55 protein-coding genes and 1 pseudogene (2 of these 56 running past the window's edge) are annotated in these 56,544 nt (G+C 64.3%); 34 read left to right on the top strand and 22 right to left on the bottom strand.

The annotated features are described in order from the left end of the window. The 7 genes from YUA_RS50895 to YUA_RS0105635 all read right to left on the bottom strand — a co-directional run. A protein-coding gene (locus YUA_RS50895; RefSeq protein ID WP_027529802.1) for a hypothetical protein crosses the window boundary here: on the bottom strand, positions 1 to 352 show its 5' portion. It extends 83 nt beyond the left edge of the window; only the first 352 of its 435 coding nucleotides appear in the window; its start codon is at positions 350 to 352; its stop codon lies off the left edge, out of view. A gap of 190 nt (positions 353 to 542) precedes the next feature. Further along, a complete protein-coding gene (locus YUA_RS0105660) occupies positions 543 to 746 on the bottom strand; it encodes a hypothetical protein (protein ID WP_027529801.1) in 204 nt (67 codons plus the stop codon). A 187-nt stretch (positions 747 to 933) separates the two neighbouring features. After that, positions 934 to 1,635, bottom strand: a complete 702-nt coding sequence (gene lexA, locus YUA_RS0105655) for a transcriptional repressor LexA (RefSeq protein WP_027529800.1) — start codon at positions 1,633 to 1,635, stop codon at positions 934 to 936. A gap of 175 nt (positions 1,636 to 1,810) precedes the next feature. Beyond that, positions 1,811 to 3,022, bottom strand: a complete 1,212-nt coding sequence (gene glp, locus YUA_RS0105650) for a gephyrin-like molybdotransferase Glp (RefSeq protein WP_027529799.1) — start codon at positions 3,020 to 3,022, stop codon at positions 1,811 to 1,813. 223 nt (positions 3,023 to 3,245) lie between these two features. Beyond that, entirely contained in the window at positions 3,246 to 3,440 is a 195-nt protein-coding gene (locus YUA_RS0105645; RefSeq protein ID WP_027529798.1) for a hypothetical protein, read from the bottom strand. A 142-nt stretch (positions 3,441 to 3,582) separates the two neighbouring features. After that, positions 3,583 to 4,209: an HAD family phosphatase gene (locus tag YUA_RS0105640; RefSeq protein WP_027529797.1), complete on the bottom strand. Its 627-nt coding sequence runs from the start codon at positions 4,207 to 4,209 to the stop codon at positions 3,583 to 3,585. A gap of 14 nt (positions 4,210 to 4,223) precedes the next feature. After that, positions 4,224 to 5,351 carry an alpha-hydroxy acid oxidase gene (locus YUA_RS0105635; protein ID WP_027529796.1) on the bottom strand — a complete coding sequence of 376 codons (1,128 nt, stop codon included), beginning with the start codon at positions 5,349 to 5,351 and terminating at the stop codon, positions 4,224 to 4,226. A 306-nt stretch (positions 5,352 to 5,657) separates the two neighbouring features. Between YUA_RS0105635 and YUA_RS0105630 the strand changes: the two genes are divergently transcribed. Then, on the top strand, positions 5,658 to 6,995 hold the full coding sequence (locus YUA_RS0105630; protein ID WP_027529795.1) for a S41 family peptidase: 1,338 nt from the start codon (positions 5,658 to 5,660) through the stop codon (positions 6,993 to 6,995). 128 nt (positions 6,996 to 7,123) lie between these two features. Here the strand turns inward: YUA_RS0105630 and YUA_RS0105625 are convergent, their stop codons facing one another. The 5 genes from YUA_RS0105625 to YUA_RS0105600 form a co-directional block, all read right to left on the bottom strand. Then, positions 7,124 to 9,844 carry an EAL domain-containing protein gene (locus tag YUA_RS0105625; protein WP_027529794.1) on the bottom strand — a complete coding sequence of 907 codons (2,721 nt, stop codon included), beginning with the start codon at positions 9,842 to 9,844 and terminating at the stop codon, positions 7,124 to 7,126. Between the two features lie 270 nt (positions 9,845 to 10,114). Beyond that, positions 10,115 to 10,645, bottom strand: a complete 531-nt coding sequence (gene moaC / locus YUA_RS0105615; protein ID WP_027529793.1) for a cyclic pyranopterin monophosphate synthase MoaC — start codon at positions 10,643 to 10,645, stop codon at positions 10,115 to 10,117. 1 nt (position 10,646) lies between these two features. Then, positions 10,647 to 11,468 (bottom strand): indole-3-glycerol phosphate synthase TrpC, encoded by an 822-nt coding sequence (gene trpC, locus YUA_RS0105610; RefSeq protein ID WP_027529792.1) that lies wholly within the window; start codon positions 11,466 to 11,468, stop codon positions 10,647 to 10,649. A gap of 7 nt (positions 11,469 to 11,475) precedes the next feature. Then, positions 11,476 to 12,489 carry an anthranilate phosphoribosyltransferase gene (gene trpD / locus YUA_RS0105605; RefSeq protein ID WP_027529791.1) on the bottom strand — a complete coding sequence of 338 codons (1,014 nt, stop codon included), beginning with the start codon at positions 12,487 to 12,489 and terminating at the stop codon, positions 11,476 to 11,478. A 14-nt stretch (positions 12,490 to 12,503) separates the two neighbouring features. Beyond that, positions 12,504 to 14,402, bottom strand: a complete 1,899-nt coding sequence (locus tag YUA_RS0105600) for a SurA N-terminal domain-containing protein (protein WP_027529790.1) — start codon at positions 14,400 to 14,402, stop codon at positions 12,504 to 12,506. A gap of 277 nt (positions 14,403 to 14,679) precedes the next feature. Here YUA_RS0105600 and tpiA point away from each other — a divergent pair, with 277 nt between their 5' ends. The 3 genes from tpiA (at position 14,680) to YUA_RS0105585 (ending at position 17,764) form a co-directional block, all read left to right on the top strand. Beyond that, positions 14,680 to 15,435: a triose-phosphate isomerase gene (tpiA, locus tag YUA_RS0105595; RefSeq protein ID WP_027529789.1), complete on the top strand. Its 756-nt coding sequence runs from the start codon at positions 14,680 to 14,682 to the stop codon at positions 15,433 to 15,435. A gap of 141 nt (positions 15,436 to 15,576) precedes the next feature. Beyond that, a complete protein-coding gene (gene secG / locus YUA_RS0105590) occupies positions 15,577 to 15,966 on the top strand; it encodes a preprotein translocase subunit SecG (protein ID WP_027529788.1) in 390 nt (129 codons plus the stop codon). Between the two features lie 166 nt (positions 15,967 to 16,132). Next, positions 16,133 to 17,764 (top strand): CTP synthase, encoded by a 1,632-nt coding sequence (locus YUA_RS0105585; RefSeq protein ID WP_027529787.1) that lies wholly within the window; start codon positions 16,133 to 16,135, stop codon positions 17,762 to 17,764. A gap of 50 nt (positions 17,765 to 17,814) precedes the next feature. Here the strand turns inward: YUA_RS0105585 and YUA_RS43535 are convergent, their stop codons facing one another. Further along, entirely contained in the window at positions 17,815 to 18,528 is a 714-nt protein-coding gene (locus YUA_RS43535) for a helix-turn-helix transcriptional regulator (protein ID WP_245285110.1), read from the bottom strand. Between the two features lie 163 nt (positions 18,529 to 18,691). Between YUA_RS43535 and YUA_RS47870 the strand changes: the two are divergent. Both YUA_RS47870 and YUA_RS0105570 read left to right on the top strand, forming a co-directional pair. Next, positions 18,692 to 19,084: pseudogene (locus tag YUA_RS47870) on the top strand (RidA family protein); the annotation flags it as partial. Positions 19,085 to 19,120: 36 nt separating this feature from the next. Then, positions 19,121 to 19,465, top strand: a complete 345-nt coding sequence (locus YUA_RS0105570; protein WP_027530094.1) for a nuclear transport factor 2 family protein — start codon at positions 19,121 to 19,123, stop codon at positions 19,463 to 19,465. A 93-nt stretch (positions 19,466 to 19,558) separates the two neighbouring features. Here YUA_RS0105570 and YUA_RS0105565 read toward each other — a convergent pair whose 3' ends face one another. The 3 genes from YUA_RS0105565 to YUA_RS0105555 form a co-directional block, all read right to left on the bottom strand. After that, complete coding sequence (locus YUA_RS0105565) at positions 19,559 to 20,221, bottom strand: class I SAM-dependent methyltransferase (RefSeq protein WP_027529786.1); 663 nt, start codon at positions 20,219 to 20,221, stop codon at positions 19,559 to 19,561. Positions 20,222 to 20,332: 111 nt separating this feature from the next. Beyond that, on the bottom strand, positions 20,333 to 21,709 hold the full coding sequence (locus tag YUA_RS0105560) for a HAMP domain-containing sensor histidine kinase (protein WP_027529785.1): 1,377 nt from the start codon (positions 21,707 to 21,709) through the stop codon (positions 20,333 to 20,335). 10 nt (positions 21,710 to 21,719) lie between these two features. Beyond that, positions 21,720 to 22,397, bottom strand: a complete 678-nt coding sequence (locus YUA_RS0105555; RefSeq protein ID WP_027529784.1) for a response regulator transcription factor — start codon at positions 22,395 to 22,397, stop codon at positions 21,720 to 21,722. Between the two features lie 173 nt (positions 22,398 to 22,570). On the opposite strand from YUA_RS0105555, the gene YUA_RS0105550 reads away from it, so the two are divergent. The 4 genes from YUA_RS0105550 (at position 22,571) to YUA_RS0105535 (ending at position 25,749) form a co-directional block, all read left to right on the top strand. Further along, positions 22,571 to 22,897: an NIPSNAP family protein gene (locus YUA_RS0105550; RefSeq protein ID WP_027529783.1), complete on the top strand. Its 327-nt coding sequence runs from the start codon at positions 22,571 to 22,573 to the stop codon at positions 22,895 to 22,897. A gap of 136 nt (positions 22,898 to 23,033) precedes the next feature. Next, positions 23,034 to 23,885 (top strand): 3-deoxy-8-phosphooctulonate synthase, encoded by an 852-nt coding sequence (gene kdsA / locus YUA_RS0105545; protein ID WP_027529782.1) that lies wholly within the window; start codon positions 23,034 to 23,036, stop codon positions 23,883 to 23,885. Next, positions 23,885 to 25,096 (top strand): MFS transporter, encoded by a 1,212-nt coding sequence (locus tag YUA_RS0105540; protein ID WP_027529781.1) that lies wholly within the window; start codon positions 23,885 to 23,887, stop codon positions 25,094 to 25,096. The genes kdsA and YUA_RS0105540 overlap by 1 nt, the downstream gene beginning before the upstream one ends. 200 nt (positions 25,097 to 25,296) lie before the next feature. Beyond that, entirely contained in the window at positions 25,297 to 25,749 is a 453-nt protein-coding gene (locus YUA_RS0105535; RefSeq protein ID WP_027529780.1) for a universal stress protein, read from the top strand. Positions 25,750 to 25,906: 157 nt separating this feature from the next. On the opposite strand, the gene queF is transcribed toward YUA_RS0105535, so the two are convergent. Beyond that, positions 25,907 to 26,359 carry a preQ(1) synthase gene (queF, locus tag YUA_RS0105530; RefSeq protein WP_027529779.1) on the bottom strand — a complete coding sequence of 151 codons (453 nt, stop codon included), beginning with the start codon at positions 26,357 to 26,359 and terminating at the stop codon, positions 25,907 to 25,909. A 48-nt stretch (positions 26,360 to 26,407) separates the two neighbouring features. Continuing rightward, positions 26,408 to 27,385, bottom strand: a complete 978-nt coding sequence (locus tag YUA_RS0105525; RefSeq protein WP_027529778.1) for a lyase — start codon at positions 27,383 to 27,385, stop codon at positions 26,408 to 26,410. A gap of 176 nt (positions 27,386 to 27,561) precedes the next feature. Between YUA_RS0105525 and eno the strand changes: the two genes are divergently transcribed. The 15 genes from eno to YUA_RS0105450 all read left to right on the top strand — a co-directional run bounded on the left by eno (position 27,562) and on the right by YUA_RS0105450 (position 44,549). Continuing rightward, positions 27,562 to 28,845, top strand: a complete 1,284-nt coding sequence (eno, locus tag YUA_RS0105520) for a phosphopyruvate hydratase (protein WP_027529777.1) — start codon at positions 27,562 to 27,564, stop codon at positions 28,843 to 28,845. A gap of 34 nt (positions 28,846 to 28,879) precedes the next feature. Beyond that, positions 28,880 to 30,019 (top strand): zinc-binding dehydrogenase, encoded by a 1,140-nt coding sequence (locus YUA_RS0105515; protein ID WP_027529776.1) that lies wholly within the window; start codon positions 28,880 to 28,882, stop codon positions 30,017 to 30,019. Positions 30,020 to 30,245: 226 nt separating this feature from the next. Further along, positions 30,246 to 30,797, top strand: coding sequence for an NADPH-dependent FMN reductase (locus YUA_RS0105510; RefSeq protein WP_027529775.1), 552 nt, complete (start codon positions 30,246 to 30,248; stop codon positions 30,795 to 30,797). Between the two features lie 191 nt (positions 30,798 to 30,988). Then, positions 30,989 to 31,306: a septum formation initiator family protein gene (locus tag YUA_RS0105505; RefSeq protein WP_027529774.1), complete on the top strand. Its 318-nt coding sequence runs from the start codon at positions 30,989 to 30,991 to the stop codon at positions 31,304 to 31,306. 201 nt (positions 31,307 to 31,507) lie between these two features. Then, positions 31,508 to 32,467, top strand: coding sequence for a GAF domain-containing protein (locus YUA_RS0105500; protein ID WP_027529773.1), 960 nt, complete (start codon positions 31,508 to 31,510; stop codon positions 32,465 to 32,467). Between the two features lie 150 nt (positions 32,468 to 32,617). Further along, positions 32,618 to 34,117, top strand: a complete 1,500-nt coding sequence (gene adh / locus YUA_RS0105495) for an aldehyde dehydrogenase (RefSeq protein WP_027529772.1) — start codon at positions 32,618 to 32,620, stop codon at positions 34,115 to 34,117. Positions 34,118 to 34,307: 190 nt separating this feature from the next. Then, positions 34,308 to 35,690, top strand: coding sequence for a glycerophosphodiester phosphodiesterase family protein (locus tag YUA_RS0105490; protein ID WP_035970536.1), 1,383 nt, complete (start codon positions 34,308 to 34,310; stop codon positions 35,688 to 35,690). 169 nt (positions 35,691 to 35,859) lie between these two features. Continuing rightward, positions 35,860 to 36,882, top strand: coding sequence for a pyruvate dehydrogenase (acetyl-transferring) E1 component subunit alpha (gene pdhA / locus YUA_RS0105485; RefSeq protein ID WP_027529770.1), 1,023 nt, complete (start codon positions 35,860 to 35,862; stop codon positions 36,880 to 36,882). 30 nt (positions 36,883 to 36,912) lie between these two features. Further along, positions 36,913 to 38,298: a pyruvate dehydrogenase complex E1 component subunit beta gene (locus YUA_RS0105480; RefSeq protein ID WP_027529769.1), complete on the top strand. Its 1,386-nt coding sequence runs from the start codon at positions 36,913 to 36,915 to the stop codon at positions 38,296 to 38,298. Between the two features lie 3 nt (positions 38,299 to 38,301). Beyond that, complete coding sequence (locus tag YUA_RS0105475; protein WP_027529768.1) at positions 38,302 to 38,604, top strand: DUF5076 domain-containing protein; 303 nt, start codon at positions 38,302 to 38,304, stop codon at positions 38,602 to 38,604. Between the two features lie 2 nt (positions 38,605 to 38,606). Next, entirely contained in the window at positions 38,607 to 39,059 is a 453-nt protein-coding gene (locus tag YUA_RS0105470; protein ID WP_027529767.1) for a nucleoside deaminase, read from the top strand. A 63-nt stretch (positions 39,060 to 39,122) separates the two neighbouring features. Further along, positions 39,123 to 40,475, top strand: coding sequence for a pyruvate dehydrogenase complex dihydrolipoamide acetyltransferase (locus YUA_RS0105465; protein WP_027529766.1), 1,353 nt, complete (start codon positions 39,123 to 39,125; stop codon positions 40,473 to 40,475). Between the two features lie 133 nt (positions 40,476 to 40,608). Beyond that, complete coding sequence (gene lpdA / locus YUA_RS0105460) at positions 40,609 to 42,030, top strand: dihydrolipoyl dehydrogenase (protein WP_027529765.1); 1,422 nt, start codon at positions 40,609 to 40,611, stop codon at positions 42,028 to 42,030. Between the two features lie 134 nt (positions 42,031 to 42,164). After that, positions 42,165 to 43,406: a threonine synthase gene (locus tag YUA_RS0105455; protein WP_027529764.1), complete on the top strand. Its 1,242-nt coding sequence runs from the start codon at positions 42,165 to 42,167 to the stop codon at positions 43,404 to 43,406. Between the two features lie 171 nt (positions 43,407 to 43,577). Next, positions 43,578 to 44,549, top strand: coding sequence for a tripartite tricarboxylate transporter substrate binding protein BugD (locus YUA_RS0105450; RefSeq protein ID WP_027529763.1), 972 nt, complete (start codon positions 43,578 to 43,580; stop codon positions 44,547 to 44,549). Here YUA_RS0105450 and YUA_RS0105445 read toward each other — a convergent pair. From YUA_RS0105445 to YUA_RS0105435, 3 genes are all read right to left on the bottom strand, one after another. After that, a complete protein-coding gene (locus YUA_RS0105445; RefSeq protein WP_027529762.1) occupies positions 44,536 to 44,919 on the bottom strand; it encodes a response regulator transcription factor in 384 nt (127 codons plus the stop codon). The two genes, YUA_RS0105450 and YUA_RS0105445, sit on opposite strands and share 14 nt — an antisense overlap. A gap of 95 nt (positions 44,920 to 45,014) precedes the next feature. Beyond that, positions 45,015 to 45,686, bottom strand: a complete 672-nt coding sequence (locus tag YUA_RS0105440) for a response regulator transcription factor (RefSeq protein ID WP_027529761.1) — start codon at positions 45,684 to 45,686, stop codon at positions 45,015 to 45,017. After that, a complete protein-coding gene (locus YUA_RS0105435) occupies positions 45,683 to 47,665 on the bottom strand; it encodes a PAS domain S-box protein (protein WP_035970534.1) in 1,983 nt (660 codons plus the stop codon). The genes YUA_RS0105440 and YUA_RS0105435 overlap by 4 nt, the downstream gene beginning before the upstream one ends. 1,195 nt (positions 47,666 to 48,860) lie before the next feature. Between YUA_RS0105435 and YUA_RS43525 the strand changes: the two genes are divergently transcribed. Further along, on the top strand, positions 48,861 to 49,049 hold the full coding sequence (locus tag YUA_RS43525; protein ID WP_035970532.1) for a hypothetical protein: 189 nt from the start codon (positions 48,861 to 48,863) through the stop codon (positions 49,047 to 49,049). Positions 49,050 to 49,474: 425 nt separating this feature from the next. Here YUA_RS43525 and YUA_RS0105420 read toward each other — a convergent pair whose 3' ends face one another. Further along, a complete protein-coding gene (locus YUA_RS0105420) occupies positions 49,475 to 51,664 on the bottom strand; it encodes a lytic transglycosylase domain-containing protein (RefSeq protein WP_027529759.1) in 2,190 nt (729 codons plus the stop codon). Between the two features lie 322 nt (positions 51,665 to 51,986). Here YUA_RS0105420 and YUA_RS0105415 point away from each other — a divergent pair, with 322 nt between their 5' ends. The 8 genes from YUA_RS0105415 to YUA_RS0105380 all read left to right on the top strand — a co-directional run. Continuing rightward, on the top strand, positions 51,987 to 53,723 hold the full coding sequence (locus YUA_RS0105415) for an adenylate/guanylate cyclase domain-containing protein (RefSeq protein WP_027529758.1): 1,737 nt from the start codon (positions 51,987 to 51,989) through the stop codon (positions 53,721 to 53,723). Positions 53,724 to 53,828: 105 nt separating this feature from the next. Further along, complete coding sequence (locus YUA_RS50890; RefSeq protein WP_198029376.1) at positions 53,829 to 54,005, top strand: hypothetical protein; 177 nt, start codon at positions 53,829 to 53,831, stop codon at positions 54,003 to 54,005. Between the two features lie 215 nt (positions 54,006 to 54,220). After that, the gene (locus YUA_RS0105405; protein WP_027529757.1) at positions 54,221 to 54,433 is read left to right on the top strand and encodes a hypothetical protein; all 213 of its coding nucleotides are present in this window, start codon (positions 54,221 to 54,223) and stop codon (positions 54,431 to 54,433) included. Positions 54,434 to 54,581: 148 nt separating this feature from the next. Then, complete coding sequence (locus YUA_RS0105400) at positions 54,582 to 54,839, top strand: hypothetical protein (protein ID WP_027529756.1); 258 nt, start codon at positions 54,582 to 54,584, stop codon at positions 54,837 to 54,839. Positions 54,840 to 54,923: 84 nt separating this feature from the next. Further along, positions 54,924 to 55,145: a hypothetical protein gene (locus YUA_RS0105395; RefSeq protein ID WP_027529755.1), complete on the top strand. Its 222-nt coding sequence runs from the start codon at positions 54,924 to 54,926 to the stop codon at positions 55,143 to 55,145. Positions 55,146 to 55,264: 119 nt separating this feature from the next. Then, positions 55,265 to 55,555, top strand: coding sequence for a hypothetical protein (locus YUA_RS0105390; protein WP_027529754.1), 291 nt, complete (start codon positions 55,265 to 55,267; stop codon positions 55,553 to 55,555). Between the two features lie 2 nt (positions 55,556 to 55,557). Next, positions 55,558 to 55,764, top strand: a complete 207-nt coding sequence (locus YUA_RS0105385; RefSeq protein ID WP_027529753.1) for a CbtB-domain containing protein — start codon at positions 55,558 to 55,560, stop codon at positions 55,762 to 55,764. A 10-nt stretch (positions 55,765 to 55,774) separates the two neighbouring features. Continuing rightward, a protein-coding gene (locus YUA_RS0105380) for a CbtA family protein (RefSeq protein WP_027529752.1) crosses the window boundary here: on the top strand, positions 55,775 to 56,544 show its 5' portion. Its footprint extends 40 nt past the window's final position; 770 of the gene's 810 nt are visible here — the first part of the coding sequence; the start codon lies at positions 55,775 to 55,777; the stop codon falls past the right edge of the window.

The following is a 56,544-nucleotide window of genomic DNA, read 5'->3' as shown; positions in this document are numbered from 1 at the left end:
TCACGGGCAGTTGCAGCACGGTTGCGCGCTGGCCCTCGACGAGCTGCGTCACCAGCACGTATTTGCCGTCGGGGAATTCGATCGCGTCGTGATGACGATCGGGAATGTGCGGATCGACCTTGCCGAACTTGCCGACGCGCGAATTGATGGTGCGTGTCCAGATCCAGCGATTGTCGTAGCGGACGTTGTCGGCGAAGGCGAGCTCCGTTCCCGGCAGCAGGCAGACCGCGACTGACATGTCGGCTTCGGAGGCGAAGCCGCGCGTCGAGGTGCCGCGGAACGTTGTCGTGACGATCGTCTCGCCAACCTCTGCGGGACGCGTCGCGACGGCATGCAGGCTGTAGTCACACATCGGGTGCTCCTCAATCGGGATAGAGCACCCGCGCCTCTTCTGAGGCGCAGGCCTCTATCAGAGTGGAATTCGCCGAGCTTCTGCTCGGTTGTGGGCAAATCTACGGCTTGGATCCGCAAGCTGCCATCACAATATCTTTTTCAAACGCACGAGGAACAAAGCCTGCTCCTGTGCATTTGGCGTGCTGGTTTTAGCGGCCTGCGGGTGCCGACCAGCCAGAATATTGCCAGGCCGGTTGCGATGGCTGCTCGACCGCGTTGCCGGCATTACGGAATTGCGCGCTCGTTGCCTGCGGCGGCTTGCGGGCGTGATGCTGCGGCTGCGCGGCCAAGGCCTGCGATGCTGATGCTGCGATCAGCGTGATCGTGAATGTGCTCAAAATGATCTTGCGCATGGCTGTCTCCTCGGTCTCTCAAAGGCCGCGAAGCGATGGGTGCTTCACTGCGGCGTGCCGAGGATGTAGCGCTGGAGAGGGGGCCGGATAATTTGTGCAAAACCAGAAAGACTATCCAGCCGGAGCGGACAATCGTCCGCTCCAATCGTCGAAGCGCGCGCTTGCCATCGGGCGGCGCGCGGAGGGCTCAGTACTTCCGGTACAGCCCGATCAGCTTGCCCTGGATCTTGACCCGGTTGGGCGGCAGGATGCGCACTTCATAGGCGGCGTTGGCGGGCTCGAGCGCGATCGAGGCGCCACGGCGGCGGAAGCGCTTCAAGGTGGCTTCCTCGTCGTCGATCAGGGCGACCACGATGTCGCCGGTGTCGCAGCTCTCGTTGCGCTGGATCAGCGCCATGTCGCCGTCGAGAATGCCAGCGTCCACCATCGAATCGCCGCGCACTTCGAGCGCGTAATGCTCGCCCGAGCCGAGCATGTCGGGCGGAACGCTGATGGTGTGGCTACGGGTCTGCAAGGCCTCGATCGGCGTACCGGCTGCGATCCGCCCCATCACGGGCACCGCGACAGGACGCTCGCCCTCTTCGGCGGGCGGGCTCGATGTCATGCGCACCTTGCCGAGATTGCCCTCGATCACGCTCGGCGTGAAGCCGCGGCGGCTGCCGGCGGCGGCCTGGAGTTCGGGCAGCTTGATCACCTCGATGGCGCGGGCGCGGTTAGGCAGGCGCCGGATGAAGCCGCGCTCCTCGAGCGCAGTGATCAGGCGATGGATGCCCGACTTCGAGCGCAGATCGAGCGCGTCCTTCATCTCGTCGAAGGAGGGCGGCACGCCGCTTTCCTTCAGGCGCTCGCTGATGAACCGCAGGAGCTCGTATTGTTTGCGCGTTAACATCTCGACCAAAATCCCCCGGTTGATGTCGTTCGATTCCGAGACGTGAATTCGGCAATAAGCCGCTGCATGCTCGAAACAAATCATGAACGGACACTATATGTTCGATACATGTTCCGCAACTGCTTAATTTACCGTGAACGCGACAAAGTTCGCGGAACGGTTGCGAACGATGCGCTCAAACGGGCAGTCGCAGCACCTCGCAAGGGCTGCCGGCTTCGGCCTTCGGTGCGAACGGCGCGCGCACGAGAAGTGCCTGTGCTGCAGCGAGATTCGCAAGCAGCGAGGAATCCTGGTGATTGACGGGAAGCGCGACGAGCGTGCCGTCATCGCGCAGATCGAGGCGCGCGCGAAGGTAATCCTCGCGCTGGTCATTGGCACCGACATCGCGGCCGAGCACGGCGCGTTCGCGGCGATGATGAACCATCGAACGGCCCGACAGCGTACGAATCAGGGGCACCATGAACAGGAAGCCGCAAACGTAGGATGACACGGGATTGCCAGGCAGGCCGATCACGCGCATGGCGCCGAGCTGCCCGTTCATCATCGGCTTGCCCGGCCGCATCGCGATCTTCCAGAACGCCATCGAGGTGCCCTCGTCCCGGAGCGCTTGCTGCACCAGATCGTGGTCGCCGACCGAGGCGCCGCCGGTCGTGATCAGGATGTCGGCGCCGGAGTCGCGCGCGCGCCGGATCCCGGCAGTGGTGGCGGCAAGCGTGTCGGCGGCAATCCCGAGGTCGATGGTGTCCCCACCCTCGCTGCGGGCAAGCGCATGCAGCGCGTAGCCGTTGGAATAGACGATCTGGCCATGACCGGGCGTGGTGCCCGGCACCACCAGCTCGTCGCCGGTGGCGAGAACGGCGACCTTTGGACGGCGCCGGACGCTAAGCTGCGGGTGGTTCATGCCAGCGGCGAGCGCGAGGTCGCGCTCGGTGAGCCGGGCGCCCTGGCGCAGCAGCACGTCACCCTCGGAGAAGTCGATGCCGGCCGGCCGAATGTGCCGCCCGGTGACGGCTGCTTCCTTGATCGTGATATGCTTGCCGTCTGCGACGGTATCTTCCTGGATCACGACCGCATCGGCGCCATCGGGAACGACGCCGCCAGTGAAGATCCGGACGGCTTCGCCGGCGCCGACTGTTCCTGCAAAGGGGCGGCCGGCTGCGACCTCGCCAATGACGGCGAGCTGCGCATTGATCTTTGCCGCATCGGCCGCGCGAACCGCATAGCCATCCATCGCTGACATCGCCTGCGGCGGCTGCGTCCGCCGCGCCGCGACATCGCGCGCGAGCACGCGGTGGAAGGCCTGATCGAGCGCGACCGATTCCTCGGGCAGCGGCTCCGCACCGGCGAGCACGGCAGCGAGCGCATCGGAAACCGGCATGAGGGCCACGGGTGAAAGCTCCAGCTACGCCCGTTCGGGCAAATCAGCGGCGAGAGTTCTAGCCGAGTGCAGGCGCAGAGGCAAAACGGTGGTCGCGCAGGAAGATTTATCCTGCGTCATCCGCTCGACGATGAAGGCCGAGCATCATGCCAGTCGCGTCATGATCTGGAAGACGAGACAGACCGGCATAAGGATGGCCATGGCAAGCACGAGAATGATGAGAGCCAGCACGTCAGGTCCCTGCCTGCCTGTCCAGACTGACATCGGGCGCTTGGGGGCTCTGATCCCTGTCGGGCATCGGATCGGCCTGGGATTTCAGATCAGCCGCCTTGCTCATCAGCTTGGCGGAAAGCTCGGAATCCGAGGTGGTCCTGGCAAATTTGACCAGCAGCGAGGCCTGCTTGGTGAGGTAGGTTTTGCCCAACACGATGAATACGTCCGTTCGTTCGTAGACTTCCCAACGGACTGTAGAGTCCAGAAGCAGGTATTCCGTTCCCGGAACTCTGTACAAAAATGCACAAAATGGTTTGGTTCCTCAATTCCGGGTGCAATTGTTCCGGAATGCGCGGTCAGATCCCCAGCGCTGTCAGTGCGTTTCCGACGTCGCGCGGCGAGGTCACATGGATCGCGGTGAGGCCCCGGGCCCTCGCGCCTTCGACGTTCTCGGCGAGGTCATCGAAGAACACGATCCGGTTGGCCGGCACCCCCATCGCGGCGACGACGTGGTCGAAGGCTTCCGCATCGGGTTTGCGCAGGCCGATGCTGGAGGACAGATACAGCTCGCGGAAATGGCCGAGCAGATCGGCATACTCCTTCGAGAAATGGTCGACATGCGGGCGGTTGGTGTTGGAGAAGGCATAGAGCGGCATCTGTTTCGCCGCGCGCGGGAGCAATTCCGCGATGTCGGGCATCTCGCCGGCGAAGATCGCGTTCCATCCCTCCAGAAATTGCGCATCCGAAATGCCGATGCCGAGCGATGCGCGCAGCGACTGGAAATAGTCCTCGTCGCTGATCTTGCCGACCTCGTGCAGCTGGTAAGCCTCGGTGTCACGCTCATAGCGCGCCACGATGGCCTCAGGCTCGAGGCCTGCATGTCCCGCCCAGCAGGCGATCGCCCGGGAGAAATCGATATCGAGCACCACGCGCCCGAGATCGAACAGAAGCGCGTCCGCGCTGCCGGGAGAGAGCGATGTCATTGCGTCCTGTCTCGTCAGTATCGATAGGGCTCGTGGTCGAACAGCGGGAATGCGCTGAACACGCTCGGCGCATTCGTTGCGATGGCCTGGTGCAAGCAGGACTTGTTCACTTCTGCGAATGACGTAGCACCCAGAAGGCCCAGGCAGCGCAGCACCTCGTCCTCCAGCAATTCCAGCATCCGCGTCACGCCGGTCTCGCCGGCCGCCGCCAGGGCCCAGCATTGCAGCCGGCCGATGCCGACGAGGTCGGCGCCCGCGGCGATCGCCTTGACGATGTCGGTGCCGCGGCAGATGCCGCCATCCACCATGATCTTGGCGCGGCCCTTCACGGCCTCGACGATCTCGGGCAGCACATGCATGGCGCCGCGGCCGTGATCGAGCTGGCGGCCGCCATGGTTGGAGACGTAGATCCACTCGACGCCGTGATCGACCGCGATCTGCGCGTCCTCCGCGGTGGCGATGCCCTTGAGGATCAGCGGGATTTTGAACTTGTCCTTGACCATCTTCACGGTCCGCCACTCCAGCCCCTTTTGGTAGTCGCCGCCGGTGGCGCGCAGGCGGCTCTCGCGAACGTAGCGCTTGGCGATGTCACGCTCACGACGGCTATAATGGGCGGTGTCGACGGTCAGGCAGAAGGCGGCATAGTCGGCCTTCTCGGCGCGGCCGACGACGTCGGCGACGAACGCGTCATCGCCGCGGACATAGAGCTGGTACATGCGCAGCGCATCGGGGGCGGCTTCGGCGGTCTTTTCCAGGCCGGGCTCGGAGACCGAGCTCAACATGTGCGACGCCCCGAAGGTCCCGGCCGCGCGCGCCACGCTGGCGGCGCCATGCGGGTCGAATATCTCCAGCGCGCCGACGGGGGCGAGCACCACGGGCAGGCGCATCTTGCGGCCGAACTGCTCAACCGAGCCGGAGACCTTGCGCACGTCACGCAGCACACGCGGGCGAAAAGCGATCTCGTCCAAGGCCATGCGGTTGCGGCGCATCGTGGTCTCGGTCTCGGCGGCGCCGACGATGTAGTCCCAGGCGTTCTGGTTGAGGTTGGAACGCGCCTTCCGGATGAATTCGTGCAGGTTCTGGAACGGCTCGTTGCTGGCGCCCAGTTCGACGTTCCGTTCCTGCCGGAGTGCTTCGTTCATTGTTATCCTCCCGAGAATTTGAAGTCTTATGCCATCGCCTATCCCGTCCGGGCCTCCAAAACCATCCTAAAATCGCATAGCTGCGAGGCGTCGTCCGGCGGACCGATTCCTGCTCTGAGGGGGCGGTCTTTCGAACGTTGCCAAATGTTTAGGTCAGGGCGAAGGGATTTTTACCGCGTACCCGCCGGCGTGGCAGACCGGCCTTGAAGAAACCAGAATGATATTGTGAGAACCGGGCTGGGTCGCCATTTGCATGGCGGCTGCCAAGCCTCAAAAGAACCGCTAAGCGAAAAGGCCACCCATTCCATGCGGAAAACCCTGCTGTTCCCCCTGGGCGCGCTCACCGGAGCATGCCTGACCCTCCTCGTATCCGGTCCGCAGGGCGGACTATGGGCGGCACGGGCGGCGGCGGGCGCGGATGATGCCTACTCCCGGCTCAATTTGTTTGGGGAGGTCTTCGAGCGGGTGAAGGCGAGCTATGTCGAGAAGCCCGACAATTCAAAGCTGATCGAAGGCGCGATCACGGGCATGGTGACCTCCCTCGATCCGCATTCGCGCTACATGAACGACAAGGCCTGGACCGAGATGCAGGAGACCACCTCCGGCGAGTTCGGCGGCCTCGGCATCGAGGTCACGATGGAGGAGGGCCTGGTCAAGGTCGTCTCGCCGATCGACGAGACGCCCGCGTCCAAGGCCGGCATCATGTCCGGTGACCTCATCAGCAAGATCGATGGCGACACGGTGCAGGGCATGACGCTCGAGCAGGCCGTCAACAAGATGAAGGGCCCGGTCGACACCCAGACGAAGCTCACCATCCTGCGCAAGGGCGCCGACGCCCCGCTCGATGTCGCCATCAAGCGCGAGATCATCCACGTGCGCCCGGTGCGCTTCCACGTCGAGAACGGCGACATCGGCTATATCCGCATCACATCGTTCAACGAGCAGACCACCGATGGCCTGAAGAAGGCGATCGCCTCGATCTCCAAGGACATTCCGCAGGAGAAGCTCGCCGGCTATGTCGTCGACCTCCGCAACAACCCGGGCGGCCTGCTCGACCAGGCCGTGTCGGTGTCCAGCGCGTTCCTTCAGCGCGGCGAGGTCGTCTCGACCCGCGGCCGCAGTCCGGAAGAGACCCAGCGCTTCACCGCGCATGGCGGCGACCTCATCAAGGGCAAGCCGCTGGTGGTCCTGATCAACGGCGGCTCGGCCTCTGCGTCCGAGATCGTCGGTGGCGCGCTGCATGATCATAAGCGTGCCACGATCATCGGCACGCGCTCGTTCGGCAAGGGGTCGGTGCAGACCATCATTCCGCTCGGCACCGGCAACGGCGCCCTGGCGCTGACCACGGCGCGCTACTACACGCCGTCGGGCCGCTCGATCCAGGCCCAGGGCATCGCGCCTGATATCGAGATCCTCCAGGACGTGCCGGCCGAGCTGAAGGGCCGTGTCGACACCATGGCGGAGTCCCAGATGCGCGGCCATCTGCAGGCCGCGGACGGTACCGAACAGACCGGATCGCAGTCCTATGTCCCGCCGGAAGAGAAGGACGACAAGGCGCTGCATGCGGCCTACGACTTCCTGCACGGCGTCACCGTGAACGCGGCAGCCGCGAAGCCGGCGCCGAAGACGGCGGTGCCGAACTAACAAATATCGGTCCTTGCGGCCTTCAGAGATCGCCCGGGAGTGTATGGACTCCCGGGCGATTTTGTTTTTTGGCGCGCTGTCCCAGCCCGGATTCATCGCGGCAAAGGTCGCCTAGTCGCGCGTAGGACCTAGCTTGCCTCGCGGCGGCGGCTTTCGTTGCCGTCGCGCTGGGCGAGGCGGCTGCGATGGAGCGCGAACAGCTCCATGACCTTGTCGGCCGGCTTCGCGGCGCTGAACAGGTAGCCCTGCATCTCGGAGCAGCCGAGCGCGCGCAGCAGCCGCTGCTGTTCCTCGGTTTCGACGCCTTCGGCCGTGGTCGCCATGCGGCGGGCGCTTGCGAGATTGACCACGGCCTGCACGATGCTGGCGGAGCCGTCGGGGCCTGCGATGTCGTTGACGAAACAGCGGTCGATCTTGATCTTGTCGAACGGGAAGCGGTGCAGATAGCTCAGCGAGGAGTAGCCGGTGCCGAAATCGTCGAGCGCGATGCGGACGCCGATGGCGCGGAGCTGGTGCAGGATCGCAAGCGCGGTCTCGTCGTCGCGGATCAGCACGGCCTCTGTGATCTCGAGCTCGAGCCGGCTCGCCGGCAGGTTGGAGGCCGCCAGCGCCGCCATGATCTTCAGCGCCAGCGTGTCGCTCTTGAACTGCACCGGCGAGACATTGACGGCGAGGCGGATGTCGTTGGGCCAGCCGGCGGCGTCGCGACAGGCGGTAGTCAGCACCCATTCGCCGATCTCGTTGATCAGCCCGGTATCCTCGGCGATCGGGATGAACTCGGCCGGCGAAACCATGCCGCGTTCGGGATGGCGCCAGCGCACCAGCGCCTCGCAGCCGGAGATGCGGTCGTCCTTCAGGCTGAGGCAGGGCTGGTAATAGACCTCGAGGCCGCCATGGGCGATGGCGTGGCGGAGATCGATCTCCAACTGGCGCCGCTCGCGCACCTTGGCGTCCATCTCCGGCTCGAAGAAACGGTAGGTGCGGCGCCCGGCGGATTTGGCCGCGTACATCGCCATGTCCGCGTTCTTGAGGATCTGGTCCAGCGCGGTGCCGTGTCCGGGGGCCAGCGCGATGCCGATGCTGGCGTCGGTAGTGAGATGATGGCCCATGCAGTCGAACGGCGTGCGGATCGCCGCGAAAACCCGCGCTACGAGCTCGTCGACCTGGTCCTGTGAGGTCACCCCGCTCTGCACGATCGCAAACTCGTCGCCGCCGAGCCGCGCCACGAAATCGGTCGGGCCGGCGCAAGCGCGCAGGCTCTCCGCCACCGACTTCAACAGTTCGTCGCCGACCAGATGGCCGAGCGCGTCGTTGACGCCCTTGAATTCGTCGATGTCGATGTAGTGCACTGCAAGCTCCTCGCCCTCGACGACGGTGGCGAGTTGTTCGCGCAGATGCTCGTGGAACATGGCGCGGTTGGGAAGATCGGTCAGCGCGTCGTAATGGGCGAGGTGGGTGATGCGCTCCTCGATGCGCCGGCGATCGGTGATGTCCTCGTGCGTCACCACCCAGCCGCCGTCGCCGAGCGGCTCGTTGACGATCTGGATCGAGCGGCCATCGCTGGTGTCGACGACCATTGAGTTGCGCACGTGGATGTCGCGCAGCACACGCGCGACATATTGATCCGCGTCGCCCGGGAACGAACCAATGGCCTTGCGGTGGGCGATGATGTCGAGAAAACTGCAGCCGGGCCTCACGATCTCGGCCGACAAGCCGTACATTTCGATGTAGCGCTGGTTGCAGACCACGAGCCGCTGCGAGGCGTCGAACAGCAACAGGCCCTGGGTCATGTTGTTGACGGCGCGGTCGAGGCGCTGCTTCTCCAGCGTCAGCCGCTCCCGGGACAGGCGATGCTGCTCCAGGAGCTTGCGCACGATCGCGATCAGCACGCCGGCGATCGCGAGCGCAGAGGCGCCGGCGACCGAAATCAGGATGCCGATCTGCTCGCGCCAGTCGGCAAGCGCCGCCGCGCGCGTGGTCGTCGCCATCATCAGGATCGGGAAGTGGGGCAGGGCACGCGCCGAGACCAGCCGGTCCTCGCCGTCGACCGGGCTCACGAAGCGTCCGGCGAAGTGATCAAGCGCGAAGATCTTTTGCTGCTCGAACGAGCCGTTCCTGAAATTGTGTCCCATCGTCTCGCTGGAATGCGGGAAGCGAGCAAGCAATGTGCCGTCCCGATGCAGCATCGAGATCGTCGCGCCGTCGCCGAGCATCACGGTCTCGAAGAACTTCTCGAAATTGGCCGGCTCGATGCCGCGCCCGATGATGCCCATGAACTCGCCGTGCGGTCCCATGATCTTGCGCACGATCAGGATAGTCCAGGCGCCGGAGATGCGGCTGTGCACCGGTTCGATCAGCACGTCGGGCGCCTGCGGATCGTATCGGAAGGTGCGATAATAGGCGCGGTCGGCGAGGCTCACCTTCGGAGCGGGCCATGCCGTCGACGAATTGATCAAATTGCCGTCGGCATCGATGATGTTGACGCCGCCGATATAGGGCAGCGCCTCGATCTTCGAACGCAGCAAGCGGTGGATGTCGTCGCCCGAGAGGCGCTTGCGATACTCCTCCGCGGTCGTGATTCCGCTGGCGCGGACGTGATCGACGAAATCCTTCTGGATGACCGCGAAATCCTGCAATTGCTGATCGAAATGATGGGCGAGCAGCAGCACGGTGTTTTCCAGCTCGCGGCCGGAATTGCGCAGCGCACGCTCCCGGAAATTCTGTGCCATCAGCGTTGCGCCGATGGCGATCGCCGCGATCAGGAGGATGCCGCCCATCACCAGCCAGCGGATCGGACCACTGCGCACGAAGGCCTGGTCGAAAAGGCGACTGCCGTATTTCGTCATCATGTTGATCGTTGCCGCACACACGTCAGGGTCAATTCATGCCCCTCATAACATCCGTCGGTTTACGGGAACGATGTGGAGGCGAAGTTAGGAAGTGCGGTTAACGCGACATAAACCGCAACACGCAAATGCAATCGATGCGTACGGCGAGAGATGTGCAAGAGACGTGCAGGTTTTGCCTGCGGCCTGATCGCCGCGGGCATCGCGCTTGCCATCATCAAGCTCAATGCGAAATTCGGCTCGATCAGCGGGTCGCTGAAGTAGGAGCTGTGGTCAGGCGCGGTAGTGGCCCGACTTGCCGCCGAGCTTCTCGACGAGATGGATGCCCTCGATCCGGACGCCGCGTTCCACCGCCTTGATCATGTCGTAGATGGTGAGGCAGGCGACCGAGACCGCCGTCAGCGCTTCCATTTCGACGCCTGTGGCGCCGGTCACCTTGACGCTGGCACGCACCACACAGCCCGGCAGCTTGGCGTCGGGCTCGATGTCGACCGTGACTTTCGACAGCGCGAGCGGATGACAGAGCGGGATCAGCTCCGAGGTGCGTTTCGCCGCCATGATTCCGGCGATGCGCGCGGTGCCGAGCACGTCGCCCTTCTTGGCGTTGCCGGAGACAATCAGGTCGAGCGTCGCCTTCGCCATGACGACGCGCCCTTCGGCGACGGCGAGCCGCTCGCTCGCAGCCTTGTCCGAGACGTCGACCATCCGCGCCTCGCCGGAGGCGCCGATATGGGTGAGCGCAGGGCTCGCCTTGTTCGACGGCTTGGCCCTTCGAGGCTTGGGCTTGAACGGCTTGCGCGCCATGTCAGCGCGTTCCGGTGGCGCGGGCCTTGGTCTCGCGCGCGAGCAGCGTGCGCGTGGCCGCGGTGACATCGGCCTGCCGCATCAGGCTCTCGCCGACCAGGAAGGTCGACATGCCGACACGGTCGAGCCTCGCCAGATCGGCAGGCGTGAAGATGCCGCTCTCGCCGACCATCAGCCGCTCCGCGGGGATCAGCGGCGCCAGCGTCTCGCTGGTCGCAAGCGTGGTCTCGAAGGTGCGCAAATTGCGGTTGTTGACGCCGATCATCGGCGAGCGCAGCTTCAGCGCGCGGTCGAGCTCGGCGCGGTCGTGGATCTCGATCAGCACGTCCATGCCGTAGGCAATTGCTGCGTCTTCGAGGTCCTTGGCCGTGGCGTCATCGAGCGCGGCCATGATGATGAGAATGCAGTCGGCGCCGTGTGCGCGCGCCTCGACGACCTGATAGGTGTCGAACAGAAAATCCTTGCGTAGAATGGGGAGCGAGGTCGCCGCGCGCGCCGCCACCATGAAGTCGAGATGGCCCTGGAACGAGGGCGCGTCGGTCAGCACCGACAGGCAGGCCGCTCCGCCCGCCTCATAGGCCTTGGCAAGCACCGGCGGATCGAAATCTTCGCGGATCAGTCCCTTGGAGGGCGAGGCCTTCTTCACCTCCGCGATCAGCCCATAGTCGCCATTGGCGTGCTTGGCCCCGATAGCGCGCACGAAGCCGCGGGGTGCTCCTTGCGCCTTGGCCTTCGCCTCGACCGCGGAGAGCGGCTGCGCGCGCTTGGCCGCAGCGATCTCCTCGCGCTTGTAGGCTTCGATCTTGGTCAGGATATCAGACATGACAGGCTCAGCTGTTCGAGACCGCGATCAGATGCTTCAGCCGCGCGCTCGCCGCGCCGCTGTCGAGCGATTTCGCGCCGATCGCAACGCCTTCCTTCAGGTCCTTGGCGCGGCCGGCGACGATGAGCGCGGCAGCGGCGTTGATCAACGCGACGTCGCGATAGGGGCTCGGCTTGCCGTCGAGCACGCTTTGCAGCGCGATCGCATTGGCTTCGGCATCAGCGCCCTTGAGAGCGCCGGGCTCGCAACGCGACAGGCCGGCGTCCTCGGGCGTCACCTCGAAATTCCGGATCTCGCCGTTGTGGAGCGCAGAGACGAAGGTCGGGCCGGTGAGGGTGATCTCGTCCAGCCCGTCGGACCCGTGCACCACCCAGGCGGATTCGGAGCCGAGATTCTTCAACACCTGCGCCAGCGGCTGCACCCATTGCCGCGAGAACACGCCGACCATCTGCCGCTTCACGCCGGCGGGGTTGGACAGCGGTCCGAGCAGATTGAAGATCGTGCGAGTGGCGAGCTCGACCCGGGTCGGGCCGACGTTCTTCATCGCGGGGTGGTGGGCCGGCGCGAACATGAATCCGATGCCGCATTCGCGCACGCACCGCCCGACCTGCTCGGGCTTGAGGTCGATCTTCACGCCAAGCGAGGCCAGCACGTCGGCGGCGCCCGAGCGCGACGACAATGCGCGGTTGCCGTGCTTGGCGACCGGCAGGCCAGTGCCGGCGACGATGAACGACGCGCAGGTCGAGACGTTGACCGAGCCGGAGCCGTCGCCGCCGGTGCCGACGATGTCGACGGCGTCAGCGGGCGCGTCGACCGTGAGCATCTTCGAGCGCATCGCTGTGACCGCGCCGGTGATCTCGTCCACGGTCTCGCCGCGCACGCGCAACGCCATCAACAGACCGCCCATCTGCGAGGGCGTGGCCTCGCCGGACATCACGGCGTCGAAGGCGGAAGCAGCCTCGTCACGCGACAGGCTGGCGCCGGTCGCCACTTTTCCAATGATCGATTTCAGGTCGTCCATCGCGTGCTTTCAACTCACTGGTTCGCGCCGGTCACTTGCGCGAAGGCGGCCTGATTAATGGTGGTCCCGATGTCGGCTTCAAGCTTGGTGACGTAGGAGGCAACCTGCTCGTCGGTCAGCGACTTGTCGATGCTGTCCTTCAGCTTCTTGACGGCGTCGGAGGCGGTATCGACCGTGGGCTCGACGATGTCGGTGACGCGGAAGACGATGACTTCGGTGCCGCCGGTCACGGGCGCCTGTCCGACACCGTCCTTGGCAGTGCGGAAAGCGGCCGCGACGATGTTTGCGGGCACGCCGGCCGGCTGATCATCGCGCTTGAAGCCGCTGGCGGTCTCGACCTTGGCGTTAATCGCAGCCGCCTCGTCAGCGAGCTTGCCGCCCTGTTCGAGCTTCTGCACCATCTCGGTCGCCTTGGTCTTGAGCTTGGCGGCGATCTGGTCCTGGCGCCAGCGCGCCTCGACCTGGTCGCGAACCTCGTCGAGATTGCGGTCGCGCGACGGCGTGATGGCGAGCACGTCGTACCAGACATAGCCGTTCTTGAACGAGATCGGGTCGTTGTCGACGCCGACGTCGCTGTTGAAGGCCTGCGACACCACATCGAGGCCCTGCGGAATGTTGGCAACCGTCTGCCCATTCGGCGCGCGACCGGAGCGGTCGACGGCATCGATGGTCACGGCGGTCAGCCCGAGCTTCTGCGCTGCATCGGCGACGCTGGTGCCGGCGCCGCGCTCGTCTTCCATCTTGTCGCGGAGCTCGCCGACCTTGACGCGCGCACGCTCGGTCGCGATCTGGCGCTTCACGTCGCCGGCAAATTTGGCGTAGTCGGCCTCGACGCCCGGCTCGATCTTGTCGACCTTGACGATAGAGACGCCGAGACGGCCCTGGATCGGCTGGCTGATCTCGCCTGCGGGAAGCGCGAAGGCGGCATCGCCGACGGAAGGTTCGAGTGCGGATTTGGCCACGAGCCCGAGATCGACGTCGGTGGCGCTTAGTCCGCGCTCCTTGCCGAGGTCCTCGAAGGAGAGCCCGCCGGCGAGGCGCTCGCGCGCGGCCTGCGCCTCGGCGACGTTCGGGAACACGATCTGGTGGATCTGGCGCTTCTCCGGTGTGGAGAGCAGGTCCTTGCGCTGATCGAACAGTTTCTTAGCGTCGTCATCGGAGACGTCGCTCCACTTGGCGATCTCCTCCGGCGAGATCACGACGAAGGCGATCTTGCGGTATTCGGGCGCGCGGAACTGGACCTTGTGATCCTCGAAATAGGCGGCGAGCGCCTCGGGCGAGGGCGCCTCGATGGTGCCTGCCTGCGCCGTGTCGAGCCTGACGAACTCGATCGCGCGCTGCTCGTTCTGGAAGCGCGTCGCGACGTCGAGCATCGCCTTCGGCGGCTCAAGGCCGGCACCGATCGTGCCGGTGATCTGCCGGCGCAAAGCCACCTTGCGCTGCTCGGCCACGTAACGTTGCTCGGTGTAGCCGAAATTACGGATCAAACCCTGGAAGCGATTCGGGTCGAACTTGCCGTCGACGCCCTTGAAGTTCGGGTCGTTCATGATGAGCTGGCGGATCTGGTCGTCAGACTGGCCGAGCCCGAGCCGGCGCGCGTTTTCGTCGAGGGCGGCTTCCGCAATCGCCTGCTGCAGCACCTGGCGGTCAAGGCCGAACGCGCGCGCCTGTTCCGGCGTCAGCGGGCGGCCGAACTGGCGGCCGATCTGCTGGAGGCGGTCGGTATAGATCTGGCGGAACTCGTTCAGCGAAATCTCGGTGTGGCCGACCTTGGCCACGGTCGACTGTCCGAAGCCGCGGAAGATGTCGGCAATCCCCCAAACGCCGAAGCTGATGATCAACACGCCCATCACGACGGCCATAATGGTCTTGCCGACCCAGTTTGATGAGGCCTTGCGCATTCCTCGAAGCATTTGGTCCAACTTGTTTGGTAGGAGGGGAACGGGAGCGCGTCTTAATGCAGATTCCGCAGAAGCGCGTCACCAAATTGATATGCCATCATAAAGTGGCGGCTTTCCCCCCGCAACCTCAGGTCAGGCCGCCCTTCGAATCTGCGGTTAAAGGCCCCAGAGCGGTTTCGAGCGAAGTGGACCCCGGTTCGCGTCAAGAAAACGCGTCAAAACAAGAATCTGGAACTGCCGCGGCACCTCTGCTAGCGCATGCATAAACCTCTTTTTGCTGGAAATTGACATGACCGATGCCATCCGACCGCTGATTGCCGGCAATTGGAAAATGAACGGCCTGAAGGCCGCGGCCGCCGAATTCGACGCCATGCTCAATGGCGCGGCAGAGGTGGCCGGTAAGGCCGATCTGCTGGTCTGCCCGCCGGCGACCCTGATCGCGGCCTTTGCCGATAAGGCCCGCGGCAAGCAAGTCGGGCTGGGCGCCCAGGATTGCCACCCCAAGGCCTCCGGCGCCCATACCGGCGATATCGCGGCCGAAATGCTGGCGGATGCTGGTGCGACCGCCATCATCGTCGGCCACTCCGAGCGCCGCGCCGACCACGGCGAGGGCGACGCCCTGATCCAGCAGAAGGCGGAAGCCGCCTGGCGGGCGGGGGCGGTCGCGATCGTCTGCGTCGGCGAGACGCAAGCCCAGCGCGATGCCGGCCAGACCCTGGACATCCTCCGCGGCCAGCTCAACGGCTCGCTCCCGGACGGCTCCACGGCCGCCAATCTGGTCGTGGCCTACGAGCCGGTCTGGGCCATCGGCACAGGCCTGACCCCCACAGCCAAGGATGTCGAGCAGATTCATGGCTTTATCCGGGAACTCCTGACCATCAGGTTCAAGGCCGAAGGGGGGAAGATGCGGATTCTCTATGGCGGCTCGGTCAAGCCGTCGAACGCGGCCGAGCTGATGGCGGTGAAAAACGTCAACGGTGCGCTGGTCGGTGGCGCCAGCCTGAAAGCGGCCGATTTCCTTGCGATTGCCAAGGGCTGCCCCTAGCTAAGTGTAAAGCGCCGGCCGTGGCCGATCGGGGGTGGCAATGCCCCTTCCGATCGTGTAACACCGCGCAACTTCAGGAAAACCCGCGAAGCGCGATCGGCTGCCGGTACCGGCGCTGTCGGCTTGTGACGGAAGGATACTATGCAGACTGTTGTCGTCGTCATCCACCTCATGATCGTTGCCGTCATGATCGGTGCCGTTCTGCTCCAGAAGTCGGAAGGCGGCGGCCTCGGCATGGGAGGCGGCGCCGGCTTCATGTCGAGCCGTGGCACTGCGAATCTGTTGTCGCGCACCACCGCGATCCTCGCCGGCGGCTTCTTCCTGACCAGTCTCTTTCTGTCCTGGTACGCCGGCTACAACCGTGCGCCGTCCTCGATCATCGGCCAGCCGGCGTCGCAGACGCAGCCGGCCGGTGGTGGGCCAATCGCCCCGCCGACCTCGGGCGGCATTCTGGATAGTCTGAAGAAGGCGGACGAACAGCAGCAGGCTCCGGCAGCGCCGAGCGGCCCGCAGGTGCCTCGGTCACAATAAAGCAGGGGGGCCATGCAGGGCGGTGGCTAGCGTCCCGCATCAACAACCCCCATCAAGGCTCTGTCACCACTCTTAGTTTTGGTTCACCCACAGGCCCGCAGATTCTTTGGGGCTGAATACGAATCGCTTTGGCGAATCGAATTCGAGGGATTAGAGGTTAGGTCCCATGGCGCGGTACATATTCATCACCGGCGGCGTGGTTTCCTCGCTCGGCAAGGGTTTGGCTTCAGCGGCACTCGGCGCCCTGCTGCAGGCCCGGGGCTACAAGGTCCGCCTCCGCAAGCTCGACCCCTATCTCAATCTCGATCCCGGAACGATGTCGCCGTATCAGCACGGCGAAGTGTTCGTGACCGATGACGGCGCGGAGACCGATCTCGATCTCGGTCACTACGAGCGCTTCACCGGGCGACCTGCGACGAAGCAGGACAACATCACGACGGGGCGCATCTACCAGGACATCATCTCGAAGGAACGCCGCGGCGATTATCTCGGCGCGACCATCCAGGTGGTGCCGCACGTCACCAACGCGATCAAGGAATTCGTCCTCTCCGGCAATGACGATTACGACTTCGTGCTGGTCGAGATCGGCGGCACCGTCGGCGACATCGAGGGCCTGCCGTTCTTCGAGGCGATCCGCCAGCTCAAGAACGAGCTGCCGCGCGATCACGCCATCTACATTCACCTGACGCTGCTGCCGTATATCCCGAGCGCGGGCGAACTAAAGACGAAGCCGACGCAGCACTCGGTGAAGGAGCTGCGTTCGATTGGCATCCAGCCGGACATCCTGCTCTGCCGCACCGATCGCGAGATCCCGAAGGAAGAGCGGCGCAAGCTCGGCCTGTTCTGTAACGTGCGCGAGAGCGCCGTGATCGAGGCGCGCGACGCCGACAGCATTTATGCCGTCCCCGAAGCCTATCACGCGGCGGGCCTCGACGACGAAGTGCTCGCCGCCTTCGGCATCGAATCGCGCATCCCGCCGGTGCTCAAGAGCTGGCACCAGATCAACGAGCGCATCCGTAATCCCGAGGGCGATGTCACCATCGCCATCGTCGGCAAATACACCGGCATGAAGGATGCGTATAAGTCGCTGATCGAGGCGCTCTCGCATGGCGGCATCGCCAACAAGGTGAAGGTCAATCTCGACTGGATCGAGAGCGAGATCTTCGAGAAGGAAGATCCGGCGCCGTTCCTCGAGCATGTCAACGGCATCCTGGTGCCGGGCGGCTTCGGCCAGCGCGGCGCGGAAGGCAAGATCAAGGCGGCGCAGTTCGCGCGCGAGCGCGACGTGCCGTATTTCGGCATCTGCTTCGGCATGCAGATGGCGGTGATCGAGGCCGCGCGAAACCTCGTCGGCATCGAGGAGGCCAACTCCACCGAGTTCGGTCCGACCAAGGAGCCGCTGGTCGGCCTGATGACGGAATGGCTGCGCGGCAATGAGCTCGAGAAGCGCTCGCAGGCCGGCGATCTCGGCGGCACGATGCGGCTTGGCGCTTATCCCGCCGCGCTCAATCGCGGCAGCCGCGTCTCGGAGGTCTATGGCGGCGCGACCGAGATTTCGGAACGCCACCGCCATCGCTACGAGGTCAACACCGCCTACAAGGACCGCCTCGAGCAGCACGGCCTGAAATTCTCCGGCCTCTCGCCCGACGGCGTGCTGCCGGAGATCGTCGAGTACGAGGATCACCCCTGGTTCATCGGCGTCCAGTTCCACCCCGAGCTGAAGTCGCGGCCGTTCGAGCCGCACCCGCTGTTCGCGTCGTTCATCCGGGCCGCAATGGTGCAGAGTCGGTTGGTGTAGGAACGCAGGGAATCCCGGCCGTTCGTGCGGCGCTCAGTGGAGCCGGGTGCTCACGTTCCGGTCCTGACGGCCGGCGGCTCGATTTGAAGACTCAGGGCATCCAGGCCGAAGGTATCGCAAAGACCAATCTCGCCCGCGCTCGTGACTTGCACCGCCCGTGTGTCATTCACCCGGATCAGCCAGTTGAGCTCCATGCAGCGTCGCTGGATTTCAGCTCCGACGTGACCGGCGATATGGTACCGCCGTTCGCTCCAGTCGAGGCATGGTCTGCAAAAGATGCGCTTGCCCGGGCGCGTTCGGCTCAACTCGACCCCAAACTTCGTCAAGACCTTCGCGCCTGCATCAGTGACGTCGCCACCATCTGGGCCAAGCACGACGCAGCCGCAGGCGATGAGAGAGTCCGCAATTGCAACGCCCAATCTGCCCGCCAAGTGGTCGTAGCACGTGCGACCGAGCCGCAGCGCGTTGTCGCGCGCCGATCGAGGTAGATATCGCTGGGGAACTTCGAGAGCAGCCACCAGCTTCATGGCTTCGAGCATGCTTGCGACCAGCGGTGATGAGATTTGGTAGTACCGAAAGCTGCGCTTCTTGGTCACCGAGATCAGCCGGGCCTCGACCATCTTGGACAGGTGCTCACTGGCCGTCGGCCGCGAAACCCCCGCAAGGAACGCCAGCTCGCTTCCTGTCAGGGATTGGCCGCCCATCAGCGCTGACAACATGGTCGCGCGCGCCGTATCGCCGACGAGCGCTGCGATCTCGACCATATTTGCCGATGCAGACATGGCTTTCCGTATCATTGTTCGCGCCAGGACAACAAGCGGCGAGAGTTCGGCGCGCGCCAAACTCCGAGATGGAGACAATCAACACGTGAGATGCGACAGGGGGGCAGGTCCGGTCCATCTGATCAACAGACCCGAGGAGGCGATCGTGAAACGCGAACCCATCAGAGTTGAACCCCTTTCCACCTTTCTGGAGCGACGGCGGAAGGGACCGGTCTGTCCGGTCATCGTCGCCGGCGAGGCGGTTTATGTATCGGGCCTGCCGCCATTTGATCCAGTCACCGGCGAGGTCAAGCGATTGCCGTTCGTGAAGCAGGTCGAGATCGTGCTCGACCAGATGAAGCTCTGTCTGGAGGTTGCCGGCTCTTCGTTGCAGCAGGTCGTGAAATGCAACGTCTACTGCACACCTGAAAGCTCGAACTTCGATGCATTCAACGAGGTGTACCAACGCTATTTTCCCGTCTCGCCACCTGCGCGCATTTTTCTGACGGTGCCCTCCTGGCCGGGTGAATTCGACGTGGAAGTCGATTGCGTTGCAATCAAGTCCGATCTGGAGGATCGACCGTCGGCAAGGGACATGAACGCACTGACGCATCTTAACGGCGGCTATATGCGCTCGGTCGCCATGAAGGATGTTGATTGGTTCAGCGAGCACCTGAGTGATGATTTCCTCAACAGCAACCCTGACGGATCAGTGGTCGACCGTGCAGGGTTCATTGAACAGATCGCGAAGCCCGTTACCATATCGAATCTGGGATATGAGGACGCGCGGATCCGGATCATGGGTGACATGGCAATCATCCATGCGCGGACGACGTACACCAAGGCCGACGGATCGGCCGGCTTCGGGCGATACACCGACAGCTGGGCGCGTCGTGGTGGCCGCTGGGTTTGTGTTGCTGCTCACGTCACCCGGGCATGAGGCGTACAGGAGCTGGCGGCAATCTGAACTCGCGATCGCCGCTTCCTTGCCATCTTGACTGTCCTGTAGAGCCGTGTCGATCTCCACGCGCGCTCAAGACGCGGCAGTTGAGGCGTGTTCGAGCTGCATTTGCTCAGGCGTCAGTGGCGTTGACGCATCAGGCGCAAGCATTCCCGTGACGAGCTTCATCTGCGGCCGTCGCGTCAGCTTGTAGACGGCGGCCGGCGGCACGTTCAGGAAGGCGCGATCCACCAGCGTCGCGCGCAGGCCGAGACGATCGAGCACCGGACGCGGGATCGGGCAGCTCAAGCCATAGGTGAATTGGTAGAAGGCGCCGCCGGGGCGGACATAGCTGAATGCGCCACCGAGGATCGAGACGACCTTGCGCGTCGACATGTTGAGCAGCGGCAGGCCGCTCACGACGGCGCCGACGGGCGCACCGTCATAGAGCCGCTCCGTCGCCAGCCGTGCCGCATCCATCCACAGCACGCGCGCGCCGGGAAAGCGCATTTGCAGGAGCCTCATGAAGTCCGAGCCGTATTCGATCAGCGTGAGATCCTGTGGCCTGACGCCGCGCTTCAAGAGCTTGTAGGTGAACGCGCCGGTGCCGGGACCAAGCTCGAGGATCGGGCCGGTCTTTCCGGTGATCTCGCGCGTGATGAGATCGGCGAGCGCCGCGCCCGATGGTGCGATGGCGCCGACCCGACGCGGCGAAGACATCCAGGACAGGAAAAAGGACAGGAAATCGTTGGGCATGCGCACTCCGGCATCTCGATGGCACCTCTTGGGATCAGAGGTGAGGCGGATGCACTGTCGCGGGAGTGGATTGCGACAGCATTGCGCGGTGAACTGCGAACGCGGATTGGATCAAATCTGCGGGCCTGGCCGCAGCGTCATTCTGAAGCAGGTGCCGCCGTCCGCGCCGTCGGTGACCGAGACCTGGCCGCCATGCAGGAGCACGATCTCGCGCACCATGTTGAGACCGAGGCCGGCGCCGCGATCGAGTGGGGTGAGCCGGTAGAACGGCTCGAAGATCTGCTCGCGTTGATCGGCGGGAATACCGGCGCCTTCGTCGGTGACCTCGATGCAGGCGGGCTTGCTCACGCGAATGCCGATCGTGCCGCGGCGAGGGCCGTGCTGGATCGCGTTCTGCACGAGATTGGTCAGCGCGCGCTCCAGCGCGGCCGCATCGCCGATCGTCTCGATCGGTGTCGCCGGCGCATCGAGCTCCAGCTCGTAGCCCGCGGCGATCGCGAGCGGCGCGAGGTCGGCAGCCGCGCTTTGCGCCATCGCGACGAGGTCGACGCGCGTGAAGGGATGACCGCAGCGGTCGAGTCGCTGGATGTCGAGCAATTGCTCGGCGAGCGTCGCCAGCCGCGCGGCATCCTCCAGCAGCCGGGTCTTGTCCGGACCGGAGGGGAGCGATTCCAGCCGCGTGTTCAGGATCGCGATTGGCGTGCGCAGTTCGTGCGCGGCATCCGCAACAAAGCGCTTGTGACGGGCATAGCCCTGGTCGAGCCGCGCCAGCGCGTCGTTGATCGCGGCGACCAGCGGCACGACCTCCAGCGGAATATTCTCCACCGACAGCCGCGCACCGCGCTGATGGATGTCGATGCGCCGCGCCTGATTCGCGGTCGCATCCAACCCCCGGAAGGCACGTTGCACGATGATCGGCGTCGCGATGAAGGTCGCGGTGCCCATCACGAGCAGGCCGGGCAGGGCGATGCCGAGAAAGGCCAGCGAGGTCATGAACAGCGCCTTGGCGCCGGTCACCCTGCCTTGCGTCGCCGTGATGATCTGCACATTGCCGGCATCGGTGTCGACGCGTTTCAGCCGCGCCGCCGGCTTGCGTGGATCGTCCTCGAACATCTGCCAGCCGAGCCGCGCCTGGCTGATCTGGTCGAGGCCGCCGCCGATCGCCGCGAATTCCGCCGGCACGGCACCTTCGGTGAGTGAATGTCCTTGCCGGTCGCGGACCAGGAACCAGAGGTCCGGTGTCTCGGCACGCAGCTGTGTCAAATCGGGCGTCGACCGCAGGCTCAGCTCGCCGTCAGCGTTACGTGCGAGCGCGCGTTGCACGACATCGATGACGCGGTCCTCGTCGCGCTCCGCGACCACGAATCCTGAGGCACAGAGCGCGCCGACGACGACGGCAACCAGCGCCAGCAACAGTGCGGCCTGGAGCGCCAGCAGGCGCCAGCTCAACCGCGAGCGCAAGCAATAGGGATCGTCGTGCCTGCTCATGTTGGCTTCTTCAGGTTGGCAGCTTCTTCAGGAGATAGCCGACGCCGCGAATGCCGTGGATCTCCACGCCGGCATCGGCATCAGTGAGCTTGCGGCGCAGCCGCGAGACATGGGTGTCCAGCGCATTCGATTGGATCTCGTCGTCGAAATTGTAGACGGCCTCTTCGAGTGCCGAGCGCAGCACCGTGCGGCCCATCCGGCGGATCAGGGCTTCGAGCACCAGGAGCTCGCGGCGTGGCAGCTCGAACGGCTGGCCGTCGATGTTGGCCTCGCGATGGCCGACATCGAAGGCGAGGCGGCCGGCGCGGATGACGTCCGGAGACAGGCCCGCTGGCCGCCGCAGCACCGCACGCAGTCGCGCCAATAACTCCTCGACCGCGAACGGCTTGGCGAGATAATCGTCGGCGCCGCTGTCGAGCCCGGCGATGCGGTCGGCGAGCTCGCCGCGCGCGGTCAGGACGATGATCGGCACGCCGTCGGCGCGGGCGCGAAGCTTCGGGATCAGGGCGAGGCCGTCGCCGTCGGGAAGCTGGCGGTCGAGCAGGACGGCGGCATGGACGTCGGCGGAAATCGCTTCCTCCGCGTCTGCAAGGGTGGGGGCGTGATCCACCACCATATCGTAGCGCCTGAGCGCCGACGAAAGCGCTGTCGCCATCTCCGCCTCATCCTCGACGAGCAAAATCCGCATGATCCGGCACCTCAACCCCATTGAACCCTTCTAGCGACCCGATCATTGCGGCAGCATTGCGGGAACAGGACCAGCCATGCGCGAAACGCCGCGGGGGGCAGCCGGGCAGGGCTCAAGACAGCCTCCGGGCCGATCGCTATAACCGCCCGACCTGTTCAGGGAGAAAAACAACAATGATCTACGAAATGCGCGTCTATCGCTGCCTGCCCGGCCGCCTGCCGGCGCTGTTGAAGCGGTTCGAGACGGTGACGCTGAAGGTCTGGGAGAAGCACGGCATCCGCCAGGCCGGCTTCTTCACTACGCTGATCGGTGAATCCAACCAGGAGCTGACCTATTTCCTGGCCTGGGAGTCGCTTGCCGATCGCGAGGCGAAGTGGGGCAAGTTCATGACCGACCCGGACTGGATGAAGGCGCGCGCCGAGAGCGAAGCGGACGGCCAGATCGTCGGTAACATCGTCAGCCAGCTGCTGACGCCGACCGCCTTCTCGTCGGTCAAATAGCGCCCGTCCGGCAAGGGTTGCAATGGGTTGCGACGGGGACCCCTCGCGCAACCCTGATATTCTGGCAGCCCGGGCCGAATCGGGTTGATCGGCCCCTCATCGCGGCTATGGTCGCGGCAAAACGAGGGAATTGGCCTTGAGCTCTTCATCATCCGCGGCCCCGGTCGTCAGCGTTGGCACGGTCGAATTCGGCAATGATCTGCCGATCTCGATCATTGCCGGGCCGTGCCAGCTCGAAAGCCGCCAGCATGCGCTGGAGGTCGCCTCCGCGCTGAAGGAGATCGCCGCGCGGCTGAAGATCGGCCTCGTCTACAAGACTTCCTTCGACAAGGCCAACCGCACCAGCGCGTCGGCGGCGCGCGGCCTTGGCTTGGCGCAGTCGCTGCCGATCTTCGCCGAGATCCGTTCCTCGCTGGGCTTGCCCGTGCTGACCGACGTGCACGATGCCGCGCAATGCGCCGACGTGGCGCAGGCCGTCGACGTCTTGCAGATCCCGGCCTTCCTGTGCCGGCAGACCGATCTGCTGCTCGCCGCGGCGGCAACCGGCAAGGTGGTCAACGTCAAGAAGGGGCAATTCCTGGCGCCCTGGGACATGACGAATGTCGTGAGCAAGATCACCAGCGCCAATAATCCCAACGTGCTCGTCACCGAGCGCGGTGCCTCCTTCGGCTACAACACGCTGGTCTCCGACATGCGCGCGCTGCCCATCATGGCGCGCACGACCGGCTCGCCCGTGATCTTCGATGCCACCCATTCGGTGCAGCAGCCGGGCGGGAAGGGCGCTTCTTCCGGCGGCGAGCGCGAATTCGTGCCGGTGCTGGCGCGCGCGGCCGTGGCCGTCGGCGTCGCCGGCGTCTTTATCGAGACTCACCCCGATCCGGATTGCGCGCCTTCCGACGGCCCGAACATGGTGCCGCTGCGTGAGTTCGAAGGGCTGATCCGCACCCTGATGGCGTTCGATACGCTTGCCAAGGGTTCTGCGCGCTGATGCACGAGCCCGTCGCCAGGCCGGCATACGATCAAAAATTTCCGCCTGCGATCAATATCATCGCGCTCGCCAGCTTCTCCGCTGCGTTGTCGACGCGCGCGCTCGATCCGGTGCTGCCGCATGTTGCGGAAGAATTTTCGATCAGCATCACGACGGCGGCGAGCATCGCGGCCGGCTATGCGCTGATCTACGCGCTGATCCAGCCGATCGTCGGCGCGGCGGCCGACTTGTTCGGCAAGGCGCGGCTGATGACGCTGTGCCTGGCGCTGCTCGGCGTCGCCTGCATTCTGGGCGCGCTTTCCACATCGTTCTCGGGTCTGTTCGCGAGCCGCATGCTCGCGGGCATCGCCTCCGGCGGGGTGTTTCCGGTTGCGCTCGGCCTCACCGCCGATCTCGTCGCGCCGGCGAAACGGCAGGTGGCGATCGGGCGCACGCTGGCGGGTTCGATGACCGGCAATCTGCTCGGCGCGACCGCCTCGGGCATCATCGGCGATCTCGTCGGCTGGCGCGGCGTGCTCGTGATCATCGGCGCGCTCGGGCTGATCGCGGCCATCGCGGTCGCGGCGGGCTTTCGCGGGGCCGCGCTGACGGCACCGCCGAAGAGCGATCTGAAGACGTTGCGGCAGGGCTATCGCACCATCCTCGCCAATCCCAACGCGCGCTATTGCTATTCTGCCGTGTTCGTCGAGGGCTGCTGCGTGTTCGGCCTGTTTCCCTTCATCGCCGCCTTGCTGTTCGATCTCGGCGAGACCTCGCTGTCGATCGCGGGGATCGTGATCGCGGGTTTCGCGGTCGGCGGTCTCTTCTACACGTTCACGGTCTCACGCTTCCTGCCGCGACTGGGCGTCAAGGGCATGATGATCGCGGGTGCGAGCCTCGTCGCGCTCCAGCTCGCGGCACTCGCATTCGGGCCCGGCTGGAAGGTCCAATTCGCCATCATGCTGCTGATGGGCTGGGGCTTCTACATGATCCATGGCTGCTTGCAGGTGTTCGCCAGCGAGCTGTCGGTTGAGGCGCGGGCGACAGCGATGTCGCTGCACTCGTTCTTTTTCTTCATGGGCCAGACGGTCGGTCCGCTCGCCTACGGGTTCGGGCTTGCGCACACGGGCAAGGGGCCGACCCTGGTCGCGAGTGCCGTGCTCATGGTGCTGCTCGGCCTTGCCTGCGCTGCGCTGCTCAAGCCGCGGGCACCGTCGGACGCGCGGGCCTGACGAAAGTATTGAATTCGAACGGCAGCGCAATCCCTTCAATCTTAAACCAAGTCTCACCGTTCGCTCAGTAGAGCGAAGCCGCTCGACCGTGATGCGCAACATAGATATCGAGATTGAGATAAAAGCCGATAGACCGGAGCCCGGGATCGGACCATATTCGGGAGCATCACGTGCGGGGGCGAGCAGCAAGGAGCCACCGAATGTACGCCAATATCCTCTTGAGCACCGATGGTTCGGATGTCGCAAGAAGGGGCGTCGAGCATGGAATTGCTCTCGCAAAGGCCTTGAATGCCAAGGCGACAATCGTCACCGTGACTGAACCGCTGCCGATCGATTATGGCGGCGGACACGACTCGGGATGGATTCCTTCGCAGGGAGAGATTGCTAGCTTTGACGCGGCCTGCAAGGAGCGGGCAGGCAAAGTGCTCGATCAAGCTCGAGCCATGGCCGAGCGGAGCGGGCTGTCGGTCGAACTCTTACACATTCCGAATGCGCACCCAGCCACCGCGATTGTCGAAACGGCAAAGTCCAGAAGCTGCGATTTGATTGTCATGGCTTCTCATGGGCGTCGCGGCCTCAGGAAGCTGTTTCTGGGAAGTCAGACGTCCGAAGTTCTCGTCAACGGAAGCGTGCCGGTATTGGTCGTGCCGTAGTCGCTGCCACTCCTGTCGGCTGCGACGCGTTATTTCGCTCCGTCAGCCGAGACCGGCTCCATGCCGCTGGCGATGATCGCCTCGCGGGCCGTGGGGGACGCGAGGAATTTGATCAGGGCGCGGCCTCTTGTTCGACGTCAACGTCATTGGTCTCCAACTAGCCCCGGCCGCGATAGGGTGCGACGCCTTGCTCGGGCACCCACAGGCCTTTCGGCACGCGGCCGGTCTGCCAGAACACGTCGATCGGAATACCGCCGCGCGGATACCAATAGCCGCCGATGCGGAGCCATCTTGGCTTGATCTCTGCGGCGATGCGCTTGCCGATCATCACGGTGCAGTCCTCGTGGAAGGCGCCGTGGTTGCGGAAGCTCGCAATGTAGAGTTTCAGCGATTTCGACTCCAGCAGCCATTGGCCGGGTGCGTAGTCGATCATCAGATGGGCGAAATCGGGCTGGCCGGTCACCGGGCAGAGCGAGGTGAATTCCGGCACGGTGAAACGGACCAGATAATCCGTATCCTTTTGCGGATTGGGCATGCGGTCGAGCTGGGCTTCTTCCGGTGTGTGCGGCCACTCGACCGCGCGGCCCAGCTGGAGGGATTTTTTCGCCATCATAACGTCCTTTCGCAGACGTCGGGATGGACGCAAACGCTGCCGCCGTCAACCAGCGGCGGTTGTCTGAATCAGCACAATCCGGTCGTTGCCGGACTCGCAGCCCCAGAGTTCGCCCGGCCTGCCGTCGAGTTGGCGGACATTGGCATTGGCCTTGTCGCTGGCGAACACGTTAAACTGCTCAGTCACGGGATCGAAACGGACAATCGCGTTGGCGGAAAAGTCCGTCAGCCAGACCTTGTCCCTGTCGTCGACATAGACGGCGTAGGTGCGGGGATGCTCGCCCGGCAGCTTCCAGGTTTTCCAGGAGCCGTCTGCGGGATCATGGACCGAGACATGGCCGCTGTTCCATTCACTGACCCAGATCCGGCTCTTCGAATCCGACCAGACTCGCCGCGAGCCCTGGCCTGGGGTCGGCGGCTCGACGACATTGGCGTGGCCGCTTGCGAGATCGATCTTCGCGATGTAGCTGCCGGCGAGCGAGGCGTACCAGACATCGCCCTTAGGTGTCACAGCGATGCCGTAGGGACCGACACCCTTGGGCGCCTTGAAGACGTCCATCGCGCCGGATCGCGGCGCGAGGCGGCCGTAATAGCCGGACTGGCCGGTGAACCAGTAGGTGCCGGCTCTGTCGAACACACCGGTGTTGAGATTGGCGTCGGCGAACTTTTCGGGCAGACGGAACAGCGTGACCTTGAGGTCGGACGGATCGACGCGCGCGATCGCGTTCTGGCCGCCCTCGGTGATCCAGGGCGCCCCGTCGGGGCCGATGGTCACGCCGTGCGGAGCGGCGCCGTCGCCGAGGCTGACCGTCTTCAAGGTGCCATCCTTCGGGTCCAGCCGGCCGAGCATGCCCGTGCCCTGTGCGGTGAACCAGACCGTGCCGTCTGGGGCGGGGGCGAGATCGTGCAGGCCGATGCCCGGGCTTATCGGGAAATATTTCGTCCGGAACGGGCCTTCCAGGGCAACACTGGGGCGGGTTGCGAGGAGGGCTGCGCTCGAAGTAAGAAACTGGCGGCGATTCATGGCGTTACCCCGACTGTTTCAGATTGAGGTTGGACGCGCGGACCAGATGCCGCGGAGCATAATCCGAGGCTCTTCGCGCGTCAGTCGAACCGGCTCGCCCAAGCGTTCACATTTGCTTGCGCTCCGTGTAAGACCCGCGGCGAACCGATCAGCTCCAACGAACGGAAGTGCACATCATGACCGCCATCATCGATATCATCGGACGCGAAATACTCGATAGCCGCGGCAATCCCACCGTCGAGGTCGACGTCGTGCTGGAGGATGGCGCGCTCGGCCGCGCCGCCGTGCCGTCCGGCGCCTCGACCGGCGCCCATGAGGCGGTCGAGTTGCGCGACGGCGACAAGGCCCGTTATCTCGGCAAGGGCGTCACCAAGGCGGTCGGCGCCGTCAATGGCGAGATCTTTGAGGCCCTGAGCGGTCTCGATGTCGAGCAGCAGGCCCAGATCGACCAGATCATGATCGACCTCGACGGCACGCCGAACAAGAGCCGGCTCGGCGCCAACGCCATCCTCGGCGTGTCGCTCGCCTGCGCCAAGGCGGCCGCGAACTCGCTCGACATGCCGCTGTATCGCTACGTCGGCGGCACCTCGGCGCGGCTGCTGCCGGTGCCGATGATGAACATCATCAATGGCGGCGTGCACGCCGACAATCCGATCGACTTCCAGGAGTTCATGATCCTGCCCGTGGGTGCGTCCTCCTTCGCCGAGGGCCTGCGCTACGGTGCGGAAGTGTTCCACACCCTGAAGTCGGAGCTGAAGAAGGCCGGTCACAATACCAATGTCGGCGACGAGGGCGGCTTCGCCCCGAACCTGCCGTCGGCGGACGCCGCGCTCGAATTCGTCATGAACGCCATCGGCAAGGCCGGCTACAGGGCAGGGACCGACATCGTGATCGGCCTCGACTGCGCCTCGACCGAGTTCTTCAAGGACGGCAAGTACGTCTATGAAGGCGAGGGCAAGACCCGTTCGGTCTCCGAGCAGGCCAGGTATCTTGCAGACCTGGTCGGCCGCTATCCGATCGTCACGATCGAGGACGGCATGTCGGAAGACGACATGGACGGCTGGAAGGAGATCACTGATCTCATCGGCAAGAAGTGCCAGCTCGTCGGCGACGACCTCTTCGTCACCAACGTCAAGCGCCTCGCCGAAGGCATCAAGGCCGGCCGTGCCAATTCGATCCTGATCAAGGTCAACCAGATCGGCACGCTGACCGAGACGCTCGCCGCCGTCGAGATGGCGCACAAGGCCGGCTACACCTCGGTGATGTCGCACCGCTCGGGCGAGACCGAGGATTCCACCATCGCCGACCTCGCGGTCGCCACCAATTGCGGTCAGATCAAGACCGGCTCCCTTGCACGTTCCGATCGCACCGCCAAATACAACCAGCTCCTCCGGATCGAGCAGCAGCTCGGCAAGCAGGCGCTCTACGGCGGCAAGGCGGCACTGAAGGCGCTGGCATAAGCCAGCGCTTGAACAAGGACAGGGGAGGATCGACATGAGCGACGGCAAGACCGGACTGCAACTGCGTTCGCTGATCAAGACAGGCGGTGAGCTCGAGATCTCGCTCGTCGACGTGCCGACCCCCGAGCCCGCGGACGACGAGGTCGTCGTCCGCATCGAGGCGGCGCCGATCAACCCCTCCGACCTTGGCCTGCTCGTCGGCGCCGCCGATATGAGCACAGCCAAGGCGTCCGGTACCAAGCAGGCGCCCGTCATCACCGCAAAAGTGCCTGACGGTGCGATGCGCGCGATGGGGGCGCGGCTCGACCAATCCTTGCCGGTCGGCAATGAGGGCGCGGGCGTCGTCATCAGGACCGGCTCGTCGGATGCTGCGAAGGCGTTGATGGGCAAGACGGTCGCGATGATCGGCGGTGCCATGTACGCGCAGTACCGGACACTGAAGGCGAGGGACTGTCAGCCGCTGCCCGAGGGCACGACGGCGGCAGAGGGCGCGTCCTGGTTCGTCAATCCGCTCACTGCGCTCGGCATGACCGAGACGATGCGGCGCGAAGGCCATAAGGCCCTGGTGCACACGGCAGCCGCGTCCAATCTCGGTCAGATGCTGAACAAGATCTGCATCAAGGACGGCATCGGGCTCGTCAACATCGTCCGCAGCAAGGAGCAGGCGGAGATCCTGAAGAAGATCGGCGCCAAATACGTTGTCGATTCAAGCGTGCCTGATTTCCTCGACGATCTCACGGCCGCGCTGGTCGAGACCGGCGCCACCATCGCCTTCGATGCCATCGGCGGCGGCAAGCTCGCCGGCGACATCCTCAACTGCATGGAAATCGCGATCAACAAGACCGCGAAGGAATATAGCCGTTACGGCTCCAGCGTGCACAAGCAGGTCTATGTCTATGGCGCACTCGATATCCGTCCGATCGAATTGCCGCGCGGCTTCGGCATGGCCTGGGGCGTCGGCGGCTGGCTCTTGACCCCGTTCCTGCAGAAGATCGGTCCTGCCGACATCGGACGGCTGCGTCAGCGTGTCGTGAGTGAATTGAAGACCACCTTCGCCAGCCACTACACCAAGGTGGTGTCGCTTCAGGAAGCGCTCGATCCCGCCAACATCGCGGTGTACGCCAAACGCGCCACCGGCGAAAAATTCCTCATCAATCCGAATAAATCTTCGTGATCTTCTGATCTCGTCGGCGTGGAATCCGACGATCTGAACCCTTTTGCAGATTTGCACGAAAGATCGGGCCGCCGCTTGGCGGCCCGATTGTTTTGGGCGACGGTTTCAGAAACACAGCGTTTCCAAATTGGATCGGTTCATGCACTTGCATCGATCAGTTCCGGTCGCTTAAGTGCCGCCCGGCACTTCTCCCTCAAGGTTTCAAGGGCAACCCAAGGAAAATCTGATGGCCTACAATATCGTCGTGATCGCCGGCAGCCTGCGCAAGGACAGCTTCTCGTTGAAGATCGCCAAGGCGCTCACCAAGCTCGCACCGGCTTCTCTCAAGCTCGAGGTCGTCACGCTCGAGGGCATCTCCTTCTTCAACCAGGATCTCGAAGGCGCGCCGCCGGCCGACTGGCTGGCCTTCCGCGAGAAGCTGCAGAAGTCCGACGGCGTCATCTTCGTCACGCCGGAATACAATCGCGCTATCCCCGGCGTGCTGAAGAATGCCATCGACGTCGGCTCGCGCCCCTATGGCAAGAGCTCGTTCAACGGCAAGCCGGTCGGCATCGTCTCCAACTCGCCGGGCCCGCTTGGTGGCGTCAGCGCCGCCAAGACGCTCCAGAACATCCTGCCGGGCATTGCCGGCCCGATCATGCAGCAGCCCGAGATCTACCTGAACGCGGTCGGCGACGCCTTCGATGCCGAAGGCAACCTGACCAAGGACTCGCTGAAGGGCGTGCTCCAAGCCTATATCGACGCCTTCGCCGCGCACGTCGGCAAACATCACGGCTGAGGCTGGGCAACCACGCGGCCGCACCGCAGGTCCTTATCCTGAGGAGATCGCGCAGCGGTCGTCTCGAAGGATGGCCGCGAGCGATACCTGGGCCTTCATGGTTCGAGACGGCCGCTATGCGGCCTCCTCACCATGAGGGTCTGGCAGCAGAGATTAGCACTCCCTTAACCAAGCTGGCCCATCTTGCCAGAATGGTTTCCCGCGCGCGCCTCAAATCGATCCTGACCGGTCTTGCCCTCTACGCGATGGCGGCGGCCATCGTCGGCTATTTCGGGGTCAACGCCTATACCGGCAAATACGGCCTCAACGCCCGCCAGGAGCTCGACCAGGAGATCATCGCGCTGACGAGCGAGCTGGCGCAGCTCAAGCGCGAGCGCGCCCGGAGCGAGCAGCGTGTCTCGCTGTTGCGCACCGAGAAGATCGACCCGGACATGCTGGATGAGCGGGCGCGGTTCCAGCTCGACTATGTCAATCCGCACGATCTCGTTCGGATGATCCCGCAGAACTAGCGTTTTCCGCAGCATTCGAAACGGCGCGCGAAAGCCGCGCCAAATTGTTCCGAAAGTCGTAGAGTTGCGACGGGACTGCCGCCTTGACGCCAGTGCGGTCGAGCAGGCATTGCTGGTCCCGGCGCGATGCTGCCGAAGGTTGACGGAGATCAATCGGGTTGTGCGAGGCGCCGCCTAGACTGCTTTCCGGAGGAAACGGTGATGGATGGGCCAATGCCCCGGCATCACGCGGCTCGTGTCGAAGCCGCCATCGCATCAGGCCAGGCGGCTCGGTCCGCGCTCGTGGCCTCGTGGCGCCGTTCGTCCCGATTGCATCATCTCGATCCCGCGGGTCGTGGCCTGCCGCTGCGGCTGAGCGAGGCCGAGCTGCGACAGGCGCGCGAGCGCATCGCACCGCTGCTTGCCGCCGCGCAAGGCGCCATGGACCGGCTCTATCAGGCCGTCGGTGCTGCCGGCTGCTGCGTGCTGCTCGCAGACGGCGAGGGCGTACCGGTCGACCGCCGCGGCACGCCGGCGGATGATGCAACATTTCAGTCCTGGGGCCTGTGGACCGGCGCGCTCTGGAGCGAGGAGCACGAAGGCACCAACGGCATCGGCACCTGCGTCGTCGAGCAGCGCCCGCTGACGATCGACCGCGACCAGCATTTCTTCACCCGCAACACGCTCCTGAGCTGCACGGCCGTCCCGATCTACGACCATGAGGCGGCCTTTGCCGGCGTGCTCGACGTCTCCTCCTGCCGCGCCGACCGCACCGACGCCTTCTCCAGCCTGATCGCGCTCGCGGCGAGCGAAGCGGCCAGGCGTATCGAAGCCGATCTGTTTCGCCGCGCCTTCGCCCATGCCCGCATCGTGCTGACGCAAGGTGCGGATGGCCAGTCCATCGGACTCGTCGCGGTCGATGCGGACGATCTCGTGATCGGCGCGACCCGCTCCGCACGCGCTGCGCTTGGGATCGTGCCGGGCAGGGCGTTGCAGCCCGCGCCCGCGGCAGACCTCCTCGGCGGCGATATTGCGCAAGACCATCTCGCCGGCGGACAGCGTGCGGTGCTGCAACGGGCGCTGCTCCGCGCCGGCGGTAACGTGTCGGCGGCCGCCAAGGCCCTCGGCGTCAGCCGCGCCACGCTGCACAGGAAACTGAAGCGGTTCGAGCTCAAGCACTGAGGGCTAGGGCCCACGACTGTCGCAGAACTGCGACAGGTCGGCCCGGTTATCGCTCCCGTCCGGGCTGACAGACATCACCTCTCGCGAGATCGTCGGCGCAAGTCGTGAACACACGACGATTTGCGCAAACATCAACATCGGGAGCGATCAATGAACAAGGTGGAATTCCTCGCCGTCACCCAAAATCCCTTCGCCGAACGCTATGACAATTTCATCGGCGGCAAATTTGTCGCGCCGATTTCGGGCAAATACTTCGACAATGCTTCGCCGGTCAACGGCCGGATCGTCTGCAAGATCGCGCGCTCCGACGCGCCGGACGTCGAGGCTGCTCTCGATGCGGCCCACGCAGCCAAGGCCGCGTGGGGACGCACCAGCGTCGCCGAGCGCGCTGCGATCCTCAATCGGATCGCCGACCGCATGGAGGAAAATCTCGAGCGCCTCGCAATCGCCGAGACCTGGGACAATGGCAAGCCGATCCGCGAGACCCGCGCCGCCGATCTGCCGCTCGCGATCGACCATTTCCGCTATTTCGCCGGCGTGGTGCGCGCCCAGGAAGGCTCGATCGGCGAGATCGACCACGACACCATCGCCTATCATTTCCACGAGCCGCTCGGCGTGGTCGGCCAGATCATTCCCTGGAACTTCCCGTTGCTGATGGCCTGCTGGAAGCTTGCGCCCGCGCTTGCCGCCGGCAATTGTGTCGTGCTCAAGCCGGCCGAGCAGACGCCGGCCTCGATCATGGTCTGGGCCGAGATCATCGGCGACCTCTTGCCGCCCGGCGTGCTCAACATCGTCAACGGCTTTGGCCTGGAGGCCGGCAAGCCGCTCGCATCCAGCCCGCGCATCGCCAAGATCGCTTTCACCGGCGAGACCACGACGGGCCGGCTGATCATGCAATATGCCAGCCAGAACCTCATTCCGGTCACGCTGGAGCTCGGCGGCAAGTCGCCGAACATCTTCTTCAACGACGTCACTGCGGAGGACGACGATTTCTTCGACAAGGCGATCGAGGGTTTTGTCATGTTCGCGCTGAACCAGGGCGAGGTCTGCACCTGTCCGAGCCGCGCGCTGGTGCACGCGGATATCTATGATCGCTTCATGGAGCGGGCGCTGAAGCGCGTCGCCGCCATCAAGCAGGGCGATCCGCGCGCGCCCGACACCATGATCGGTGCGCAGGCCTCCAGCGATCAGCTGGAGAAGATCCTCTCCTACATCGACATCGGCAAGCAGGAGGGCGCCAGGGTGCTGGCGGGCGGTGCGCGCGCCGACCTCACGGGCGATCTCGCTGGCGGATTCTACGTCCAGCCCACGGTGTTCGAAGGCCACAACAAGATGCGGATCTTCCAGGAGGAGATTTTTGGTCCCGTCGTCTCGGTTACGACCTTCAAGACGGACGACGAGGCGCTCGCGATCGCCAACGACACGCTTTACGGCTTAGGGGCCGGCGTCTGGAGCCGCGATGCCAATCGCTGCTACCGCTTCGGCCGGGTCTGGACCAACTGCTACCACGCCTATCCCGCCCATGCCGCGTTCGGCGGCTACAAGCAGTCCGGCGTCGGGCGCGAGACCCACAAGATGATGCTGGATCACTACCAGCAGACCAAGAATCTCCTGGTCAGCTACAGCCCGAAGAAGCTGGGCTTCTTCTGACCGGCAAGTTCTTATCGGCAAGTTCTTATCGAAAAGTTCTGATCGGGAAGGCACAGGCGGCGTCATCGCGGCGCCGCCTGTGTACATCGGTTACCGCTCGCCCCGCTGTCATCCGTCTGTCAGACAATTGAGACAAGACGACAGCCCGATCGCCACGACGCGATGCCAGGCAAAAGACGGAGGCGCGGCCATGACGACCAATCCCTTGCAGCGGAAGGTGCATGTCGGCGCGATTCTGCTCGGCGTGGCAGCCCTGGCGTTGCTTGCGCCGTCGATGGCGTTCGCGCAGACGGCGCCATCAGGCGCAAAACCCTTCCTGACCGTCGACGGAAAGGCGCCGCTGATCCTCGGCCATCGCGGTGTGCCGGGATTGGTGCCTGAGGAGACCGAGGCCTCGTATGATCTCGCAGCTGCCCTCGGAACCGACGCGCTCGAAGAGGACCTTCACCTCACCAAGGACTGCGTCCTGGTTGCGCGTCACAACCCCTGGCTCGCCGACAACACCAATGTGGCAGAGGTGGCGAAGACCAATGCGGCGGTCGCGGCCCGCAAGCGCACGGCGCCCGGCGTGCGCGTCAAGGCGCCGGCTGCCACCGGCGTGCCAGCAGACTACCTCACGGACCTCACCGATCCGGCCGATCCCAAATCGGTGCTGAAGTCATTGATCGTCGACGGCGAGGATCACACCAACGACTGGTCGATCACCGATTTCACCATGGCCGAGCTGAAGGAGTGGATCGGCGGCACCACCTACGATGCAGCCAATGAGCGGCCGAAAATCTTCAACGGCAAATTCGCGGTCATCAGCTTCCAGGACGTCCTCGACATCGCCAAGGCGAAGAGCAAGGAGACGGGGCGGTCCATCCTGGTCTACCCCGAAACCAAGAACCCGACCTGGAACAATGCCCAAGCCATCGCCAATGGCTGCGGCGCGCCCGGCAGCCGTCCGCTCGAGGATGCCCTGATCAAGATCATCAAGGACAACGGCCTCAACACCAAGGACGCGCCGATCCTGGTCCAGAGCTTCGAGCCCGGCAGCCTGAAATATATGCGCAGCCATGGACTGGAGACGCGCCAGGTCCAGCTCGTCGACGGCAACGGCATCGACTTCAAGACCGGCAAGGTCCTGCTCAACAACATCACCAATTCCCGTCCGTTCGACTGGACGGTTGCGGGCGATACGCGCCTGTACGATGCGATGCTAACCCCTGTGGGCCTTGCCGAGATCAAGACCTATGCCGACGGCATCGGTCCGTGGAAGGCCTATATCGTTCCGCTCAAGATCGCGCCGTGGAAGGACCCCAATGCCGATGGCACGCCCTACAAGGGATCGACGCCGGAGGCATCGACGCAGGAGGCGACCAGCCTGATTGCCGACGCGCACAAGCTCGGCCTGTTCGTGCACGTCTTCACGTTCCGGAACGAGAGGAAATATCTCGCGGCCGACTATCACGCCGATCCGGCCCAGGAATATCTCAAATTCTTCCATCTCGGCGTCGATGGGGTCTTCACCGACTTCACGCATACCGGCGTTGCCGCCCGCGCAGCATACTTGCGAGAGCTCGGCTGGTGAGCCGAGCATTGCGAAAGCCGAATGTTGCCTGATCAAGCCTAAAGGTTTTGCAAAATTTCGGCCACGTTGCAGTGCGGCATAATGAAAGTCGTGCCATGTCGCTGCGGTGCTTTCACACGCGATTGAGTTGGGTTAGAGAGGGCTTAGTTTTCTCTGACCCGGAATTCCCATGGCCGCCCCCAAGAAAGCCGCCGCAAGCAGCCCGCAAGACAAGACCAACGGCGGTTCGCCCCCGGAATTCACCAAGGAACAGGAGCTGAAGGCGCTCCGCGACATGCTCCTGATCCGGCGATTCGAGGAGAAGGCCGGCCAGCTCTACGGCATGGGCGCGATCGGCGGCTTCTGCCACCTCTATATCGGCCAGGAGGCCGTGGTGGTCGGGATGCAGATGGCCCTGAAGGAGGGCGATCAGGTCATCACCGGCTATCGCGACCACGGGCATATGCTTGCCACCGGCATGGAGGCTAACGGCGTCATGGCCGAGCTCACGGGACGCCGCGGCGGCTATTCCAAGGGCAAGGGCGGCTCCATGCACATGTTCAGCAAGGAGAAGCATTTTTACGGCGGCCACGGCATCGTCGGTGCGCAGGTCTCGCTCGGCACCGGTCTCGCCTTTGCCAACAATTATCGCGGCAACGGCAATGTCAGCGTCACCTATTTCGGCGACGGTGCGGCCAACCAGGGCCAGGTCTATGAGAGCTTCAACATGGCGGAGCTCTGGAAGCTGCCGGTGATCTACGTCATCGAGAACAACCGCTACGCCATGGGCACCTCGGTCTCGCGCGCTTCGGCGCAGCAGGATTTCTCCAAGCGCGGTGCGTCCTTCAACATCCCCGGCATGCAGGTCGACGGCATGGACGTCCGCGCCGTGAAGGCTGCCGGCGACGAGGCCGCCGCCTGGTGCCGCTCCGGCAAAGGGCCGATGATCCTGGAGATGCAGACCTACCGCTATCGCGGCCACTCGATGTCTGACCCGGCCAAGTACAGAACGCGCGAGGAGGTCGAGAAGGTCCGCCACGACCAGGACCCGATCGAGCAGGTGCGCAACCGTCTGCTCGCGGCGAAGGTGAGCGAGCAGGACCTCAAGGCGATCGACGCCGAGGTGCGCGACATCGTCAATGCGTCCGCCGACTTTGCCCAGCATGATCCCGAGCCGGATGCCGCCGAGCTCTGGACCGATGTTTATCGCTAAAACGCGCGCAAGCTTTCTTTTGGAGTCGATATGCCAATTCAAGTGCTGATGCCCGCGTTGTCGCCCACGATGGAAAAGGGCAACCTCGCCAAATGGCTGAAAAAAGAGGGCGAGACGATCAAGTCGGGCGACGTGATCGCCGAGATCGAGACCGACAAGGCCACCATGGAGGTCGAGGCGACCGATGAAGGCACGCTCGGCAAGATCCTGATCGCCGAGGGCACCGCCGACGTTCCCGTGAACACGCCGATTGCGACCATTCTTGCCGACGGCGAGAGCGCCGCCGATCTTGCAAAGGCACCCGCGGCCAAGCAGGAGAAGGCTGCGGAGTCCGCAGCTCCCGCCGCTGCGAAGGCCGAGGCACCCGCGCCGAAGCCTGCGCCTGCGCTGCAGGCTGTCGCCGAGCCCGATCCGGAAGTGCCTGCTGGCACCGAGATGGTCACCCAGACCATCCGCGAAGCGTTGCGCGACGCCATGGCCGAAGAGATGCGCCGTGATCCGGATGTCTTCGTGATGGGCGAGGAGGTCGCCGAATATCAGGGCGCCTACAAGGTGACCCAGGGCCTGCTCCAGGAATTTGGCGCCAGGCGCGTCATCGACACGCCGATCACCGAGCACGGCTTTGCCGGTGTCGGCGTCGGCGCGGCGATGACAGGGCTGAAGCCGATCGTCGAGTTCATGACCTTCAACTTCGCCATGCAGGCGATCGACCAGATCATCAACTCCGCGGCCAAGACGCTCTACATGTCCGGCGGCCAGATGGGCTGCTCGATCGTGTTCCGCGGGCCCAACGGCGCGGCTGCGCGCGTCGCCGCCCAGCACAGCCAGGATTATTCGTCCTGGTACTCGAACATTCCGGGCCTCAAGGTCGTCGCACCGTTCTCGGCCGCTGACTACAAGGGCCTGCTCAAGGCCGCAATCCGCGATCCCAATCCGGTGATCTTCCTCGAGAACGAGGTGCTCTACGGCCATACCGGCGAAGTGCCGAAGCTCGACGACTTCGTGATCCCGATCGGCAAGGCACGCATCGTGCGCTCCGGCAGCCATGTCAGCATCATCTCCTGGTCGAACGGCATGACCTATGCGCTGAAGGCCGCTGACGAACTCGCCAAGGACGGCATCGAGGCCGAGGTGATCGACCTGCGCACGCTGCGACCGATGGACACCGAGACCATCATCAACTCGGTGAGGAAAACGGGGCGTGCCGTCACGGTGGAAGAGGGCTGGGCCCAGAGCGGCGTCGGCGCCGAGATCGCCGCGCGCATCATGGAGAACGCCTTCGACTATCTGGATGCGCCGGTAGCGCGCGTGTCCGGCAAGGACGTGCCGATGCCCTATGCCGCAAACCTCGAGAAGCTCGCGCTGCCGACGGTCGCCGAAGTCGTCGAGGCCGCCAAAGCGGTCTGCTACAGGTAGACCATGGCGGGCCCGAAGGAGCAGCCATTGCCACCCGACGTTCTCGCCCGCGATGATGCGGTCGAGATTCTGCGCGTGTTCGTGCTGGACGGCGGGCTGTCGATGGCGTTCCAGCGGGCCTTCGAGGAGCCCGACATGTGGGGCCTGCTGCTGGTCGATCTCGCCCGCCACGCCGCGCGCGCCTATGCGCGCGAGAGCGAATATACCGAAGAGGACGCGCTGAACCGGATCCTGGAGATGTTCCAGGCGGAGATCGAGCGTCCGACCGACACTGGCACCACGACGCCGCGCGGGAAGGGACACTGACCGTGGCCGTCGAAGCTTACCATTTCGATTTCATGCTGGAGGCGATCCGCGAGGCGCAGGACTCGATCTCGCAAGGCGGATTGCCGATCGGTGCCGTGCTGACGCGCGACAACAAGATCATCGCGCGTGGTCACAACAACCGCGTGCAGGAGAACAATCCGATCCTTCATGGCGAGATGAGCTGCCTGCGCGAAGCCGGCGCGATCTCGTTCCACGACACCGTCATGTACACCACGCTGTCGCCATGCTCGATGTGTGCCGGCGCGCTCGCCTTGTTCAAGGTTCAACTGGTGGTGATCGGGGAATCCGTCACCTTCGAGGGATCCAAGGACATCCTCGACAAGTTCGGAATCCCCTGGATCGATCTTGCCGACGACCGCTCCATCACCATGATGAAGAACTGGCGTTCCATCCCCGCCAATGAGCGCCTGTGGCAAGGCGACATCGGCAACTAAACCTGGTCTGTTCGTCCTCGCTTCCGGGGACGGCATTTTTGAGAAGTTCTTCGTGAGGTCAGCATGCCCATCAACATCCTGATGCCCGCTCTTTCGCCGACGATGGAGAAGGGCAACCTCGCCAAGTGGCTGAAGAAGGAAGGCGACAAGGTCAAATCCGGCGATGTCATCGCCGAGATCGAGACCGACAAGGCCACCATGGAGGTCGAGGCCATCGACGAGGGGACGATCGCCAGGATCCTGGTGCCCGAGGGCACGCAGGACGTGCCGGTCAACGACGTGATCGCGGTACTCGCTGGCGAGGGCGAGGACGTGAAGGCCGCAGGTAGCGTCAAGCCCAGCGCCTCGGCCGCGCCGCCCAAGGCCGCTGAAGCTCCCGCTGCTGCACCGGCTCCAGCGCCGGCCGCACCGAAGGCTGTACCGCCGGCGGCCGCTGCCCCGGCATCGCAAGCTGCGGCACCCGCCGCGCAGAGTAACGGCCATGCCGGCCGCGTGTTCTCATCGCCGCTGGCGCGCCGCATCGCCAAGGAAGCCGGCATCGATGTCGGGATGGTCACCGGCACCGGCCCGCATGGCCGCGTGGTTGCGCGCGACGTCGAGCAGGCCAAGTCCGGCAAGGGCCTCAAAGCGCCCGCCGCGGCACCGTCCGCTGGTGCGCCCTCGATCGCACCGACCATGTCGGACAAGCAGATCCTGTCGCTGTTCGAGCCGGGTTCTTATGACATCGTCCCGCATGACGGCATGCGCCGCACCATTGCGCAGCGCCTGACGGCATCGATCCAGAACGTCCCGCACTTCTACCTGACCATCGACTGCGACATCGGCAAGCTGCTCGCCGCGCGCGAGGAGATCAACGCCGCCGCGCCGAAGGACAAGGAGAAGAAGCCGCTCTACAAGATCTCGGTCAACGACTTCGTCATCAAGGCGATGGCGGTCGCGCTGCAGAAGATCCCGAACTGCAACGTCAGCTGGACCGAGAGCGGCATGGTCAAGCACCATCATTCCGACGTCGGTGTTGCCGTGGCGATGCCCGGCGGCCTGATCACGCCGATCATCCGCAAGGCCGAGACCAAGACGCTGTCGACCATCTCCAACGAGATGAAGGATTTTGCGGCGCGTGCTCGCACGCGCAAGCTGAAGCCGGAAGAGTACCAGGGCGGCACCACCGCGGTGTCCAACCTCGGCATGTTCGGCATCAAGGATTTCACTGCCGTGATCAACCCGCCGCATGCCACGATCCTCGCGGTTGGCACCAGCGAGGAGCGCCCCGTCGTGCGCGGCGGCAAGATCGAAATCGCGCAGATGATGAGCGTGACGCTGTCCTGCGATCACCGCGCCATCGATGGCGCGCTCGGCGCCGAGCTGATCGGCGCGTTCAAGCAGCTGATCGAAAACCCCGTCATGATGATGGTGTGAGCCGCGAACGGTGCATACGTAGGGTGGGCAAAGGCGCGAAACGCGCCGTGCCCACCTTATTTTATAGCGTTGGAAGGCGGTGGGCACGCTTCGCTTTGCCCACCCTACGAAGTTCAGTTGAATGGGAGCCGCAATGGCCGACACATCCTTCGACGTCATCATTATCGGCTCCGGCCCCGGCGGCTATGTCACCGCGATCCGCGCCGCCCAGCTTGGCTTGAAGACCGCGATCGTCGAGAAATCCTATCTCGGCGGCATCTGCCTGAACTGGGGCTGCATTCCGACGAAAGCGCTGCTGCGTTCGGCCGAGATCTATCACTACATGCAGCACGCCAAGGATTACGGCCTGTCGGCCGATAACGTCTCGTTCGACCCGAAGGCGGTGGTGCAGCGCTCGCGCGGCGTCTCAAAGCGGCTCAATGACGGCGTCGGGTTCCTGATGAAGAAGAACAAGGTCAGCGTGATCTGGGGCGCCGCCTCGATCGATGCGCCCGGCAAGGTCACGGTGAAGAAGTCCGACGTCGAGGGACCGAAAGGTGCTCTGGGCGAGGGGAGCTATCAGGCCAAGCACATCATCGTCGCCACCGGCGCGCGACCGCGTGTGCTGCCGGGGCTCGAGCCCGACAAGAAGCTGATCTGGACCTATTTTGAGGCGATGGTGCCGGAGAAGATGCCGAAGTCGCTGCTGGTGGTCGGCTCGGGCGCGATCGGCATCGAGTTCGCCTCGTTCTTCCACACCATGGGTTCTGATGTCACCGTGGTCGAGGTGCTGCCGCAGATCCTGCCCGTTGAGGACGCCGAGATCGCGGGCCTCGCCCGCAAGCGCCTGGAGAAGCAGGGCATCAAGATCATGTCCTCGACCAAGGTGACCAAGCTCGAGAAGAAGGCCGACAGCGTCGTCGCCACCATCGACGACGGCAAGGGCAAGCCCGTCAACACCGAATTCGAGCGCGTGATCTCGGCCGTCGGCGTGGTCGGCAACATCGAGAATCTCGGCCTCGAAAAGCTCGGCGTGAAGACCGATCGCGGCTGCATCGTCATCGACGGCTACGGCAAGACCAACGTCCCCGGCATCTATGCCATCGGCGACGTCGCCGGTCCCCCGATGCTGGCGCACAAGGCCGAGCATGAAGGCGTGGTTTGTGTCGAAGCGATCAAGGGGCTGCATCCGCACCCCATGGACAAGAACCTGATTCCGGGCTGCACCTATTGCCAGCCGCAAGTTGCCTCGGTCGGTCTCACCGAAGCCAAGGCGAAAGAGAACGGACGCGAGATCCGCGTCGGCCGCTTCCCCTTCGTCGGCAACGGCAAGGCGATCGCGCTTGGCGAAGACCAGGGCCTGGTCAAGGTGATCTTCGACAAGAAGACCGGCCAGTTGCTCGGCGCCCACATGGTCGGTGCTGAAGTGACCGAATTGATCCAGGGCTACGTCGTCGCCATGAATCTGGAGACCACGGAAGAAGAGCTGATGCACACGGTATTCCCGCATCCGACCCTGTCGGAGATGATGAAGGAAGCCGTGCTGGATGCCTATGGAAGGGTGTTGAATATTTGACGGGAGAACGCGGCGCTGTCCCCGACCCGTCATCCTGAGGTGCGAGCAAAGCGTTGCGCGCAACACTGAACGAGCCTCGAAGGGTGACGGGGCAGGCAGTCAAACACGCTAGAAAAAGAAAGAGGGCCAACCCCATGCACGACAACGACAACCTCACCATCGAACGGCCAACCTTCGTCACGCATCTCGAATGCGCGATGGAAGGCGATCACTACGGGGCCGACCAGGTCCACAATCTCTCCAAGGCCGGCAAGCCGCTGCTGGTGCGTTACGACCTCGCCGGCGTGAAGAAGGCGCTGACCAAGGACGCGCTAAGCCAGCGCCCCGCCGACATGTGGCGCTATCGCGAACTGCTGCCGGTGCGCAAATGCAAAGACATCGTTTCGCTCGGTGAAGTTACCACACCGCTGATCCGGCTGCCGAAGCTCGGCAAGAAGCTCGACGGCGGCGAAATCATCGTGAAGGATGAGGGACGCCTGCCGACCGGCTCGTTCAAGGCGCGCGGCCTGGTGATGGCGGTGTCGATGGGCAAGGCGCTCGGCATCAAGCACATGGCGATGCCGACCAACGGCAATGCCGGTGCGGCGCTTGCGGCCTATGCCACGTCCTGCGGCATCAAGACCACGATCTTCTGCCCCGCCGATACGCCGGAGGTCAATGTCAGCGAGATCGAGCTGCAGGGCGCGACCGTCTACCGCGTCAACGGCTATATCGACGATTGCGGAAAGATCGTCGGCGAAGGAAAAGCAAAAGTCGGCTGGTTCGACACCTCGACACTGAAGGAGCCGTACCGCATCGAAGGCAAGAAGACGATGGGTCTCGAGCTTGCCGAGCAGCTCGGCTGGGACGTGCCCGACGTGATCTTCTATCCGACCGGCGGCGGCACCGGCCTGATCGGCATGTGGAAGGCTTTTGACGAGCTCGAGAAGATCGGCTTCATCGGCTCAAAGCGTCCGCGCATGGTCGCGGTACAGGCCTCCGGCTGCGCGCCGATGGTGCGGGCCTATGAAGCCGGCACCGAGCATGCGACGCGCTGGGAGGACGCCCACACCATCGCGTCGGGCATCCGCGTGCCGCAGGCGATCGGCGATTTCCTGATCCTGCGCGCCGTGCGCGAGAGCAAGGGTTTTGCCATTGCGGTCGACGACGACAAGATCTCGGCGGCGCTGAACGAGGTCGCGCGCGAGGAGGGGCTGCTGCTGTGCCCGGAGGGCGCCGCGACCTACGCCGCCTACAAGGAAAGCCTCGCCGACGGCCGCGTCAGCAAGACCGACCGCGTGATGCTGTTCAACTGCGCGACCGGCCTGAAATACCCGCTGCCGCCGGTCACCCGCACGCTCGATCGCCACAAGCCGATTGACTACACGCAGTTCTAGATCGTCTCCTTCGCCCCGCTTGCGGGGAGGGGGGAGTCTCCGCGGAGACGGTGGAAGTTGGATTTGCGGAGAGTCCCCCGTCACCCTAAATCCGCGCTACGCGCGAATTCCGACCTCTCCCCGCAAGCGGGGAGAGGTGAAAGGAACAAGAACATCGTCGGGGAGACCACAATGAAGAAGGCCATCTGGGCCGGGCTGTTCGGTATTCTCGCTCTCACCGGCGCCGCGCGCGCCGACGATTATCCGACACACCCCATCACCATCATCGTTCCCTTCGCGGCCGGCGGCCCGTCGGATGCGATGGCGCGCGTGCTCGCTGAGCGGATGCGGGTGTCGCTCGGCCAGCCCCTGGTGATCGAGAACGTCACCGGTGCCGGCGGCTCGATCGGCGTCGGCCGTGCCGTGCATTCGGCGCCGGACGGCTACACCATCTCCTTCGGCCATCTCGGCACCCACGTCGCCAACGGCGCCGTCTACAAGCTCAATTATGACCTCGTCGCCGATCTCGAACCGGTGGTGCTGCTGCCGAGCAACCCGATGATCGTGGTCAGCAAGAACGCGGTGCCAGCGACGTCTCTGAAAGAGTTGCTGGAATGGCTGAAATCGCGGCCGTCGCCGCCGACGGCCGGCACGGCCGGGGCCGGCTCCGGCAGCCACATCGCCGGCGTCTATTTCGAGAGCGTCTCCGGTATCAAGCTGCAATACGTGCCGTATCGCGGCACAGCGCCCGCGCTGAACGATCTGATCGCCGGCCAGATCGACGTCATCGTCGACCAGACCTCCAACTCCATCAACCAGGTCCGCGCCGGTACCATCCGCGCCTACGCCATCACCGACGACAAGCGCCTGGCCTCGGCGCCAGACATCCCGACTGCGGATGAAGCGGGCCTGAAGGGCTTCAACATGACGCTGTGGTCGGGCCTGTGGGTGCCGAAGGGCACGCCGAAGGAGATCGTCACCAAGCTCAATGCGGCCGCCGTGGAAGCACTGAACGATCCCGCCGTGAAGAAGCAGCTCGAAAGCCAGGGCCTGGAGATGACGCCCAAGGATCAGTTCACCCCGGAGGCGCTCGGTGCGCGGCAGAAAGCAGAGATCGCCAAATGGTGGCCGATCATCAAGGCAGCGAACATCAAGGTGGAGTGAAGCGCGCGGCCAGCGCCCGCTCCAGGCATTGGATCAACTCTGCGGTGGCGAACGGCTTGCCGAGAAAACAGATTGCCCCGGCTTTGAGCGCACGCATACGAACGCTCTCATCCGGGAAAGCTGTGATCAAGATGAACGGCGCAGCCGAACCCTGCGCGCGCATCTGCGTCAACAGATCGATTCCAGTCTTAATCGGCATCTGCACGTCGGCGACGATGCAGGAGGTAAGGCTGGAGTCGGTCGAGCTCAAGAATTCTTCGGCGGAAGCGAATGTGTGGACGATATACCCGCGCGATTCCAGGAGATTGTTGATCGCCGCCCGCACATAGGGGTCATCGTCAAGCACCGAAATGACCGAAGCCGCTGACAAGACGTCTGCTCCTCGCCCGGGATTACGCTTGCCGTCGCTACGGCCCAACCTAAGAACGCAAGATGGACCTGCCACTCACCGTTGCAAACTCATACTTAGGTTTGTGCGTCGGACCGGCTGGGCCGAATCCCGAGCGCCTCACTCATTCTCACGAGGTCGGCCAGGGACTTCGCGCCCATTTTGCGCATGATGTTGCCGCGATAGATCTTGACGGTGATTTCCGCCAATCCGAGTTGGGCGGCCACTTGCTTGTTCATCAGACCGGATGTCACCAGTGCCAATACGTCCCGCTCCCGCGAGCTGAGCGACTCGAAGCGTGATCTGACGTTCAAGACCGTCTTATTGAAATCTCGACGCTTGCGGTCTCGCTCGATCGCGGCCTGGACTGCGTCCAGGATGTCCTGGTCGCGGACCGGCTTGGTCAGGAAATCGATCGCGCCGCCTTTCATGGCCCGAACGGTCATGGGAATATCGGCGTGACCGGTAATGAAGATGATAGGCGTGTGGATATCTGCCTTGGCAAGATCGGACTGCAGGTCAAGGCCGCTGGCTCCGGGCAGGCGGATGTCGAGCACGAGGCAACTGGGCACTTGTGGCGGCTTGGCATGGAGCAGCTGCGGCGCCGAGCCGAACGCTTCGACCTTGAGGCCGACCGACTCGAAAAGGTTGGTGAGCGCACGGCGCATGGAGGCGTCGTCGTCGACGATGAAGACGATCGGCTGATCGGCGTTCTCCTGCGGCGGTGAAGGCTCCAAGCGCTCGGTCACGATGCTTCCTCGCGATGGAGGGGCAGGGTGATCTGAAAAGTCGCGCCGCCCGACTGGTTCGGAGCGGCGGAAAGTCGTCCGCCATGGGTCTCGATAATGGAGCGGCAGATCGACAGCCCCATGCCCATGCCGCCGGACTTCGTGGTGAAGAACGGCGTGAACAGGCGGTCTATCGCCTGTTCATCGATGCCAACGCCGCAGTCGGCGACGCTCACCAGCATCGCGCCCTCGCCATCCGCTGCTGAGCGGATCGCCAGCTCGCGCGGGCGGTCATGGACGTCTTCCATGGCCTCGATCCCGTTCATGATCAGGTTGATCAGGACCTGCTGCAGTTGGATCCGATCGCCAAAGATTTTGGGCATGGCCGACGATAGCTCCATTCGCACCGACACGGCGTGGCTGGCCATCTCGCGCTGTACGAGCGCGACGGCCTCGCGCACGACCAAGTTTGCGTCGAGCGGAACCATCTCGATTTCGGTCCGTTTGGCGAGCGCCCGAACGTGACGGATCACGTCGCTGGCACGCTTGCCGTCCTCGATGATCCACTCCACGGAGCGGCCCGCCGCCTTGAGATCTGGCGGACTGCGCTGCAGCCACGCAAGGCAGGCGTCGGCGTTTGCGATCACTGCAGCGAGGGGCTGGTTGATTTCATGCGCGATTGAAGCGGTCAGTTCGCCCAGTGTCGTGACGCGCGTAACATGGGCGAGCTCGGCCTGGGCCTTGCGCAACGCGTCTTCGGCCTGATCGGCCCGGATGGCCGCGGTCACGTCGGTGCAGACGCCACGATAGCCCAGAAAATTCCCGTTGGCATCGAAGAACGGCTTGCCGCTGGTCCGGACATAGATCGGCTGCCCGTTGCGGTCCTTGCTGCGATACACCAAGTCGCGGAACGCGGTGTGGGCGTCGAGCGCTGCCCGATGTTGTCGCCATTTTTCCGGCTCGAGATCGGCGTCCGGGGCAATGTCCCAACGGGTGAGCCCGATCAGGCCCGCGGGGGCGGTAACGGTATCGGAGTGTTCGGATATTACGGTCACGCGGTGGTCTGGCCCCGTCTCCCAGAACCAGTCAGACGCGGTTTCGGCATAGGCGCGAAAGCGCTGCTCGCTCTCACGCAGCCTGCGCTCTGCCTCTTTGGTCGCCGTGATGTCGGTCACCGATCCAACGAACTCCACGCGACCGCCGGAATCTCGCATGGCCCGGGCCACTGCTCGGACGTACTTGATGGAGCCGTCGGGCATCAGGAGCCGATATTCGTGGTCGTAGTCTTCTCCCTCGCGCGCCGCCCGACCCGTGGTCTGTTGCACCGCGAGTCGGTCCTCCGGATGGATTCGCTGGAGCATGACCGGAATCTGCGGCTTGGTCCCCTCATCGCATTGGAAGATGCGATAGGTCTCCTTGGACCATGTGATCTCGCCGGTTGCGGCCCTCCAGCCGAAACTGCCGGTGTGGCTCAATTCCTGCGCCTGGGCGAGATAAGCCTCGCTCTGTCGCAGAGCATTCTCCGCTTCCTTGCGCTCGGTGATGTTCTCGCAGGCGACCAGCACGATTGGCCCGCCATCGGCCCGCAGCATGGTCTTGGCGTTCTCGCGCACCCATAGCACCGAGCCATCCTTGCGCACCTTCCGGATCTCCCAGGTGTGGGACTGATCGACGGTCTCAAGGCACAGCGCAACGCACGCGCGGACAAAGTCGCGATCTTCCTCGAAGAAGACATCCAGCACCGATCGGCCGATCAACTCGGCGGTCGTATAGCCCAGTTGCGCGGCGCCGAACGTGTTCACGTTGATCACGGTTCCGGCCGGATCGACCATGAAGTACATGACCGGATTGTGCTCGAAGACTTGCTGCCACTGCTTGACCGCCTCGAGCAAGCCGCCATCGGGTTCGGTGCGCGGCTTAACGGTGACAGTTTGCCTGACGCAGCCGACGAGGAATTGCGCGGCTGACTTCCCGAACGTCGCTGCCCGGCCTGGCTTCATCGCAGGCGCTCCCGGCACTCTCTGCGTGAACGCGAGTAGAGCACGTTGCCGCGAGAGGAGCAATTCCGGCCTCAGTCGGATGGCCGTTATGAGGTTCGCCTTTGAACGGACCGATCGCCGCCCCGGCCATCGCGGCGCGTCAAGTCAGCCGTGCCAGCAAGGTTTTCACGGTGACCGTGCAGCCGGAGCATCGTGCGCCGTCTCGTTGAACATGAGTCAGCGCAGGAGCCCCGGGCGAGTACGGATAAACCTAGGTTTAGCTCCTTCATTCCTAATCATGTCGGCCGTTTACCTCCGTACAATTGAGCGCCTCGTGCCCGGCGGGCTAGGCTCATGTCCAATCGGGACCAGTCAGTCGCAGCGAGCGTACGAGAACCTGGTCCGAGCTTGCCGCCGGGGCGTCTTACCGACAGGCGGACAACCAAGGTCGAGGCGGCTGCAATTCTCGACGCGCAGCAGCGATCGCGGCAAGCCGCTACCCGCGCGAATTCGAAGGGAACCAACGAGCAAGAGCGCAAGCAACACAACGAGGGAGATAACAATGTGCGATACATCGGCACTTCCTGAGGGTGGCCTATCCGGGTCCAAAGGGTGCTCTTCAGCCAACGGCTGTGGGGTGTGTGGCAGCAAATTTGGTTTGATCCGCTACTACTCGTGGCGCACCGCGCTCTGCTCCAAGAAGTGTGTCGATCGCTTCCGCACACGCCGCGAACGCGACCGTCGGTGGTTGTTCCGGGCTCAGTGCGCGTGAGGCTGAATTGGAGAGGTGACATCGTTCCGAAGGTCTGATCCTGGGAGCCCGTGTCTTGAACCGCCCATGCAAGCTCTTGTGCTCGATCGTTCTCTTCTGCTCCACCGCGACGGTCCAGGCGCAGGAGACGGGACACGGCGCCGTTCATCGCGAGCACCCACCCCAGGATCAGCGGCTGCACGAAAAATTCTATTCGACCTGGCACATGCCGGACAATCCGAGCCTCAGCTGCTGCAACAGCGCTGACTGCTATCCGACCGATATCAAGTACATCGACGGCCAGATCTATGCACGGCGCAGGGAGGACGGAAGATACATTCCGGTCCCGCCGCAAAAAGTGGAACGAAACAGGGATAATCCGGACGGCCGAAACCATCTTTGCGCTCCACCACCTGCAGTGTCTCCGCTGGACAGCGTTTACTGCTTCGCTTTGGGAGGTGCCACTTGAGATTCGCGTTCGTGCTGGTGAACGGCCGGACCCCATTCCGGCAGGCGTGGTGCATGCAGTGCTGCGAGCCGATCAGCGGCAGCTATCTCCGCGAGATCGCGACCCGTCTGCCGTACTGCGATTATCAGTGCTACGCGTTGTTCTGCGAGGCCCTCGCGAACGATCGCGTGAGGGCGGCTTCATGAACTTCGTGCTGGTCAATCACGAACCCCCATCATGCGCGGCGACGTGCAGCACATGCTCGCGGTCGATCCGATCCGGCTATGTCCGGCATGTGCGGACACAGCGCCGCTACTGTGACTATGACTGCTACCGCCGAGGCGAACTCGTGACGCTGCTGATGCCGTGGTCGATGCTTGGGCGCGGAGAGCCGGCCGCCTGGAACGGCGCTGGGAACATGATCGAGATGTTGGCGGTCCTGAGTGCCGTCTCGTGCTGGAGCTGCACGACACAGATCTGGGCCTTCGCGAGAGCCTTGACCGGCGCATACTTGGACGGTCGCGATCTGATCACGACGGAAGGAGGTGACACCTGACTGCGCGACTGCACTCGCGTGGAAGCCGCAGCAACGTAACCTCACAGGCGCCGCGGCCAGCCCCGGCGGCGCCAACTAGGGAGCGGGTGCTGCGGCTGCCACGGGGGCCGCTGCGCTGATTTCCTGCGTCACTACGCGCTGGTCGCTCTTGCCCGCGACTGCACCGCTGCCCTCGAACCGTGCGCGGTACACCAGCACGTTCTCCATCACGCGCTGAACGTAGTTGCGCGTCTCCGACAGCGGGATGCGTTCGACCCAATCGACCGGATCGACCTTTGGATCTCTGGGATCGCCGTGCGCCTGCACCCATTCGCGCACCCGGCCGCGGCCGGCATTGTAGCCGGCGAAGGTCATGATCTGGCTGCCGCGATATTCCGACAGCAACGCGCTGAGCTCGGCGGCGCCCATCTGGGTGTTGTAGACGGGGTCGGAGACCATCCTGTCCCAATCATAGGTCACGCCGAAGCGCTTTGCGGTGTCGCGGCCGGCTTCCGGCGTCACCTGCATCAGGCCGACGGCATTCGCAGCCGATTTGTCGCGCTGGTCGAACGAGCTCTCGGTGCGCGCCACCGAATAGATCACGCTGGTCTCGATCGCGGGTGCGACCTGCTTATGCTCGGGGATGCCGATGGTCGGGAAGGCGTAATGGTCGAGCGCCAGTCCGCGCGCCAGCGCCGACTTGCCGACCTCCAGCATGACGCGCGCATCGTTGCGCCGGCCGGCGAGTTCCCCGAGCGCTTCGAGCGCGGCGACGTCGGTGCTCTCCTTGGAAAAATCCTCGGCGTAATAGTACACCGTGTCGCGCTCGCCGATGCCATACAGCATCTCGGCGGCGCGCACGCGATCGTCCGCGAGCGGGGCGTCGGCAGACGCCAGCACGGGCGAAGGCGGGCGCAGCTCGATGCCCTCGAGGCCGAGCCTCGCACGAGCGAGCTGGCCGTAATAGGCCGTGGGATAGCGCGCGGCGGCCCTGTAGCTCATGCGCGCGTCGGCGACTGCGCCCATCTCCTCGGCCGCACGGCCGCGCCAGTAATGTGCGCGCGACAACGCGATCGGATTGGCCGAGCCTTCGTCGATCGCGGCGAAGTGCGCCATCGCCGTCTTGGGATCGTCGAGATAGCGCAGCGCGATCCAGCCGCACATGAAGTGATAGTCGACGCGATAGACCTCCATCGCCGGCACTGCGGCCGCGCGCACCACGTCATAGGCGGTCCTGGATTTGCCCTGGTCGAGCAGTTTTCGCGCCAGCAGGCGACGCTCACGCCACCAGGCATCGGTATCCTGCGCCGCCATGGTGTCGGGCGCAGCAGCGAGGATCACTTCAGCCGCGTCGTCGATGCGGTCCTTCTGCAGATGCCATTGCGCGCGGCAGAGGACATAGCCGAGATCGCGGCGCGCGTCAGCTGACACGTCGTCGAGATAATACTTGGCCTTGTCCTCCTTGGCGTTCACCGCGGCGCAGGCCTTGACGATTGCGAGCGCATCCTCGCCGAGACGTTTTGCAGTGCGCCTTGCGCCGGCATAGTCCTTGGCGCCCAAGCGCTTGTCCATGCGGGCGCGGTGATCCTCAGCGGTGAGGAGATCGCGGAACGCTGCGTAGGAATCCTCCTCACTGCGCTCGGACAGCTCCTCCGAGCGCCAGGCCTCACGCACGAGGCGCGTGGCCCTGTCGCTGTCGTCTTCGGCGAGCAGCACGCGGGCGAGTGCGAAATTGCCTTTGGCGCTGGTTGGGCGATCCATCGTGAAGGCGTGCACGGTGGCCGCATCGCTCTTTTCCTGCCACAGCCGCGCTTCGGCGCGCCGGCGCAGCAGGGCGCTGCTCGGCCAATCCGGATTGGCGGCGAGGAATGCGGCGTAGCGCTTGAAATTCGCGGTGCTCTCGGAATGGCGCAGCATGAACCAGTCGGCGAGCTTCTGTCCGGCGGGATCGGCAATGCGGTCGCGCGCCGCAGCGGCGTCGTCGGTCTTGCCCTTGCGTGCAAGGTCGATCGCGTCCTTCAGCGCGGCAAGGTCGCCGGTCAGCGCCGGCGGCGCGGGCTTGTCCGCGGGCTCGTCGTCCTGCTTCTTCGACTTGCGCTTGGCCTCGGCGTGTTTGCCGTGCTTGCCGGATGCCGCGTGCCGCTGCTTGCCGGACTTGCTGCCGGCCTTGGCCTCATGCGTCTTCTTCGGCGATGATGATTTGCTCTTCGCTGCCAGCTCCGTCGGAAGGAGCGCAAGTGCGGCCATGGCAACGACACACGCGAGCGAGCGTAGGCACTGGTTCATTCCGTGGTCCCCCTGCGAAACCAGTACAAACCAAACTCCGCGATCGTCTGCGGCTCGAGAATCAAAACGACGTCAAAAACGGTGACACAGCATCGTTTCGGATTCCTCACGCTCCCGCAACAATGCGGCAAAATACGGATGGAGCACGGGAACCTGTGCAACGAGGGATAGAACAGAGTTTTAACCTTTGTTAACGACTGCGCCTCGCGCGACGCTTGCGGGCGGCTCTCGGCGCCAAGAACGGCTCGATTGCGCGTGTTCCCGGCCAAAATCCGGTGTATTGAGTTCCCCAGCCGTCCATTCAGCCCTTTGCCCGCACCCCATGCCGCTTTTCAACCAGTCGATCCGGCGCAAGATCGTGGGCATCGCCCTCGGGTTGATCGTCCTGATGCTGGTCACCTCGATCCTGTCGATGGTGATGTCGAGTCAGGTCGGCGTCCTCCTGAACGAGCTGACCAACCGTTACATCCCGGCCTACGGGCATCTGGCGCGCGCCAACATCCGCTCGCTGGAGCGGGCACTGGCGCTGCGGCGCATGATCATGACGAAGATGGAGTCGCCCTCGGACGAGGAGGCCTATACGGCGCGCCTTCACGAGTTCGAAGCGGTGGACCGGAGGATCGAGGAGGAGGTCGAGAGCGCGCGCACCCTCATCAATGCGATCATCGACGATACCAGGACGCCGTCTGACAATGCCGCGCTGGCACGGATCGAGACCCGCATCGAGACCGCCGTCACTGAGCTGCGTCACGATTTGAACGAGGACCACGCCAAGCTCCTCAAGCAGGTCGACGCCAAGCAGATGGCGGAGGCCCGCGGCACGCTCGAACACCTCGACGTTCTCCGCGACCAGTTCAACCAGAAGATCGATGCGATCCGCGCCGACATGCTGAAGCAGGTGTTTGCCTCGACGTCGCAGGTGATCGGCCACCAGCGTCAGGCGATCATCATCTCGGGCATCGTGACGCTCCTTGCTGCGATCGTCGGATTTGCCTTCGCGCTGCTCGTCTCCAGCGGCATCACGCGCCCGGTGCGGCTGCTGCTTGCCGGGGCCCGCGAGGTCGAGGCGGGTCGTTTCGACAAGAACATCACCGTCTCGACCCACGACGAGATCGGCGAGCTCGCGGCGGCCTTCAACCGCATGATCGAGCAGTTGCGCCACAACGAGCGCATTCGCGAGACCTTTGGCCGCTACATCGATCCCAAGGTGGTGCAGGGCCTGATCGATCGGCCTGAAGTCGCGATCGAGGGCCAGCGCCGGGTGATGACCATCATGTTCTGCGACATGAGCGGCTTCACCTCGATGAGCGAGGGCATGACCCCGCGCGGCCTCGTCAAGGTGATGAACCACTATTTCACGCTCATGTCCGGCCCGATCCGCAACAACCGCGGTGTCATCGACAAGTATATCGGCGATGCCATCATGTCCTATTGGGGCCCGCCCTTCATCGAGGAGGACGAGCAGGCGTTGCTCGCAGGGCTGTCCGCCATCGACATGGCCGAGCAGGTGCCCGCGCTGCAGAAGCAATTGCCGGATCTGCTCGGCATCCGTGCCATGCCGGTGGCGTGCGATTTGCGCATCGGCATCGCCACCGGCGAGGTGCTGACCGGCAGCATCGGCTCCGAGCTGATGATGAGCTTTACGGTGATGGGTGACGCGGTGAACCTCGCCTCGCGTCTGGAGGCCGTCAATAAGCTCTACGGTACCCGCATCCTGATTTCGCAGGCCACGGCAGAGGCGATCGGGTCGCGGCTCGAATTGCGCGAGATCGACCGTCTTGCGGCGGTCGGCCAGAGCGTGCCGCAGCCGGTGTTCGAAGTGTTGGGCAGGGCAGGCGCGCTTCTTCCGTCGCAGGAGAGCCTGCGCGCGCACTATGCCGACGGTCTTGCCGGCTATCGCGCGTGCCGCTTCGACGACGCACGCATCGCGTTCAACACGGCGCTGGAAAGCGCCCCCGGCGACGGCCCGTCGCGCACCATGCTCGGCCGCATCGCAGCGTTCGAGACCAATCCGCCCGCGGCTGATTGGGACGGCGCCTGGAGGATGGACAGCAAATAGCCGTCCGCCCGCGAATAATTGTTTTTATCTCATAACGATGTTCGTCGTGACCTAATTTCCGGGCTTACGTTAGCTGTCCTTGAGGCGTTTGATGGGGATACGCCAATGACAGAACTTGAGGACAGGCTGGAGCGGTTCGAGACACTTACCGCCGAATGCGAGCTGATTGCCAAGCTCGCTACCGACAGCAAGAAGCGCGAATTCTACCTGAAGCTCGGGGACCAGTACCGTCAGCTCGCGGTCGACATGCGCCAGGCGATCGCGACCAGGGCCGCAGCCTGATATGGCCTAAGGTTTCTGTTGGAGCGAGGCACGATGCCGGGCATCCCTGTCCTTGCGGGATAGCGCGCGATCGCAATCCCTTCTTAACAATTGAGACGCATCCTCGATGGGACGCGAGGGATCGTACGTTGCGATTCCTGGCGATGGGAATGCCTGGGGCAAGGTTGCTATGCGACATTGCCCGCGAACGTAGCTCGTCCGATGGTTGACATCCCATGCGTCTGTTGGTGGTCATCTTGTTTGCGCTTCTGACGGCTGCCTGCAACCAGGAGCAGGACGTCACGGGCTCGACCCCGCTCTGCCCGATGCGCAGCTACTCTTCCTACAATCCCCGCGACATGAACCAGTGCGTTGCCGCCTGCAAGTCGTGCGACCATGGCAACACGGTGACCTGCACCACCTCTTGCACGCTCAAGGGCGCGCGCTGAAAGCAAGGCCCGAAGGCCGCGGTTTCTTTATTTCAGTCTGTTCGCAATTGGGGAACCGGTAGAGCCAAACCGCTGACGGTGCTCCGGCACCGGAACGATTTCCATGAGATGATCATTGAAGGAGCAGTAGGACGCGGAGTCCTTTGGAATGGGTATGCTCGATCCCGGCCGGTTTCTGGTGTCGTGCTCGCATTGTGCGGCTTGGCCGATGGCGGCCAATGTCAAACGTGCGAACTGGTCGGCACAGCCGCACGAGGTCCGCTTCGTCTGCCCGCGCTGCCGCCGTGAGGAGACCGCAATCGTCTCTGCGTCCGGGCAGCTGTTACCGATCAAGCGCGTCGACATTCCCCCGCACGAGGGGACGGCGGCCTGGGCCCAGGCCCAACGCCCGCGCGGGCGCACTTAGGGCATTCATTGCTCGATCCCGTTTTGGAACTGGACCGTTCATCGGACGTTTCCGCCCCGATACCAACGCACCGAGGCCGCGCGCATGATCAGCGAGCATTTCGACACCCGCACACGCATCAACATGAAGCTGGCGCTGGACCGGATCTGCCGCCATCGCCCCGACGGCGAGGACCATGGCTTCCGCCGCTCGGTCGCCGAGAACATCATCCGGTGTGCGCTGACAGGCCGCACCGGCATCGGCCAGCTCGTCGATGCCGGCGAGCGGGCCATGATCAGGACGCGCGCTGAGCGGGACCCGGCCTGATTGCGCGCGGGCGAAATTCGTCGATAGCTGTGGTAGGGTCGCCGCCAGGAGATCACCATGGCCCTCACCAACCTGACCGTGTCATTCGCGCTCGCAAGTTTTGCGGGGCGCGCGACCGCTTGAGCAACGAGGTCCATTGGCGCGATGACATCGCGTCGCTGGTGTTTCCCGTCACAGGACACGGCGCGATCTGCGCCGTGCACTGGGGCGCCTTCCGGACCTTGCTCGGCGCCGAGCCCACGCCGGAGGCCTGCCTCGGCTATTTCCGGCGGTTTGAGGCCGCCTTTCGGGCCGCCGCCGGCGCCAAGATTGCCCGCAAGGGCATTTTGCCGGGGACGAGTCTGCATCTTACCAGTCGCGACATCGCCCGGAAGCTGCTAGAAGACGCGCAAATCGCCAATGGAGAATAGCCATGAGCCAATCCCAGCTCGCCAACGCCCCGGTCACGGCCCAGGTCACGCTTCCGGTCGCCGCCGGCCAGGTGGGACGGCTGTCACAGGCTCTGATGGCCATGGTGCTCGGCGTGTTCGTGATCGGCATGGTCGGCTTCTCGCACATCGACGTCGTCCACAACGCGGCCCACGACGTCCGCCATTCGAACGCGTTCCCCTGCCACTAACCGGGGTGGCATGAGCACATTTCGCTCGATCGTCTTCGCGTCGGTCATTGCCGGTTTCATCGTCGGTCTCATCGTCACTGTCGTCCAGCAGTTCGGCACCGTCCCCCTGATTCTGAAGGCGGAAGTCTTCGAGAAGGCGGCGGAGATGCACCAGCATGAGGCTCCGGCCACTGCGCAGCCCGCAACGACCGGGCATGACCACGCAGATCATGACCACGCAGATCATGACCATGCCGCCCATGATCACGGCGACCATGGCGCCGGCGACCACGACCATGGCGCCGGGGCATGGGAGCCGCGCGATGGTTTTGAGCGCAACGCCTATACCGCCGCCGCCAATATCCTGACCGCGATCGGCTTCGCCCTGCTGCTGGCTGGCTTCTTCGCCGTGCGCAGCGGCGCCACCGGGGCCAACGTCTCCTGGCACGAAGGCCTGCTGTGGGGCCTGGCGGGCTTTGCCGTCTTTACGCTTGCGCCCGGCCTCGGCCTGCCGCCCGAGCTCCCCGGTGTGCCTGTCGCGCCGCTGTTGTCGCGCCAGATCTGGTGGCTGGCCGCCGTGCTGGCCACGGCCGGCGGGCTCGCCTTGATTGCCTTCCGCCGCTCGGTGCCGGCGGCAATCGCCGGCGTAATCCTGCTGACGCTGCCGCATCTGATCGGCGCGCCGGAGCTCGCCAACATCGAGACCAACGTGCCGTCGTCGCTGACGCATCAGTTCGTCACGGCGGTGACGGTGACGAGCCTGGTGTTCTGGACCTTGCTCGGCGGTCTGACCAGCGCGGT

Origin of the sequence: Bradyrhizobium sp. WSM3983 (genome assembly GCF_000473045.1) — a bacterium.
In the GTDB taxonomy this organism is placed as follows: Bacteria; Pseudomonadota; Alphaproteobacteria; order Rhizobiales; family Xanthobacteraceae; genus Bradyrhizobium.
The sequence above is the reverse complement of the archived record's forward strand: the minus strand, read 5'-3'. Positions and strand labels throughout refer to the sequence as shown.

Bases quoted from the DNA above. Each gene is read 5' to 3' on its own strand.
- YUA_RS0105660 (WP_027529801.1), bottom strand. From the start codon at position 746: ATGCGCAAGATCATTTTGAGCACATTCACGATCACGCTGATCGCAGCA.
- lexA (WP_027529800.1), bottom strand. From the start codon at position 1,635: ATGTTAACGCGCAAACAATACGAGCTCCTGCGGTTCATCAGCGAGCGC.
- YUA_RS0105640 (WP_027529797.1), bottom strand. From the start codon at position 4,209: ATGACATCGCTCTCTCCCGGCAGCGCGGACGCGCTTCTGTTCGATCTC.
- YUA_RS0105635 (WP_027529796.1), bottom strand. From the start codon at position 5,351: ATGAACGAAGCACTCCGGCAGGAACGGAACGTCGAACTGGGCGCCAGC.
- YUA_RS0105630 (WP_027529795.1), top strand. From the start codon at position 5,658: ATGCGGAAAACCCTGCTGTTCCCCCTGGGCGCGCTCACCGGAGCATGC.
- YUA_RS0105625 (WP_027529794.1), bottom strand. From the start codon at position 9,844: ATGATGACGAAATACGGCAGTCGCCTTTTCGACCAGGCCTTCGTGCGC.
- moaC (WP_027529793.1), bottom strand. From the start codon at position 10,645: ATGGCGCGCAAGCCGTTCAAGCCCAAGCCTCGAAGGGCCAAGCCGTCG.
- trpC (WP_027529792.1), bottom strand. From the start codon at position 11,468: ATGTCTGATATCCTGACCAAGATCGAAGCCTACAAGCGCGAGGAGATC.
- trpD (WP_027529791.1), bottom strand. From the start codon at position 12,489: ATGGACGACCTGAAATCGATCATTGGAAAAGTGGCGACCGGCGCCAGC.
- YUA_RS0105600 (WP_027529790.1), bottom strand. From the start codon at position 14,402: ATGCTTCGAGGAATGCGCAAGGCCTCATCAAACTGGGTCGGCAAGACC.
- tpiA (WP_027529789.1), top strand. From the start codon at position 14,680: ATGACCGATGCCATCCGACCGCTGATTGCCGGCAATTGGAAAATGAAC.
- secG (WP_027529788.1), top strand. From the start codon at position 15,577: ATGCAGACTGTTGTCGTCGTCATCCACCTCATGATCGTTGCCGTCATG.
- YUA_RS0105585 (WP_027529787.1), top strand. From the start codon at position 16,133: ATGGCGCGGTACATATTCATCACCGGCGGCGTGGTTTCCTCGCTCGGC.
- YUA_RS43535 (WP_245285110.1), bottom strand. From the start codon at position 18,528: ATGGTCGAGATCGCAGCGCTCGTCGGCGATACGGCGCGCGCGACCATG.
- YUA_RS0105570 (WP_027530094.1), top strand. From the start codon at position 19,121: ATGAACGCACTGACGCATCTTAACGGCGGCTATATGCGCTCGGTCGCC.
- YUA_RS0105565 (WP_027529786.1), bottom strand. From the start codon at position 20,221: ATGCCCAACGATTTCCTGTCCTTTTTCCTGTCCTGGATGTCTTCGCCG.
- YUA_RS0105560 (WP_027529785.1), bottom strand. From the start codon at position 21,709: ATGAGCAGGCACGACGATCCCTATTGCTTGCGCTCGCGGTTGAGCTGG.
- YUA_RS0105555 (WP_027529784.1), bottom strand. From the start codon at position 22,397: ATGCGGATTTTGCTCGTCGAGGATGAGGCGGAGATGGCGACAGCGCTT.
- YUA_RS0105550 (WP_027529783.1), top strand. From the start codon at position 22,571: ATGATCTACGAAATGCGCGTCTATCGCTGCCTGCCCGGCCGCCTGCCG.
- YUA_RS0105540 (WP_027529781.1), top strand. From the start codon at position 23,885: ATGCACGAGCCCGTCGCCAGGCCGGCATACGATCAAAAATTTCCGCCT.
- YUA_RS0105535 (WP_027529780.1), top strand. From the start codon at position 25,297: ATGTACGCCAATATCCTCTTGAGCACCGATGGTTCGGATGTCGCAAGA.
- queF (WP_027529779.1), bottom strand. From the start codon at position 26,359: ATGGCGAAAAAATCCCTCCAGCTGGGCCGCGCGGTCGAGTGGCCGCAC.
- YUA_RS0105525 (WP_027529778.1), bottom strand. From the start codon at position 27,385: ATGAATCGCCGCCAGTTTCTTACTTCGAGCGCAGCCCTCCTCGCAACC.
- eno (WP_027529777.1), top strand. From the start codon at position 27,562: ATGACCGCCATCATCGATATCATCGGACGCGAAATACTCGATAGCCGC.
- YUA_RS0105515 (WP_027529776.1), top strand. From the start codon at position 28,880: ATGAGCGACGGCAAGACCGGACTGCAACTGCGTTCGCTGATCAAGACA.
- YUA_RS0105510 (WP_027529775.1), top strand. From the start codon at position 30,246: ATGGCCTACAATATCGTCGTGATCGCCGGCAGCCTGCGCAAGGACAGC.
- YUA_RS0105505 (WP_027529774.1), top strand. From the start codon at position 30,989: ATGGTTTCCCGCGCGCGCCTCAAATCGATCCTGACCGGTCTTGCCCTC.
- YUA_RS0105500 (WP_027529773.1), top strand. From the start codon at position 31,508: ATGGATGGGCCAATGCCCCGGCATCACGCGGCTCGTGTCGAAGCCGCC.
- adh (WP_027529772.1), top strand. From the start codon at position 32,618: ATGAACAAGGTGGAATTCCTCGCCGTCACCCAAAATCCCTTCGCCGAA.
- YUA_RS0105490 (WP_035970536.1), top strand. From the start codon at position 34,308: ATGACGACCAATCCCTTGCAGCGGAAGGTGCATGTCGGCGCGATTCTG.
- pdhA (WP_027529770.1), top strand. From the start codon at position 35,860: ATGGCCGCCCCCAAGAAAGCCGCCGCAAGCAGCCCGCAAGACAAGACC.
- YUA_RS0105480 (WP_027529769.1), top strand. From the start codon at position 36,913: ATGCCAATTCAAGTGCTGATGCCCGCGTTGTCGCCCACGATGGAAAAG.
- YUA_RS0105475 (WP_027529768.1), top strand. From the start codon at position 38,302: ATGGCGGGCCCGAAGGAGCAGCCATTGCCACCCGACGTTCTCGCCCGC.
- YUA_RS0105465 (WP_027529766.1), top strand. From the start codon at position 39,123: ATGCCCATCAACATCCTGATGCCCGCTCTTTCGCCGACGATGGAGAAG.
- lpdA (WP_027529765.1), top strand. From the start codon at position 40,609: ATGGCCGACACATCCTTCGACGTCATCATTATCGGCTCCGGCCCCGGC.
- YUA_RS0105455 (WP_027529764.1), top strand. From the start codon at position 42,165: ATGCACGACAACGACAACCTCACCATCGAACGGCCAACCTTCGTCACG.
- YUA_RS0105450 (WP_027529763.1), top strand. From the start codon at position 43,578: ATGAAGAAGGCCATCTGGGCCGGGCTGTTCGGTATTCTCGCTCTCACC.
- YUA_RS0105435 (WP_035970534.1), bottom strand. From the start codon at position 47,665: ATGAAGCCAGGCCGGGCAGCGACGTTCGGGAAGTCAGCCGCGCAATTC.
- YUA_RS0105420 (WP_027529759.1), bottom strand. From the start codon at position 51,664: ATGAACCAGTGCCTACGCTCGCTCGCGTGTGTCGTTGCCATGGCCGCA.
- YUA_RS0105415 (WP_027529758.1), top strand. From the start codon at position 51,987: ATGCCGCTTTTCAACCAGTCGATCCGGCGCAAGATCGTGGGCATCGCC.
- YUA_RS50890 (WP_198029376.1), top strand. From the start codon at position 53,829: ATGACAGAACTTGAGGACAGGCTGGAGCGGTTCGAGACACTTACCGCC.
- YUA_RS0105405 (WP_027529757.1), top strand. From the start codon at position 54,221: ATGCGTCTGTTGGTGGTCATCTTGTTTGCGCTTCTGACGGCTGCCTGC.
- YUA_RS0105400 (WP_027529756.1), top strand. From the start codon at position 54,582: ATGGGTATGCTCGATCCCGGCCGGTTTCTGGTGTCGTGCTCGCATTGT.
- YUA_RS0105395 (WP_027529755.1), top strand. From the start codon at position 54,924: ATGATCAGCGAGCATTTCGACACCCGCACACGCATCAACATGAAGCTG.
- YUA_RS0105385 (WP_027529753.1), top strand. From the start codon at position 55,558: ATGAGCCAATCCCAGCTCGCCAACGCCCCGGTCACGGCCCAGGTCACG.